Below are 57,671 nucleotides of genomic sequence, written 5' to 3' on the forward strand. Positions count from 1 at the left end.
CTTCCAAGTTCACCCAGAGCTTCAGCGATTGGTTCTCCCCTTCGAACAACCTCGGAGAGGCCGAAGCCGTAGCCATGCCCTATCGCAACATAGCGAGCGGTACACAAGATGACCGGCCCTTCAACCTGTATGGATACACCTTCCTGCTGGACAACACGAAGCACGTGAAGAGCCTGACCCTGCCGTCCGATTCGAGTGTCATCGTGTTGGCGGCAACTCTCGCGAATCCCTATCTGGGGACCCAGGTCAATCTAGCCAGTGCGTTCAACGCAACGGGTCTTTATACAGACGGAACCTCCTTTGACGGCAGCGGCGGCATCGACGCTGGCGGCACCGCCTATTCAGCAAACCTGCTGGGTGTTCAGAGTGGTCCGGCGAGCGTAGCCATCAACGGCATCAAGTACAACCTCGCAGCCGCTAACCAACCGAACATCGTATTTGGCGCTGGGACCCCGATCAGTCTGCCGGCTGGGCACTTCAACCAGCTCCGTCTGCTGGGAACCGGAGTCCAGGGAGCCGAGACGGATCAATCCGTCATCGTCACCTACGCTGACGGATCAAGAGAGAAGAAGACGCTGCAACAGACGCTCACGCAGAGTTTCAGCGACTGGTTCTCACCAGGCTCATTCCCCGACGAATACAGGGTGTTCGCCATGCCCTATCGCGATCTGTCGGATGGGACGCAGGATGACCGGACCTTCAACCTCTACCAGTACATCCTGCCGCTCGATGCTGGAAAGTCCATCCAGTCGATCGAGCTGCCAAACAACCGCGATGTAATCACGCTGGCCATCACGCTGCTCTCTGACGAGGAGGAGTCGTCCTGGTCATTCCGTAATCACTATTAATCGATTTCGACTCTGCTCCGGACCTTCCGACCCTGAAGGTCCGGAGCAGATGTCGCGATAAGCTATGGAAGAGACCTGAGAATCCATTCTCAGGAAAGGTAGTGGAGAGCAAGATCAGATGACATTGTTGAATGTTCGTACTGTTGTATTGGGTGTTATAGCTATAGCTGCTGTAGCCGGTATCAGCGAAGGGCAGACGCAGGGACCGGTCTCCCTGGTAAATCCACTGATTGGAACCACCGCCGGAGGAAATGTCTTTCCCGGGGCGACCCTGCCCTTCGGCATGGTGCAGTTCAGTCCTGAGGCAAGCCCGATTAAGCCGACAGGGATGATTGCGGCTCCCGGCGGTTATGAATATCGGGCGACGCAAATAAGAGGTTTCAGCCTTACCAACGTAGAAGGATGGGGCTGCGCCGGAGGATCGGGAGATATTCCCTTGATGCCCATTACGGAAGACGTCAAGGAATCACCCTCGTCTGACTTCAGACATGCCTACGCCTCTGGCTTCAGCCACTCCAAAGAGATAGCGCATCCGGGCTATTACCACGTGGACCTGGACAACGGTGTAGGCGTTGACCTTACCGCCTCCGTGCACTCCGGCTCTGCTCTCTTCCACTTCCCTCAAGGTTCAGCCGAGACAGTTTTGATTCGCACCTCGGACTCCGAGGTAGGTTCCACGGATGCCCACACCTCTGTAGACGCGAAGGCCCGCACCGTCTCAGGCTCGGTTACCAGCGGTAACTTCTGCGGGTACATCGACAAGGTGGATCAACACAGCTACTACACGGTTTACTTCGTGGCTGAGTTCGACCAACCTATCCTCCAGTCGGGAACATGGCAGAACGCAAAGCTGACGCCCGATAGCCAGGAAGCTTCGGGAGGGACCGGATATGGACAGAAAGGCTTTCCCGAAAAGGGACAAGGATCGGGAGCCTGGATCAGCTTCGATCCTGCGCAGGCAAAGCAGGTGCATGTGCGAGTCGGCATCTCTTACGTCAGCGAAGCCGATGCACGGGAGAATTTGAAAGCTGAGAATCCTGAAGGAACGACCTTTGAGGCTTTGCGAGAGAAGGCCCAGGCTGCGTGGAATCAAAAGCTGAGCCAGATTGAGATCGAAGGTGGAACGAACGATCAAAAAACGATCTTCACCACGGCCCTCTATCACTCTCTGATGACGCCGACTATCGCCAGCGATGTGAATGGAAAGTACCGCGGCATGGATGGACAGATCCACGAGGTAGCCAAAGGACAACGGGCACAGTACGCAAACTTCTCGGGATGGGATGTCTATCGCTCGCAGCTCCAGTTACTTACCTGGCTCGACCCGGCTCTAGGCAGCGACATCGCACAGAGCCTGCTGAATCAGGCACAGGCAAGCGACGGAACCTGGGACCGCTGGACACACAACTCCGGCGCTACGCATGTGATGAACGGAGACCCCGCAGCTCCCGCGCTGGCCGATATCTGGGCGTTTGGCGGACATGGGTTCGATGCTCACACCTCACTTGATTTGCTGGTCCGCGCGGCGGAACAACCGACCAAGGCTGATCTAAGCGATGCCGGCTGCCCGGTTGAATGTGCTGGAGAACGCCCAGGCCTCGACCAATGGCTCAAGCTGCACTACATCCCCGTAGGAGCTCCCGCATGGGGACCCACCGCAGACACGCTGGAGGATGTTACGGCTGAGTTCGGCATCTCTTCCCTGGCTCGCCGCCTGGGTGAGAAAGAGATCGCCGATCGCTTTGCCAAGCGCGCTGAATATTGGCGCAACCTCTGGAACCCGCATGCCACACCTGAAGGCGGTTACTTCCAGAACCGGAACGCCGATGGAACATGGGCCCTGGTAAAGGATGACAACGATAAGGCTGCACATCCTTTTGTTCCCTCCACCGAAGATGGTTTTGTAGAAGGCACCGCCGCTCAGTACGTCTGGATGGTGCCGTTCAATGTGCGCGGCCTGTTTGATGTGATGGGTGGCAACCAAAAAGCGACCGCTCGGCTGGACGCATTCTTCTACGACGCGAAAGGTGCCCCTGCGGTAACCAATGCCGGGCCGCTACATGCCGAATTGAATAATGAACCTTCGATCGAAACACCCTGGCTTTATGATTTCGCCGGCCAGCCCTGGAAGACACAGCAGCTAGTCCAAACGGTACTGGCCCATGTATGGAAGAACGCTCCCGATGGCATTCCAGGAAATGACGATCTTGGGGAGATGTCCTCGTGGGCCGTATTTGCATCCCTGGGCTTATATCCGGAGATTCCCGGACGGGCAGAGCTGCTCCTGGGTAGCCCGGTCTTTACAAAGGCTGTGGTGCACCGCGCCGCTGGAGACATCATCATTCATGCGCCTGCAGCGAATCCAGACACACTCTACGTGACGAGTCTGAAGGTAGACGGTAAAGCCCAGACAAAGCCCTGGCTGCCTGAGACCTTTGCTCTTCATGGCGGGACGCTGGATTTCGATCTCACAACAACGCCGAACAAAAGCTGGGGTGCAAATCCAAAGGATCAGCCACCCTCCTTCTGATAGGGATCAAGTGAGTAGGTAAATAATAGGCCGTATGCACAAGGGGTCTTTGTGCATACGGCCTATTTATTTTTACCTTCGCTTGAGTTAATGATTTGGCGAAACTAACACCTGCGACAGAAGCCAGTGAAATAATTCGGGCTCTGCGTAAGCCTTGTCCCAGATCTCATGCCCTGCTCCTGGATATTCCGTATAACGGAAATCGGCGTGAGACTCTTTGAGCGCTGTGGCCATCTGGCGAGACTCTTCTACCGATACGACAGGGTCGACGCTGCCGTGGAAGAACCACACAGGTGTCCTGCCGATACGGCGAGCGGTTTCGGCATAGGGATCTGCAATGGCAGGATCAGCCGCTACCGTCACGCGTGCATCGGGCACTTTAGGCGGGCCGTGAATCCCTCCGCAGATAGGAACGAAGGCCGCGAATCGCCCCGGATATTGAGCCGCCATCTCCCAGACACCAAATCCTCCCATCGAAATCCCCGTGAGATAGATGCGTGTTCTATCGCCATGAAACTCATGGACAGAATTATCAAGCTCGGCCAGAACCATCTTCTGCATAGCCGGGACTACCCACTTCTTATCTTTGCCGCACTGCGGCATTACAACGATAAAAGGAAAGCGGTCTCGGTCGGCACGGATGGCATGCGCTATGCCGAAGTCGCCTGGCTGTAAACCGTCATCGCCACGCTGACTTACAGAGTGCAAAAAAAGAATCACCGGCCATGATTTCTTTTTATCGAAGTCAGCCGGGAGATAGACCTGATACCGATAGGTCTGCCCCTCTACGCTGATGGATCTATCCAGAAAGCCGGTGTCCCCTTTCGCAAATGCGAAAGGAGACACCGCGAATAAAACGGCAGCGATAACAGCAATTCGAATTCCATAGAGAGTCATTACTGAGCATCCATCACACAACGGAAACCCACTGTGCCCGAACGATCTTCGCTGGGAGCCATGAGTAGAAACTTCCCATGCGAGTCGTTCTTGTAAGCCTGCGGAAAATACCAGATCGATCCGCCAGGCTGATAGTAGCTTCCACCGCGAAGCACCGCGGCACGTGTGTGGTCGTCCTGGTATTCATCGGTCCACTGCCAGACGTTGCCGACCATATCCTGAATTCCGAACGGACTTGCTCCGTGGGGATGAGCACCGACAGCATCCGGTGAAGTAAGAGCACGGCCCGTATCAGGGGTTGGCACTGTTTCGGCGTTCCAGGAGTTTCCCCACGGATATTTCCTATCGTCGGTTCCCTGTGCCGCATACTGCCACTCCCACTCATGCGGAAGCCGTTTGCCCGCCCAGGTTGCGTAGGCACGCGCATCTTCGAGCCCAACCCATGTGACTGGCTTGTCCACCCAATCCTTGGGATAAGTTCCCTTCTCCCAATCGCGCAGGAAGTTTTTAGCGTCCGCCGGCTTGTAATGAGTGGCGTCCATAAACTTTTTGAACTGTGCGTTTGTCACGAGGTTCGTGTCCATCCAGAAAGACTTCACGTTCATCACGTGATCGTGATATCTGCGCGGCGAAGGCTCCCAGGGATACTGAAAGTCCACACCCACGTCATCGCGGCCTTCGATCTCGATGCCGTTGACACGGAATCTATAAGCCGCTGCGGGAATCTTGGTCATTCCCGCTGGCGCATCCGGCGCGGGCTTTGTTGCCGCAATTTCGACCAGCGTTTGCGGCAGGAAGTTCCACTCAGCACTGTAACTCTCAAGCGGCTTCTGCGTCATCTCCTTCATCTTCGACAGCAGGCTCTGCTCGCTCGCACTCAGCGAGCCATCTATCTGCAGCACAGCTCCGAAGCCATGAGGTCCAACATCGAACGACAGTACCGCATCTTTGCCTTCCATCCTCGGTCTCAGTTCTACACCGTGATACACGTCATAAAATTTGGCTCCGGACGGCGCGTCCTTTACACGCAGCAGCTCTCCCTGCATGGCATAGTCGCTGCGATTCACCAATGTCCACGCGGCGCTTGTCTTCAGCGGCCAGTAGCTGGCAAAGAGCCCACGGCTTTCGGTGGCGTAATAAGGTTGCCAATCCTCACTGACCAGGAACGGTGCAAGCCCCCGCTCCATCGTAGCCATGCGACGGATAGCTTCACCGTCATGCGGAGTAATGCCGTTCCAGATGCCCCAGACATTTTCCCAGCTCTCAAACCCAACTCCGTTGAAGAAAGCAGCCTGCAGATAATCAGTCTTGTTGTGGCTCCAGCGAGCACTTACGTTCACCATAGAACGCGGCTCCAGCCACTTGCTGCGGCTCACATCCGGCGCATACGGATACAGCCAGTAGCCCCAGGACATCGTGTTCCACGCAAGCATCTCGTCGTGCCCGGGAAAGGCTTCGGGCTCTAGCGCCAGAGGATGTCCGATCTTGATGGCCGCATCATTAAAGGCCTTTGGGAGGCCGTCCATCGTATCGCCATTCACGCCATCGGCATCGATCTCTTTCATCATCTCCGCGGTGGCGATCCAGTTGGGCTTCCCTTCATCGCGCGTGCCCTGGTCCCACACCATTACAGGAAAGAACACCTTGACGCCGCGGCGATGGAAGTCCGCTACCATCTGCTTTACAGCGGGGATGCCGCCTGGCATGTCGCGAATGAGATCATACTGATTGCGATCGTCGATGCCGATGTTGGTATAGGTATGCCAGATGAGCACGGCATCGATACCGCCATAGCGCTTCTCGGTGTCGTCAAGGTAGCGATTGACCGTGTACTTGCCCGCGGCAACATCGTAAAAGTATCGATCTTCCATCATCATCTGCGGCTGAATGAAGCTGGACTGCGTCCACTTGAGCGCAGGAAGATCGTACATATCGCCGCTGTAGCCCATGCGGATATGCCGGTTCGTACGCCACCCACGCATTTCCGATAACCATGTCTGATAGCCCTGCGGAGAGCAGGTCTGCGTCCCCCCGATCAGCAGCTTGCCTACATCGTTACAGTCCGGCGCCGTAATGCCTTCGGTAGTTAGTTTGAGGTGCGGATAGTCGATCTGCGCGTGCATCCCAAGGGAGCACGCACAGCAGATTGCGGCCACAACTGCTTTAGTTCCGTACGATAACTTTTGCATTGTTTCCCCCAGTAGGTTCCTCGTTATGTCGGCTGCTCCGACGTTTCGTTAAATCGCTCCACGACGCCATAACTTCATCCCAGGTTGCCAGCGATGGTTGCGCACCCGCTCGTGTCACAGAGATAGCTGCTGAGACGCTTGCAAATTCGGCGCTTTGGACTGGGTCGTATCCCTTCATCAAGCCAACAGCAAACGCTGCATTGAAGGCATCTCCCGCAGCCGTGGTGTCTACGGCACGCACGACATGGGCTGCGATGCGATGCGTAATCCGGTCTTCACCGGCCAGGACGGAGCCAAGTGCGCCGCGCTTCAGAATGACTCCGTGAGCCCCCGCGTTGAAGAGCATGTTCACCAACTCCTCTTCCGTAGTCGCACCTTTGGCATAGAACTGCGCTTCGGTTTCATTTGGAGTCATCCAGGTAACGCCGCGCAGCGCCCCTGCCGGAAGAGTCTGCGCTGGTGCCGGGTCTAGGATGAGTGGCACCTTCATCTCAGCGCACATCTCCGAGAGACACAAAACAGTCTCTACCGGAATCTCCAACTGCGTGAGAACAGCCCCTGCGGTGCGAAGAATCTCAGCCTTACTGCGCAGCAGATCCGGAGTAACGTGCAGGTTCGCTCCAGCCGTAACAACAATGCTGTTCTCTCCGGCATCGTCGACAAAGATGCTGGCGATTCCCGTAGCATCGTCGACATCACCCACGTCCGTCATGTCGACGCCTTCCTTCGAGAGATGCTCACGCATCTCTTTTCCGAAGGCATCTCTTCCTAGCATGCCGATCATCTTGACTGCACCTCCGAGCCGCGCAATGCCCACCGCCTGGTTTGCGCCCTTTCCCCCAGGATGTGTTTGAAAGCTGTACCCAAAGATTGTTTCCCCGGCATGTGGAATGCGGGGCACTCTCGAAACCAGGTCGATGTTGATACTGCCCACGACAACAATGGGGCGCGAGTCGCTTTGCATTGATTTCTCCAGAGCGTCAATTGTGAGCGAAGAGGGGCGCTGCTGCGATTGCCCCGAGGCCGAGAAGGAAGAAAAGAAACATGAAAGCCAAAAGCATCTTGATGCGAGAAGAAGTCCCCGCAAACTCACGCCAGACAAAGACGCCCCATGCCGCGGAGACCATCGTTGCCCCCTGTCCGATGGAGTACGAAACCGCCGGCCCGACAAAGTGCGTACGAGAGGCAACGAAGTTAAAGATCGCTCCCGTGCACCAGATCACGCCGCCCAGGATGCCCCAAAGATGCCAGATCTTTGGCGCGCCAAGGAAGCCGGAGAAATCGACCGCTGCCTGCCCGTCGATGGGTTTCCGCATAAGCAGGTAGTTTGTTGGGATCGCACAAAGCGCAACGCCAACAACAAAGAAAAACGCTACCGCATAGGGTCCGGATGCACCGGGAGTAAACATCGCCTTCGAGACAAACGGATAGAAGCTGCCCATCAATACGCCAGAGAGAAGGCTAAGAAGAATGCCCTTGCTCCCAGCACTCTTCCGGCTCTTCTCCCGCAGCCTGTAAGCCATCGCATCCATGACAATGGCTGCAACGACAAAAGCGATTCCTCCGAAGAGCAACAGAGGATTTCCCGCCGGATTGATGACATAGTTGCTGATCGCACCAATCACCAGGGCCAACCCAATCCCAACCGGGAAAGCCACGGCCAGTCCCGCGATATCGATAGCCGCAACAAGCAACAAGTTCGCCAGATTGAAGATGACTCCGCCCAGCAGAGCCATGCCAAGGTGGTAAGGATGTACCTGTTTCAGATCGGCTAGAAAGGCAACGCCCACCTGACCTGTGCTTCCAAGGGTGAGCCCCCAAAGCACTGCCCCCACAAAAAGCCCGACGACATAGTCCCAATAAAACAGTTGAAAGCGATAACCGGGACAAAGCTTCATGGTGTTGGCCCACGAACCCCAACAACTCATGCTCACCAGCATGAAGAATAAGGTGCTTGCATAGATCTCTGGTTGATACACAAGGTCTCCATTCGGTACAGCGGCACGAGCCAGTCACCTGGCCCGTGCGGTGAATTGAATTAGAACGCCAGCTTCACGGCTAGCTGAACGATACGCGCCTCTCGAGCCCCAGTTGCCGCACCGAAAGGAACGCCGCTACGTGTGCCGGTCTTGGTCTGGTACGTCTGGGCCCCGTTCCATTGCGTGTGATTCAGCGCATTGAAAGCATCTGCGCGGAACTCGGCATGGAAGCGATTGAAGATAGGAAATGTCTTCGCCAAGGATAAGTCCAGATTGTTCTGCCCAGGGCCGCGAATCGTACCAAGCCCAGAGTTGCCCCGTACTCCAACTACAGGAATGGAGAAGGCTGCGATATTGAACTGATTGAAGAAGTTCTTTTGTCCATGGCCTATGTTCGGGCTTCCAGAGACGAACAATTCATCCGTACCTGCATGGTCCTGGGCACTGGTAGCGTCGTTGATGATGGTAAGTGCATCGCCGGATTCGATCGTGCCAATGGCGGACAAACGCCAATCGGTCAGCACTTCGCGAAGCGGCGGATACCAGGTCTTTCCGTATACCGGAGACAGAATTCCGCTATAGACGAACCGGTGGCGATGCGAGAGCGTGCTCTCACCCCGGTTATACACCTCCGGATATTGGAAGCCGTTGAATCCGCCCTCCCCGTTCGCCGCCAGGGTATTGACTGTGGGATAGTCCGAAACAGTCTTACCCCACGTGTAGTTACTCAGGATCTGGAAGCCATGAGTGAACTGGTGTTGAAATTGCACGACTGCGGCGTTGTAGAACGAATTGAGATTTGGGCGTTGAACATAGATATCGCCAAACCGTCCGGCATTATTAGGCCGCGCTGCATCGAAGGCATTCTGCGTCGGCCAGTTCAGGCGATAGGCCGGCAGATTTTCGTTTACATAGTTCGATCCCTTACGGCCCTGCGCTCCAAGGTAGGAGAGCGTAATGGTATCGCGCGGAGTAAGCTGGTGCTGCACGTCCAGCATGAAACGCTGGTAGTACGGCAAGGGAGTCGACTTCTGGTCGTAGTAGTAGACCGTCGATAGCTCTCCGTCACCGAAATACCCCTGACCGGCGCCGGTGCTCACGGGATAGCTGCCGGGCGTGAGTGGTGGCGAAGTCTGAAAGATATTCGAGAGGTTCAGCACGGGCGTATCGCTGAGCGCTCCTTGCGTCACATTCGTAATTTCATTGCCGCTGAAGTATCCGGGTACACCGTTCAGCGCGTTTCCAACTTCGGTGGAGATCTGCGTCGCGCCTACGTCATAAAAGATCGCATACCCGGCACGAATGACCGTGTCCTTATCCAGGTTGTACGCAATGCTCAAGCGTGGGGCGAAGTCCTTCTTCGGTGTAGAAAGATAGTGCTGAGGCACGCCCTGCGCGATACCGGGCAGTTTTAATACTCCGCCGTCGACAGTCGGCTGATAGATCGCACAGCACAGGTTATTGTTCGCAAACAACGGCACGGAGAGATCATAGCGCAGGCCTACATTCACGGTGAGCCGGGGCGACAGCGTGATCTTATCGTTGACATAAAAACCGATATAAGGGAGAGTCACGTCGAGTTCCGGTGAGGTGGCATCCCCTCCCGTGAAGTCATAGCGTTGGTGAATCAGCTCCGGCAGTCCCATAGCCAGGTCGGCCATCGCATCTCCACCCGCATACTGCTCCAAGGCTCCGCCGGTGCTGAACTTCTGCTGAAACTCCACATAGCGGGCGAAGTCCCAGTCAAACTCACCCTTGCGGAAGTAGTTACCGCCGAAGGCAAGCGCGTGGCGTCCCTTCGTCCAACTCACATTGTCGGAGAACTGCAGCACCTTGTTCTCCGCGCGGAACACCTGGTTGAAGCCTGGGCTTGCATAGTTATCGACCTCCATTTGGAGCACGCCTCGTGTAGTTCCCGAACCGGTATTCTGGAACACCTGGTTCAAGGGGTTCGCATCACTGTTCAGATAGGCGATCTGACTCGGATCGACAGTCTGCAAGGCCGAGTCACCGATACCGAAGATGAATTCGTTTACCACAGAGGGAGTAAACGTGTGGGCATAGTTCACTGTCGTGAGATAAGCGAAATCATCGACGTCCGAGATATAAAGCTGTGACGGTGGCAGGTTCCCTGTGTTGTCGTTGGTGCCGTGCGACTTGGAGTAGGTGACAAAGACATTGTCCTTGGCCGTGAGATTGAAGTCGAAGCGGGTGTCGAAGTGATACACCGAAAAACCAAGCTTCTGTGTCGTGACATAGTTCGGCTGGTAAGAAGGCACACCAGCGATATTCGGCAAAGGATACAGTGCCATCAAAGCTGCCGACCCAGGATCGAAGACAGGAGATCCATCCGGCCTCGTGGCAAGGTCGAGGCGGTTGTTAGGAATAGCAGGACGGCTGCTGACACCATCACCGTTGTAGGTCGTATAGAACGGGTTATAAAGCTGCAAGGGGCTGCTTCCACCCAGAAGCTCGCTGAAATCGCCGGTGCGCTCCCCGGCCGAAGGCACATTCTGGTAAACCTGCTGGTTCCCATCGCTTTCAATAAAGTTCTCGTAGTTTGCAAAGAAGAAGATCTTCTTCTGGAACCATGGCATGATCTTTGGGATGTAAACAGGGCCGCCTACGCCTCCCCCAAACTGATTGCGCCGCAACGTGGGTGCAATGGGATTGGAGTTACCGCTGTAGGCAGCAAAAGCCTTGGTGAAGGGATTGACCGCGTTGAAAGCATCGTTCTCGATAAAGTCATACGCCTCCCCATGAAAGGTCGACGTACCGCCCTTGGTCTGCATGCTGAGCGTTGAATAGTCATGTCCATTCGCCGCTGAAAAATCGGCAACCTGCAAAGTTCCTGTGCTGAGCGCTTCGACGGAAGGCTCATAACTCAGGCTGGTTTCGTAGTTGTCCGTGATGTTCACACCGTTGACGTAGAAGCCGTTGTCACGCGAACCCTGGACAAGACCTCCCGAGGTAAACGACACGCCCCCCGAGGCGAACTGTGCGCCGACAGAAAAAGTCCCCCCTGGATTCAGATTTGCCTGAGGCTGTGTCGATACACCCGGTGAGAGTGCGGCAACCGAGGTGAAGTTACGACCGTTGAGCGGAAGTTGTTCGAACTGCTTCTCCGAAAGGTTTGTGTCGAGACTTACCTGCCCGGTCTCCATCACCGCGGTTGAGCTATCGACCGAGACTTCCTCCGTCTGTGCGCCGATCTGGAGCTTCAAATCGAACCGCGCATTGGTTCCCAGGTTCACCGCAATTACTGTCGATTTCGCGACGGCAAACCCAGCATGCGACGCTGCAACCTGGTAGGTGCCTGCGGTGATCTCCGAAAAGCTGTAGTGCCCGGCACTGTCCGAAAGAGTCTCTTTGGTCGTCTTCTGTTCGAGTGCGAACAGCGTGACCTTCGCTCCGGGAAGGGCAGCTCCTGTCGAATCGGTTACGACGCCTTCGACGCCACCACGTTGCGCAAACTGTCCCAGACACATCGCAGGCAGCATGCAAATTATCACCACAAACATCCAAACCAACCACCGTGTGAGTTTATGCACCGGAGACCTCCAAGTTTCTTGAAACGTTTCAAATCGGAACGTGGATGCTTATAGTCAAAATGATTCAGAGATGTCAAGGTATTTTTTTGAGGCTGAATGGGCAGCGTATCTAAAGACGATTCCTCTCTTCATCCCAATACGGCCACCACAAGCACTGATCTAAAATCGATTCTGGAACAAAATGAAGCTTTTCAAACAGGTGCCGCATGCCCACTATGAATGAGATCGCGCGGCTCGCCGAAGTTTCACTCGGCACCGTTTCGAACGTCCTGAACAACTCCGCCAAAGTACGCGAACCCCTGCGCCGCAGGGTGATGGACGCCGTGGCAGCGCTGGGTTATGAGCCAAGCGAACTGGCTCGCGGGTTGCGCCGCGACAAGACAAACATGATCGGCATGATCATCCCGGACATCACGAACCCCTTCTTTCCGGCGGTCGTACGGGGCGCGGAAGACGCTGCCTTCGGCAGCGGCTATCGATTGGTGCTGTGCAATGCGGACAATAACCAGTCCAAAGAAATTGCCTACATGACCCAGCTTCGAACGTATCTGCCGACCGGCATCCTCGTGATTCCTTCGAACTTCAGCGAGATGACCATGCAGTTAGGCAGCTCCAAACGCAGCGGTCCCGTGATCGTTTGTCTCGATCGAATGCCCCGGCACTGGAAGGGCGATACCGTTACCGTAGCGAACGAAGAGGGCGCCGTGCAGGCAACCCAACACCTGATCGATCTGGGCCATAAGCACATCGCTACCATCACAGGACCGCTGCATCTCAGCGGGGCACACGCGCGGCTTATGGGATTTCGACGCGCGCTCAAGCAGGCAGCCATCCAGGTCCCGATGGAGTATGTGCAGGAAAGCTCTTTCGACAGGGCTGGCGGGTACTCTGCGGCGCTGGGCTTACTGCAGATGCAGCCTCGTCCGACAGCTATCTTCGCGCAGAATGACATGATCGCGATGGGTGTAGCGATGGCCATTCGTGAACTTGGCCTTCTTTGTCCGCGTGACGTGTCTCTCGTTGGTTTTGACGGTCTCGACGTAACGGAGTTGATGGATCCTCCGTTGGCTTCCGTGATGCAGCCTGGCTACCAGCTTGGCGCGATGGGAATTCAACTTTTGCTGGAGCGCGTCAAAGAACCAGATCGGCTGTTTCGGCATCACGTGCTTCCCACGACGCTGCGACTCGGGGCCTCCATCGGACCGCCCCCTCCAGTGCGTCCCGCCAAGAAGACCAGAAGCTCCGCCGCAACAAAATCGAAGAAATAGCCTGCGCCTTACGGAAGCACCTTCTTGCGCTTCGCTCCTGTCTTGGCGCCTCCGAGTGCCTGTGTCAGTTCGGAGGCCTTTGCCACCACGATCGATTTCCATGACAATCTCCAGCGATGGGTCGGCATGGTCAGGGTGAGCGCACCGACGAGCTCTCCCCGTGCATTGAAGACCGGCGCGGAGATACCCGACAACTCCGGCAATCTTCCACCTACAGAAGTCGCATACCCCTGCCCTCGCACCTGTTCCGCGTTCTTGCCGCCGGCGCCCGAGAAGGCACGCAGAACCAGGCCACCCGCTCCACGATCGAGCGGCAGTTCTTCCCCCAGCGTTACATGCTCGCGTAGCGGCTGCGGCGAATCAATCCAGAACTGACGCACACGATGCCCCTCGCGGCGCACATGCAGTGCCGCCGTCTCACGCGTTAGAGCTACCAGATCGCGCAGGACCGGCATCACCGCTGCCTGTAATCCGTCTGCAGCCTCATGAATCCCCTGCAAACGAGCCACCTCAGGGCCTATCCGATACGTAGCCTGCACCGTTCGGATCAAGAATCCCTTCCCTTCCAGCGAATGCAACAGGCGCAGCGCCGTGCTCTTGTAAAGGCCCGTACGCGTCGCGAGTTCTGCGAGACTGAGCTCCGCATCCTCGGCTTGAAAGGCTGAAAGCAAGGCAAGCACTCGATCGGCGGTCGAAGAGCCTCCCGTAGCTGAAACCGGAATCCGTGGCAAAGTAGCCTCCTTGACAGAGTGGCCGGAGTAAGCCGACACTCTTCGTGCATAACAGAACACCGTTCTATTTTATCAACTTTGACGAGCAGCTATGGTTCAGACGGAATACGAAGTAGCGAAGGACACGGGGAGTTGGCGCGATGGGCTTTCCTATCGTGTCGGAGTATTGCCTCTGCCCATCTTTGTCCTGCTCTTCGCCGCTGTCGGAGCCCTGACGGCAGCCCATGCATTGACCACCGATGTCTCCATCATGATCGCTACCCTGGCCGTTGGCGGCAGTCTGTGCGCCTGGCTCGGAGGGGTGATCCCTCAGGTTCGCCGCCTGGGTGGTCCCGCGATTACTGCGGCATTTCTTCCGTCTTACCTGCTCTACCGACATTGGCTTCCGGCGAATCTGGTTGAAACCGTAACGGCCTTCACTAAGAACACAAGCTTCATCTACCTGTACATCACAGCCATCATCGTGGGCAGCATCCTCGGCATGAACCGAAAGGTACTGCTGCAAGGCCTCGTTAAAATCCTCGTGCCCCTGCTGGCCGGATCATTGCTTGCGCTCCTGCTCGGCTCCCTTGCAGGTGCGGCACTGGGACTCCACATGTCCACAGTCATTCCCATGGTCCTCGTGCCGGTAATGGCTGGGGGAGTGGGTGAGGGCGCCATTCCACTGTCGCTCGGTTATGCCGAAATCCAGCATGGCAATGCGGGTGAACTTCTTGCCCACATCCTGCCTGTAGTGCTCTTTGCAAACCTGGTGGCGATTGTGCTCGCTGGATGCCTGAACTCGCTTGGAAGTCGCTATCCCGCACTTACCGGCAATGGCGTATTACAACCGGTCTCGAACTCCACGGCGTTTCTATCGGCACCTCTCGAAGAGAAGCTCCCTTTGACGATCGAACGTCTATTTGCCGCCTCGGCATTCGGGATAGCCCTTTACCTGCTCGGCGTTCTCCTTCATGCGCTCATCGCCTTTCCAGCACCGGTCATGATGCTGATCCTTGCGGTTCTTCTCAAAGTCTCGAACCTGCTTCCCTCCTGGCTGGATCAAGCGGCAGCCACCGTAGGACGATTCTTCGCTGTGACTGTAACCTACCCACTCCTCTTCGCCGTTGCGGTCGCGCTGACGCCGTGGTCGGCGGTGAAAGAAGCACTTCACCCTACAAACCTTCTGCTGATTACACTCATCGTGCTTACGCTCACGGCAACAGGTTTCGTTGTCGGGCGATGGATGAAGATGTTTCCCATCGAAACGGCGCTCATCAACGCCTGCCACACCGGCTCCGGAGGTACAGGCGATGTCGCCATTCTCACCGCGGCAGAGCGCCTCGAACTGATGCCCTTTGCACAGATTGCGACGCGCATCGGCGGAGCTATCACTGTGACTCTTACTCTTCTCATCCTGCGAACACTCGCACACGGACGCTGACCATGTTTGAACGGATTGAATTTAGCGATACTCCCAGCGGCCCGCTGAAGGGTGTTCGAATCATTGACCTGTCGCGTCTCGTGGCTGGCAATACGCTCACCATGACCCTCGGCGATCTCGGCGCCGACGTAATCAAGGTGGAACCGCTTGCTGGCGATACCCTGCGCGAATGGCGCGTCGCCAATGTTGAAACAGCCTGGAAGACCTACAGCCGCAACAAGCGGAGTCTGTGCCTGGATCTGAGGCATCCAGACTCGCGCGATATTCTGTTGCGCCTCATCGCGGGAGCGCACGTGATGGTAGAGAGCTTTCGCCCAGGCACCCTGGAGAGCATGGATCTTTCCCCCGAACTGCTTCTTGCGGTGAACCCTGCGCTCGTTCTGGCACGTATCTCCGGATGGGGCCAGACAGGCCCTTACGCTGACCGGCCCGGATTCGGAACGCTGGTCGAAGGGATGTCGGGATTTGCTTCGATGAATGGGTTCGCGGACCGCGAGCCTGTGCTGCCTCCCATCTATCTTGGAGACATGACGGCCGGTCTTTACGGTGCGATCGGCATTCTTGCTGCGCTACGCCACGTGGAAGTTACCGGAGGCCAGGGCCAGGTAATCGATATTCCTTTGCTCGATCCGCTGTTCTCTATCCTTGGGCCTCAGGCGGCGAACTATCGTCTTACAGGCAAAGTAAAGCCACGCACAGGCAGCAGGTCTACAAACAGCGCGCCACGCGATGTCTATCGAACGGCGGACGGACATTGGATCTGCCTCTCTGCTTCAACCCAGAGCATGACAGAAAAGCTGTTCGGCGCCATTGGGCGTCCGGAACTCACTGCAGATCCGCGCTTTGCGACCAATTCACTACGGCTGAAGAATGTTGAGGCGCTGGATGAGATCGTTGCAGGTTATATAGGCAGCCTTACACAAAAAGACTGTCTTGAATTCTTTCAGCAGAATGGCATAACCGTTGGACCTGTCTACGATATGGCCGATATCGAACAGGACGCACACTTTCACGCTCGCCAGATTATCGTCGAGTTGCCCGATGAGGAGATGGGGACTATCCCCGTACACACGATTTCTCCGCGACTCGCAAAGACGCCTGGAGCCTTTCACAAAGCCGCGCCACATCTCGGGGAAGACTCTCGGAATATTCTGCGCGAGGCTGGATACAACAGGTCTGAGATCGAAGCTCTTGAGTTAAACAGAATTGTTAAATCACCGGAGAGATCCGATTAGGAGCCGGTATGATGCGTAGCAAATTATTTGTTCCAGCCGACCGTCCGGAACTCTTCGAGAAGGCCTTGCGCTCCGGCGCTGACGCTGTATGCTTCGACCTGGAAGACGCCGTCCTCGCTGATCGAAAGGTCGAAGCCCGCGAGAATCTACGTTTGTTCTTTCATAAACATGCGGCAAATGAATCTCCGTTTTTACTCGTTCGGACAAACCCAGTTGGCACACCCCATTTTCAGTGGGATATAGAGTGCGCGCTGTGGCCCTCACTCTATGCGATTGCGCTTCCCAAGGTGGAACAGCTCGAAGATATCAGCACCGCGGTATGCGAGATGGATCGAGTGGAAAGCTTGCGCAATTTGCTCCCCCCTGTCCGAATTCTTCCCACCATCGAGTCACCCCGAGGCCTGCGGATTGCAGCGGAGATCTCCATGAGTTCTCCGCGTGTAGTGGGTCTACAAATGGGCTTTGCGGACCTGATGGAACCACTGGGAATCGCTCCAGAGAATACACTTGCACGTAACCAGGTCCGTCTTATGCTGCGTCTTGCAGCGGCAGAAGGCGGATTAAATTGCTACGACTCAGCCTTCCCCGATTTTCGAGATCCCGTTGGATATGTGAGCTCCCTTCAATCAGCACGGACACTCGGATTTGCCGGAGCCAGTTGCATTCACCCTAGTCAGATCGCAGCCGCGAACCTTGCGTTTTCACCTACCGAAAAAGAACTCCTCTGTGCCCAGCGCGTTGTCGATGCCGCCAGGCTGGCAGCAGAGTCCGGGAATGCTGTTACAACGGTGGATGGCAAAATGATCGACGAACCATTTATCCAGCGAGCGCGAGCGCTTCTCAAATCTGTCGGACGCTAAGATAGGTCGCACAAAATCATCCTGCATCATTCTGCGGACTTCAAGTCCGTCCAAAGGATTGCGGCTGGATGCGAACTCCTCTGAGAGGGGTCGCATCCAGCCGCAATTGTCTTTCAACAAACGTCATCCAAATGAAACAAAGGTGAAGAGAATGATGCTCCGCGGAGAAACGAGGGCATTACTTTACTGTCACCGAAAGATTAGCGCTGCTTTGGTCCCCGACACTATCAGAAGCCGTGACTGCAATCGTGCCGTTGAAAGCCACATCCAAAGTACTGGCGGCAGAGCTTGAACCGCTATAGGTTGCATCGCCTCCGTATGCGGCAGTAATGGTCTGCGAGCCCACAGGAAGTGAACTGGTGGTGAAGCTCGCCGATCCTGAAGCCAGGGTTGCCGTGCCAAGCGATGTGCTCCCTTCAGAGAAGGTGATTGTGCCGGAAGGAGAGCCAGACCCAGAACCCGGTGCGACCTTCGCCGTAAACACCGCGGGAGTTCCCAAAGCAGGCGTTGTCGGAGTTACAGCGAGAGTGGTCGTTGTGGCGATTAGAGCCGGCGGAGGAGGAGTTTTTTGTCCGCTTCCCGCAGCGCCGCTTCCTCCACTGCAGCCGACTGTGATCAGAAGCGCGCTGAACAGAATCATAGAGAGCGAAAGAAGAGGCAAACGGCGACGTCTGGGCAACAGCAGCAGCATCAGCCCAGCCATGCCCCCTGTAAATCCCGCGCCGATCCAACCCCGGTGCAAGCTGCGAACCTCTGCGACGGAGATAGGCTTTGTAGAAAGTGGCGCGGCAAGTTGCAGGGTGAGTGTCGACGTAACAGCACCGGTACTACCGACGACGGCTGGACTGAAGGAGCATGCGATCCCTGCGGGCATCGTTGCTGGGCAAGTAAAGGTCAACGAGTTTTGTGCCAGTACGGTGCTGCTTGGTGTGACGGTCACAACTGCGCTGCCTGTGCCATTGGGCGACAAAGTCAACGACGCAGGATTGATCGTAGTCACAAAGGATCCCGTAAGATCAATCGTCAACGAAGGGATCGTGGAAGGGCTATAGTTCGCGTCTCCGGAGTAGCTTGCCGTGATCGTGTTGGCACCTAGCTGCAACTGGCTGGCCGATACGGTGACAAGGGCAATGGAAGAGGCGAGGTTTCCGGAGCCAAGAGTAACCCCGGTGGTTGAGTTCGTAAAAATTATCGTCCCTGTCGGAACAATACCGTTTGTTACTCCTGTCGCCGAAACGGAGAATGTTACTTTTTGTCCCGGCAACACCGACTTTCGCGTCGCCGTCAAAGCCGCGCTGATACTCGTCTTCGTGATAGTGACGGTAAGTCCCGTAGAGTGACTGGGTGCGAAGGTAGCGTCGCCCGCGTAGGTAGCGAACAACTGATACGTGCCTACAGGCAACAAGGCCGCCTGAATTGTTCCATGGCCATTGCTGAGAGTGCCCTCTGCAACGGAGATACTACTTGGAGTAGCACTGTTGCTAGTAATTCCGACATCACCGCTCGGAGAACCGGTCGCAGGCGCCACGGGTGCCACGGACACATTTACACTGAGATTGGATCCGTAGGCTACCGTGGAAGAGTTCGTAGCGGCAATCGTAGTCGTCGTCGGGAGAAAGGTTGCCGTGGCACTGCTCCATCCCTGGACCAGGTTGTAGGCATTCACCGATCCCAGGCCTGTCGCAACGTCATACCCTACGCCGGTGTTGTAGCCCGGCAGGATTCCAATCGTATCCCCGGCAACAGCGGGAGTGCAGTTCGGGGAACCGTTATAGCAAGGGACGGCGATTGTGCCGTCAGTAATGTCATAAAAGATGCACGAGTTCCCAGCAACAGCACTGTCGGAAGCGCATGACGCAGCACTGCTGCTCGCGTACTGTGCTGCTGCCAACTTGTAGAGCACATAGTTCACGTTGCCCTGTTGCGCGTTTGTTTTCTGTTGGACCAGGGCAAGAATGCCGGCAAAGACTGGTGAGGCGAAGGAGGTTCCGCCGGCTCCCTGGAGGGCGTTGTTGACGTCGCACACTCCACCCGGATCAACGTCCGATTGACAGTAGACATAAAGGCTGCCCCAGAGTCCGTTACCGGCCATCAGGGAAATATCCGGCAAGTCGCGAACTCCGTCCGAGGGTATCCCCGCAACACCGCTCTGCCACGAGGGCTTTGGGTATCCGCTCGCACAGGGAACGCTGGGGTCTGAACCCGCGATCGCACAGTTGCTCACGCCGCCGGAGCCGCCTGCTGTCGTCAAGAAGTTTGCCTGCTCGTTTATATCGTTGCAGAGTGCCTCGGTTGTAGCATCAGTGCTCCCGTTATTTTGCAAAGCCGTAAGAATATCCGGATTGGCGCAGCTATCGTTCCACGTCGATTCAGGAAGATAGGACTTTACCGATGCCAGCGTCACAGGATCATTGGTTGCATTCCAATACTTCGCGGGATCGACAAAGGTGGAGTGGAAGTCCGTACCACCTACAGCCACGTTGTAAGGCGTCGAGGCAATGCCGCTGACTCTGAGGCCACTCGTAGCATAAGGTTGGTTTTGATCGCAGGAAGCCGATCCCGAATCTCCGGCTGCGGCAAGGACGGTAATACCCTGCGCAGCAGCCTGCTCCCAGATCTGGTTATAGTACTGATTGCCAGCCGTTCCAAGCCTTAGCTCACATGCGCCGTAACTAACATTGAGAATCGTCGCTAACTGATTGTTGATGATGTAGGCTGCCGCTCCGTCGATGCCTCCTGAGGTTGCAGTGTTCCCTGCTACGACGAGGTCGATGGTTGCATTCTTGGCTACCGCGCCAGCCCATTGCACGTCGAGGGAGGCCTCATCTTCATCAATATTCTTGCCGGGATCGGGGCCATAGTTAATGACATTCAGTTTCTTCGCGGGAAGCCCGAAAGTAGCACGAAAGTAATCATCGTCGGCTGGATTGATATTGGAATCGCTGACAATCGCGATGGTTTGACCTGTTCCATCGATCCCAGCGTTCCATAAAGGTTTTACGTTATAGATCGTTGCAAGGTCGTAGGGAGCGAGCGCGTAGACGGTTTGTCCCTGGAGGGTTCCGGTGAACTGCGGCTGTGTTTTGCCGGTTCCCGGAGCTATCTCCCAGGAGGACTTACTATGCCGGATCAGTTGTGGCTTGGAGTGCTGAGCATACCGCGGAAAGTTATTCAACGAAGAAAACCCGCTGACAACGGAAGCGAGCGCGGCAGGAATCTGCGGGTCCGTCGCGTTGGCCAGATAAGAGGTACCGTTGACCATGTAGGTATGAATCTCGGTATGGAACGCCGCCTTCAACTGGGCATGCGTCCCCGAGAACACGATCAGATTGTGGCCGGCCATCGGGGCCTCCACCTGAAAACCATGGCTTGTCAGCCATTGCGTGATCTTCTGAATATCCTGGGGCGCGGCGCCGAACTGCGCACCGAATTGCTGCGGTGTCAGCCACGCGTGATAGTTCGGCGAGCGGCTATTCAGTTGGTCGTCGACCAGTTTATTGAGAGCCGCCTGCTGGGTGGAGCTGCCTTTGAGCATGAGAATGGTTCGCCCTAGTTCCAAAGAGTCGGGCGCCATGCCCTGGTCTGCAGCCTTTGTCGCAAGAGGATGAACGCTCCCTTTCAACGTAACCAGAAGGCTCTCATCGATTGCCTGATTAATTCTCGGAGTGGCCAGCGCAGGCTGCGTCTGATTTTGAGCATGACCCAAGGTCGCAAGGCACCCCGGCAACAAGAGTAGAAGCAAAAATTTGGACCAGGATACTGCGAAGTGTCTCATGCTGGTTCATCTCCAAAACTGTACGGGTTATCAATATGCGCCGTGGAAAGGATGGAAGCCGAAGACTGCTCCTCGGCTTCCATGTGAGGTTTGCTACTGGGCCTGCATCACTGTCAGTGCGATGGCCTGTGTCTGCGAAAGCGTACCGGAGGTAGCCGTTACCGTCAGGGTGTAGGTACCTGCTACTGTACCTGCATATTGGTTGGTGGTGGTTTTATTGCTTCCGTTATTTCCCGAGCAGCCAGTCAATGCGCCAATAGAGCTCAACGACAGGACAGCCAGAAGAAGAGCTGTCAATCCTCTCGGAAGACGACGGCGTCTCGGCCACAAGATGAAGGCAAGACCAGCAAGGCTGAACCCGCCCAAAGTCCCCGTCCAAGGAGTTACACGGCGCAGCTCTTTTGCCTGGTACGTATTATTGGGCGGCGTTGTCGCTACTACGATGGATAACGCAGTAGACTGTCCCGCACCTAACGTCACACTCGCAGGGCTCGAGACGCAAGAGGTTTCAGCCGGCATTCCAGTGCAACTAATCTGGACCACCCCGCTAAAGGTGGAGTTACCCGCAAGCGAGACGATGACCGTTCCTGTGGCCCCTTGAGTCAGCGTAAGTGTTGCCGGTGTCGCTGTCAGGGCCAATGCGGGAGCCACCGCAGCGACAGTCACCGCCAGAGTAGCCGCAGCCTGGTTGTGGTTTGAATCGCCTGCGTAGGTGGCCGTAATCGTATCGCTGCCGACAGGAAGTGTCGTTGTAAAGGTAGCTACACCGTCTGTAACCGGAGTCGCTCCCAGCGCCGTTCCATTGGCAGTGAACGCTACGGAACCTGTTTCAGCAACTCCGGCACTAACCGCCTGGCTGATCGTTGCCGTAAAGGTAACCGGCACGCCCTGGTTTGCGGTAGTAGAACTGGCAGTAAGAGCCAGAGTGGTCACACCCTTGTTTACGAACTCTGCCGTACCGTAGATGCTGGTCACCAGCAGATCAGGACCTCCGCTGTTGGTGAACTTGCCTGCAAAGGTATAGGACGTAAATGCGTCCTGACCGGGAAGAAAGGAATTGAAGGAACTGAACTCGGCGATCGGATTCCCGAAGATGCCACCACCCAGGTTCGGGAGAATTTGCACCAACGGAGTTTCAGCCTGCTCTATGAAGAGATTGTTGATCTCAGTCAACGCCAGATCGGGGTTCCCGTCTCCATTGAAGTCTGCATAAGTACCCCATTGCGGGAAGTGGCCGGGATCGACCAACGTCGGCGTGCCAAAGGTATAGTCGCCATTGCCGGGAAGCAGCAGCACACCCGAAGTATTAGGAATGATGGTGCTGATGCTGGGGTCGAAGCTCCCCATCGTCAGAAGAGTCAGATCCTGCTTGCCATCGGAGTTGTAGTCTCCCGCGACGATATCTGAGACGATATAGCCGCTCACCGGCTTGGAGGTCTTCGCTATATCGAAGGCACCGCTGCCATCCGCTTTATTCGGAACTACGTAAACAGCAAGAGCGACACCGAAATTGAAATCGATTGCCGCGATGTCCAGGTTGCCGGCTGCGCCGCTCAGGTTCACCAGCCTGACCTGGTAGAGGTCACTGCCAAGTGATGTATGTATTCCAGGCTGAAAGGTGCCGTCAGCATTCCCGAGGAATGTGTAAAACCCGGATAGAACAGTACCATCGCCGGCATAGGCAATCACAAGGTCCGGAATACCGTCGCCGTTGACATCGCCAACATCGCCATAATTCATTACGCCGGTCGGAGCAGTCGCAGCGAAGCTGAGGCGCACCGGCTTACCAGCTTTACCCGTCTTGTCCAACGTAACGATCAGGGGGGCGCCAGGACTGGGCACAATCATGATGCTCGTTCCTGCTGCATTGGAGATCGCGAAGGGTTCTACAAAAAAAGTGAAAACATTGTAATTGTCCACCAGATCCTGACCTTTGATCACAGTCTGAAAGGTGTAATTGCTCGACTGGTTGCCGGCGCCAGCACTATTTCTAAAGCCGACCACAACATCGCTAGGACCGACCCCAAGATTGGAGATATCCATTGCAATCAAGTCCTGCAATCCATCTCCATCGATGTCCGCAGTGGCCACGACCTGCACATTCGCACCGAAGATCTCGTAGTTTCCATCGGTATTGGCTCCCGTAGTCAGGGGAGCAGCCAGGAACTGGCCGCCCTGAACCGAGGCTGCACTGCCAAGATTTTGAAAGTAGGCGATCTCGTCCAGCGAGAGATCCACGTTCAGAAAAGAATTGAATTTACTGCCATCATAGTTTGACGGTTGCGGCTGCTGTACACCAGGGGTCGCACCCACCATTTGGGTAGGTGCCGCCGTAAACACTCCCTTACCGGCGTTAGGAAAGATGCTCACTGCAGCAGAGCTGTAGACCACCAGGTCTGGCAGACCATCGCCATTCATATCCGCGACATTGATCGTGAACTCACCAGGAATGGGCGTGCTGATGAGTGAAGGTGGCGTCGGTGGCGCAGTCACAGGAGGAACGAACGCACCACCGAAGGCGAACAATTGAGTGTTCAGGCCGACAAGAACATGAGCCGACACAGGATTGCCCGAACTGTAAGGAGCGTCATAGACCGCGCCGTCACCGGTCATGAAGACAAGGTCCGTAGTCGGCACATTGCTGCCGGACGATACATTGGCCGACAGATTCGTCGCAACGACTGTGCCATATCCATAGATGGAAAGAATGTAGTTCTGAATCAGCGCGCTCGACGGCTCAACGGGAGCCTTGAAGGTGCCGTCGCCATTACTCGCCATCGTAACGACACTCGTTCCCTCGTTACTGGATTTGTTGACGCCCGAATCATTGACCAAAAGCGCAATGGCCGAGGGTGTGCTTCCATCGCTTGTAACAACGGTAGAGTCGCCGTACCCGGTAGCGTAGTAGTCCTGGAAGGTGGTGTCCTTTTCAGCCAGCTGACTCAGTTGACCGGATCCGGTGTTCAGGAACGTCACCTCCGAGATCACAGTATTGGAAGCGCCGGGGACATAGTTCGGCGAAATGGTGAGAGTAGCGACATCGGGTGCACCGTCGCCGTTGAAGTCACCTACCAATATGCTTCCTCCGGCAGTGGATGCCCAGGTCGCGCCTGAGGCCAGGGTTACCGGGTAGGTATTCGGAGGGCCAAAGGTGCCATCTCCCTTCCCGATCCAGACTACGATCTGGTTATTCTCGATATCCTGGCCCACCAGGTCCGGAAAACCATCGCCGTTCATATCGGCAACGATCACATAGGGAACATAAAGAAAACCTGGATTTCCATTGTTATTGGAGGTGATGGGCGTAAGGTTCGCAATGCCGGAAAATGAGCCGGGATTGAGAAGGACCTCGATCGTTCCATCGGCCTTGACCATGGCAACATCCATGCGTCCGTCATGGTTGAAGTCGCCACTTACCGAGTTGAAGACCGTAGAACTGTCTCCATCCTTGATCGTAAGAAAGGGTACCGACACGAAGCCGGGGAAGTTTACGCTGCTTCCACCTACACCTGCGGCAGCCGACTGACTAAGAGTCGCAGCAGCCTTTGTCTTGCCTGCGGCACTCTGCTTCATCACCGCGCTCATATGGGGTGCAATGATCCGCTCGAAGGGTGTCATCGGTTTGGTGGCAGGGCGAGTCGCACGAGAAGGAGGCTGCGGTGCGGCTGAAGTTCTCGGGATGGCCGTTCCCGTCTGCAGAGTCGAAAGCAGCGCAGACTTGGTGCTCGTCTGAGAGTGCGCTATCAGGCAGGAGGAGAGGAGTCCAAGCGTAACCACAGCGGTCCATTGCAGACCGCCAAGTAATTTCTTTGCCATTTCGAAGACTCCTTCGGAGACCGGGAAAAATTGATAGATTCTTTACGCAAGTAAGAACCTCCCGTCATCGCAGCGTCAACGAAACCGATCTAAACAGATCTAAACTCCCTTCTTTCGTTTTTGGAATGAGTGACTTGCGAAGCTTTGCCGCCCCCGGCGAACTACTCTCCTAGCCGGAGCGAAACACATACCTGCTGTTGTTAACCGCTACAATTGCGGGATGCAACCGCAACAATCTGGTGCCCTGCGATGCGAGGCCTACCTGTTCGACTCTTTCGAAGTGTCGATCCGGCTGAGAGTGTTGCGGCAAGGAGGAGAGCGCCTCAAGCTCCAGGAACTTCCCTTCCAGATGCTGCTCGTCCTGCTCGAAAACGCCGGAGAGATGGTCAGCAAAGAGGAGCTGCGGCGACGGCTCTGGGGCGAAGAACGGTTCATAGAGGTCGACAAGAGCCTCTACGTCATGGCCAGAAAGCTGCGCGAGGTACTCGGCGACAACGCGACGCAGCCTCGTTTTATCCAGACAGTCTCGGGACAGGGCTACCGATTCATCGGACAGGTGCGTCCGGTATTCACGCCACAGGCTAAGCCGGGTCTGGAGATCGTACAGCCAGTCTCACCGAAGGTAGCGAAGCGTTCAGACGTCAGGCACATCGCGCTGGGGAGTCTTCTGGCTGGGGTCGTCCTGGCCGCTGTGGCAGGTGCTATCTATAGATACACACATCGCGCACTGGCCGGCGATCAGGACAAAGTAGCCGTTGGGGCCTTCATCAACAACACCGGCAATCCGGATCTCGACCGGATGCTGTCCTTCGTGGTGCAACTCAAGCTGCAGGAGTCGCCCTATCTCAGCTTGATCCCGGACGGGAAGTTTCGAGCTGCGGTCAAGGATGTGGACTCCCCCTCCCTGAAGGACGAGCTCCATGCCTGCGCCTCCCTGAACGGACAGGTACTCCTGAAAGGACAGCTCGAAACCAAGGCGCAAGGTTACCAGGTTCTGCTGACGGCATGGAGATGCTCGAACGGCCGACTGCTGACCACCCAAAAATCCGCTGCGGCCTCGCAGGCAACCATCCTGGCTGCGCTCGACATCGCCACCGACCGGATGCGGCGACGGCTGGGCGAATCAGAGAGTTCCCTGCAGAAGTTCAACGTGCCTCTGGTACAAGCCACCACAGCCTCTCTGGCAGCGTTGAAGGCATTCACTCTCGGAGAAGAAAAACGCTCTCAAGGGGAGGCGGCCGATTCCGTAGCAAGCTATAAGTTGGCTATCGATCTCGATCCCCAGTTTGCTCTCGCCTATGCTCGTCTTGGGACGATCTATAACAACGCCGGACAGTCCGCGCTCAGCCGCCAGTATTACGAGAAGGCCTTTGAGCTGCGCGATCGATCCTCCGACCGCGAGAAACTCTACATCGTCACCCATTACTACGAGTACGCGACGGGCGAGATCAAGCGAGCCATTGAAGACTACGAGCTCTGGCGAACACTCTATCCTCGCGATTTAGTGCCGACCAACAATCTCGCAATCGACTACCTGACGATGGGTGAACCTCAAAAGTCATTGGAGCTGGCTCACAGAGCGCTCAAGCTGGACCCATCCAACAGTCTTCTTTACGGCACCCTGGCTGAGTCGTATCTCAAGCTGGGAGACTACGCGAATGTAAAACTGATCTGCGACAATCCCGTATACGGAAAGATGAATGTGATGGGGTTCCATCGTATCTGCTATCGCGCGGCGTTCGCGCAGGCTGATGAAGCCGGCATGCAGCGACAGATACAGTGGGCACGCGGAAACCCTGAAGAAAGCGATGCCCTGGACGATGCTGCCTGGGTTGCGATGTACCGGGGACAGATGATCGACGCCCGGCGTCTCTTTACCGCAGCAAAACAAAACGCACTCGCAAACAATTCCGTGGAGTCCGCAGCCTCCGCCCTGGTCGAAGAGGCCAACCTGGAGGCCGACTTCGGCTCTCTTCCGGCAGCCCACAAGGACGCGCAGGATGCCCTGGCCCTCCCCTTCGCCAGCGCCTTTGAGCAAGCCTACGCAGCGCTACCCTTGGCTTCGTCCGGCGACATCTCAAACGCCCAGGCTCTCGCGAAAAAAGCAGCGTCCATGGCCCCACTCGATACCATGGTCAATTCAGCGATGCTGGCCAGCGTCCGTGCGGCTATCCACCTGCAGCAGCACGACCCCAGGCAGGCAATTCAATCTCTGGAAGAGACTCGCCCCCTGGATTTTTCCAGCTACATGGAACTCGCACCGGGGTACTATCGCGGGTTAGCCTACATGCAGAACAACCAGCCACAACAAGCTATCGTCGAGTTTCGCCGAGTGATCGACCACGGCGCCCTCGCCGACTTCCCTATCTACGTGGTGCTTTCAAAGCTTGAGCTAGGCCGGGCTTTGCAATTGACTGGAGATCAGGCCAACGCAACACGCGCCTTCAGTGAAGTAGCAGAGACCTGGAAGAACGCCGATCCATCCTTTCCCCCTATGCAGAGACTTCACACTTATCAACGCCAATCGCACTAAAGCTTTGCGGACGGGAAACGGTCTCTAAAAAAGGAATGCCGATACAGCTAGTCAGCCTGCTCGCTACTTGTCGGTCAGGCTTTCGGCTTGCTCTTGCCCTTGAGATTGAGCGCCACCGCAGCGCGGATGAGATCCTTCAAGGCGACCTCATTGATCGTGTCACCTTCGTGGATGTCGATAGCTCGCCTGACATTTCCTTCAAGGCTGGAGTTGAACAATCCTGATGGGTCATCCAACGCAGCGCCCTTGGCAAAGGTCAGCTTGACGGCGCTCTTATACGTTTCTCCCGTGCAGACGATGCCACCGTGGGAAAAGACGGGAGTCCCCCGCCACTTCACCTCTTCGACGATCTCAGGGTCTGCCTTGTGAATGACTTCGCGCACCTTCGCGAGTGTCTTCCCGCGCCAGTCTCCGAGTTCCTTGATCTTCTCGTCGATGAACGCAGAGGCTGATTCCACCAGCACGGGCTTCTTCATATTCGGCTCCAACACTCGCACCTATTTTTGCTGCGCATAGCTTAACCCGCAACCAACGGAATGCACAATCCCAAATTCTGAGGGCGTCAGTAAAAGCAGTGCGCTTCGGTTTGCCTGCGCTATCGATCCTCATGGTTCGTCCGCATAACGACGAAGTAGATAAGGCTGAGCGCCTGGTCGCCCAAAAGTTATCGCATTTATAGCGCGACTGGCCGGAACTTCCGCCTAAGTCGCATCCAACAGATAGGGTCGGCAGAACTTGCAGAGCGGCATGTTGCTCCTCAAAACCATGCAGAAGGTGAATCCCATGAAGGCAATATTTTTTGAGAAGTTCGGTACACGCGATGTCTTGCAGTTCGGCGACAGGCCAGAACCTGCACCTCAACAAAAGGAACTACTCATCGAGGTGGAGCGATCCAGCGTCAACTATGTCGATATCCGGGAACGGCAAGGCACCTATAACCGTCCGGAGACACACGTCGGCGGTATCGAATTACCGCACATCTCAGGTCTGCAGGCGGTGGGCACGGTCATTGCAGCCGGTTCTAAGGAGGACAAGGTCTGGATCGGAAAAAAGGTGGTGGCGTACACGCCCAAAGGTGGTGGCTACGCTCAAAAGGTCGTTGCTGAAACCAGCTTCTGCGTTGAAATCCCTGAGTCGGCAAATGCCGATCTCTTTGCGGCTCTGCCCAACCAGGGTCTTACTGCGTACCTCCTTTTGACGGCATCGACGCAGATTCAGCCTGGAGAATCGGTACTGGTTCAGGGTGCTTCAGGAGGCGTGGGAAGTCTCGCGGTTCAGATTGCGAAGATCCTTGGCGCAGGAACGGTCCTCGGAACAGCGAGTACAAGCGAAAAACTGGACTTCATCCGCAGCCTGGGTGCGGATGATGCCATCGACTACACTCGTGAGGATTGGACCAAGCGCGTCCTTGAGAACACCAGCGGGCGCGGGGTAGATGTGCTTCTCGAATCGATCGGCGGCAACATCTTCGAGCAGAACTTTGAATGCCTCGCACCCTTTGGCCGCCACATTATCTTCGGATCGACGCGCGGCCCCGGACAGCCCTTCGCGCCACGCCGGCTCATGCAGAAGTCTCAAACGATGACGGGATTTTATCTGCCGGTCTTCCTGGCTAAGCCGGAGTTGATCCAGGCAGGAATGGAGTTCCTGGTCAAGGCCACGCTGGAAGAGAAGCTGCGTCCTTCCATCGCTCGCATACTTCCATTGAGTCAAACAGCAGAAGCACATCGTCTCCTGGAGGACAGGGAAATTCAAGGGACGATTCTTCTAGACACAAAATAAGGAGACGGCATGTCCCAGGATGAATCGACAGAGCTTCACGTGACACACGGAATGGCGCAACTGGAGCCGGGCCTTCGTCTCCATTACGTCACGGCAGGAGAGGGAGACCGCACCGTAGTTCTTCTGCACGGCTTTCCGCAGACCTGGTGGGAGTGGCGTCGTGTGATTCCGCTCCTTGTACAGGCAGGCCATCGCGTCGTTGCGCCCGACTATCGAGGTGCCGGGCACTCTTCGCGACCCGCAGCAGGATACGACAAGCGCACGATGGCAGGAGACATTCATCGCCTGTTGAGAGAGCATCTCCAGATTCAACATCCGGTGGCGATGGTAGGTCACGATATTGGGCTGATGGTCGCTTATGCGTATGCGGAGATGTTCCGCGAGGAGGTCTCTCATCTTGTTGTGATGGATGCTCCGCTGCCGGGGACCGAGGTTTTTGACAGGCTTCGTGTTGACCCTCGCGTCTGGCACTTTGCCTTCCACGGTACGCGAGACGTTCCCGAGATGCTCGTCGCGGGCCGGGAGCGTCAGTATCTGCAGCTCTTCTATAACGCACGCATCTTCGACCCCTCTGCCATTAACGAAGAAGATCTGGACATCTACGCGTCAGCGTATAGCGCTGCGGGAGCGATGCGTGCAGGCTTTGAGCTCTACCGTGCCTTCGACCAGGACGCGCAGGAGAATCGGTCAGCGCTTGAACGAAACGGAAAACTAAAAATCCCGATACTCGCTATCTTCGGGGCAATCAGTAATACCGGCTCGGGCGTTGTAGAGATGATGCATGAAGTCGGCGAGGATGTCACAGGTCTTGAAATCCCACGCGCTGCCCATTGGATCGCGGAAGAGAACCCCGAAAAACTTGGAGCAGCCCTACGGCAATTTCTGGATCGATAAGTACCACGTCACGCGCCCCGATTAGCCTGCTTCCGATTTGGATGAGAACCTACCGCACCAAGGCAATATTAACGGGAATAAAAGAATCCAGGTATCGGTGTGGGAACTTTTACCAGATTTAGCGCGTTATCTTTCCATGAAATCCCGACTGGCCCTTGCGATATCTCTGAGTCTTTTCCTCATTCCAGGATCGCTCCTTGCCGCTCCTGTCGTTACCGAAGATGCCATTCGAACGACGCTGACTGCCCACGCGGTACCACTCCACGGGGCTGGAGAAGCTCGCTTGCTTGCTGAAGCACGCAGCCACGATTTCTTTCTGCTGGGAGAACTTCATGGCGAACACGAGATCCCAGAACTCATGAAAGATTTGTGGCCTCAGCTATGGGCGGCTGGATACCGTCATGTTGCAGGGGAGTTGAGTCCCTGGGCTGTGGAGCACTTGGATCAAGCCAAAGGGCTGTGGACACAAGACCAGGCCTCGCTGGTCGATCAGTTCGCGGGCCCCAAACAGCATGTTGTTTGGGGATGTGACATAGACGAAGGCCAACCTGAACGTCTCATTGCGGATATGGCCAAGCTCAATCCCGAGGATGCCACACTAAAACAAATGGTGGCCCTCACCGCTCATCGTTATAACCGGAAGCAAGCGCCTCAACTACTAAGCCTGTCAGAGACAGATCATCCCGCCAGGGACATAACGATTGGCGGCATCTCGCTTTGGAACAATCTTCGTCAGACATTGCGCGTTGAAGCGCTTCGCTCAAATCCCGACACCAAGCTTGGGGCCTCCGAAGCCAGGGAGTTAGTGATGAAGGAACTTTTCCTTAGCCATGATCGGCAGGAACCCGAGAGTAAAGTCTTCCTGCGATTCGGACGTAACCATCTTCATCGCGGCTATGATGCACGGGGTGTTTCCACGCTAGGCAACTTTGTAGCGGAGTTGGCAATTACTGAAAATAAATCCGTTTTCAATGTGGGTACCTTTGCAGCAGGGGGCAAAGAACATCTCGCTGGCGAAACTTTCAATGCGGATGAGAGGCAAGATGAACTTTCATTCGCTCTTCTTGCTCAGCTTGCCGGCCCAGATGCGACTTTATTCGACCTCCGTATGCTTCGTCCCATGCTCCACTCCATAGCGCAGGAAAAACGCACACCTCTGGAGACCAACTTGATCTACTGGGCAGATAGCTATGATTTTCTTATCTGCTATCCCGTCGTTTCACCACTGATGAAGGATTTACCGCGGTGAGTTGCAGGAAGTGAAATGGAGAGACGTTAGCTCCCTTGCGAAGTGCCATCAAAACTTATGAATCCATGGCTTCGCATACAAGAAAGCTCTGCCTGCCGGGGCGGTATTCATCTTCATCCCCTTTCCTGTTCTGAATGGGAATGACCTGTGTCTTGTGCGGCCACTGGAGTGCAGGGAGTACCTGTTCGGCTGATCCGTGCAGCTCAATCAACAGATCCCACCGCCTCGTCAATTCCAGAGTCGTCGGAGTGAAGAGAGTCTCTTCAAATCCCTCACAGTCGCACACCACAAGCGCCCTTTGCGAAGAAAACTCCTTCATGTCGCTGGGTGTGAACAGGTTTCCAGCCTTCACCAGGTGGACAACGTTGTTAAGCTTGGCCATAGAGATCGTGAAGGCTTTCTCTTTCGGCTCCGGGTCGTAGGCATACACCGGAATGTTGAGCATCCTGGCTAGCCCGCAAGCGTAGTAGCCCTCCGCACTCCCGATGTCGATCACGCAGTCATACCCCTTCGCCCCGGCTTGGAAAAGAAAGGGGTGGAGTTCCTTCTCGTAGCTACCGACAAGTTTGGGGACACACCATCGGATAAGAGCAGAATCTGGAGGATAGGTCATCCCCGCAAATGGACCGTCTAGAACCTTAAGCCCCTTGCAGGCAATGTGTTTTTTTACTTGATGGAGTAGGCCTGACTGGTGGAGGAACGATACCTGCCATTGCCGTGATCGGATGGCTCTGATGCGTTCAAAAACCCATCTGGGGAGAACCTGCTCTGCTAGTGCCCTCATCGGTCTGCTCAATGATGTGCCTCTCTAGGTGTAGCAGCTTGAAGCAGAAACACCTTGCTCAATTACTGGCCCATAGAAAGCGATTGAACCTAAGTGCAGACGGTTATACACCATCTCGCTTAAGCATGCCCACTGCTGGGAAGTTTACGCCATTGAGATGTCACGAGTCCTGTTTCAATTCGACTGCAGCAGGTAGACGGTCAAAAAAACAGGGCAGGCTCAGAGCGCACAGAGCCTGCCCTAAAGAGGTTCGTGCCACAGCCTACCTTCAATGTCCTGTCTGCCCCGTGGTGCTGGTGGTCAGGCAGTAGGTCTGGTCGCTTAAGGTCAACGGGCTATGGCTCAAGCTGGCTGTCTTGAGGCCAATGACCACGCCGCCTACATCGCCTCCGGTCTCGGTAGCGGAACAAGCGGTGGCTCTGTTGCTGCCGTACGCTGTGCTGCCACTGCCATTGGAGGCCGTGAGGGTTTGGCCTGGAGGAGTGAAGTGAGAACGGACCACTAGCATGTTGGCCAGGGGAACGAAGTCGAGATGGACGGCAACGGAATAGTCTTGCGCTGAGGCGGCCAGAGCAGCGACAGTGATGTTTTGAGTTGTGCCGACGTTCACCAGGCGAAGCATCGACCAGATGGGGTACTGTCCATCGGCTGTCGTGGCAAGACTGACGTTTGCCAGTTCGGCCGGGGTGGTGGGAATCGTGCCGCTCGCACCCAGCGGATCGACACCGTCCACGCTATAGTACTTGGCGGTGGTGGCTACTGCAGAGAAACCGGTAAAATTCGCGGCACTCCAGAAACCATACCCCAGAGAGTTGGAGGTGTTCCCTACCACTGAGCTGAGTTCCTGGCTGATGTCGGTTCCGGTGATGAGGCTGGGGTTGGTAATGATGTTGGCACCGACGGTTCGCAGACGCCCGCCACCACTGACGGTAAAGTCCAGGGGGTTGTGAAGGACAGTTGAGAGGGTGGTTGAAGGAACAGGCCAGGGTGAAGTGACGGTGCAATTTCTCTGACTACTTGGCTGATTAAGGCCTACATCCTGAGAAGTTGCGAAGCTGCCACCGAGGGTCCCAATCCGGTTGGGAACATTGAACTCCATGACGTTGTAGTTTCCCGACAACGGTTCGGGGATGTAAACCGTTACCGCCGAGCCCGTCGCATTGGGCGAACCCGAGGCCTGATCGGTGAAGGAGTAGGTTCCATCCAGGAAGTGCGCGAGCGCCTGGCTGGTGATGTTCGAGAAGGCGCGGAGTCCGGTGCCGGTAGAGTCATTGACGGCAACGATGATAGGTGTGGCGCCGACCGGGGTGACAAAAAAACTGGTCGGGAGAGCGAAGTTGATCACGTTGACGAAGTTGGTCGAACCTGAGATGGCAGTGTGGATGGCGCTGCCATTCTGGTAACCGAGTCCCAGAATCTGTGAACCGGTCGCCACGACAGAGCCGCAGTTTGTAAGCGCACGTGTGATCGCGAACTTGGCATCTTCCGGACGGATGTCGGTGCCCGCGTAGTTGACCAGTTGAGTGGACAAATTGAGCGCGGTCAGAACACTTGAGGGAAGCGCACACTCTCCCGTACCTCCACAGTTTGCGGTAGTGATGGCCCCACTAACGATGGTTCCAGCGGGTAGAATCAGGCCCGCGGGTGCGACAGACGCGAGAGGATAGGCGATGGAGCACTTCGAACCGCCTGAAAGGTTCGAGTTGTACAGGCAGCGATTGCCGGCTACAGAGTCCGTCGACAGATAGGCGTAAATCATTGCATTCGCTGCCGGCGACGTGCAGCTTGCTCCCGGTCCAGATCCCGTCGTCCACGCTACCCAGGCACTGCCGGCATCTTTGAGAGGAGTGGAGGGATTGCCGCTTACGCTGAAATCGTTAGCGGCAACAATGTTCGTGTTCTCGCTCCACACACACGGAGCATGAATCGTTCCACTGCTGCTATTCGCGCCCAATCCGAGTTGAAGGAACAAGCCGGAAGAGCCCAGACCATCCAGTAGAACGGTTTGGGCTTTGACTGACGCCGAACCTGCGACAACTACCAGAACCAAGCAAACGGCGAATGCAGATTTCAGAAATCTGTTCATCGCAATTCTCCTTCGATGCTGCTGTGGTGTGCCGCAGTCCTGTTTCCATTCGACTGCGGCAGGTAGAGGGCCCAGGGCTGGGTGGAGTCCAGCTCAACGAGGAAGACAGCGTATTTGCCGCGCTATTGTCTGGCAAATACCGGAAACGGATGCGCAACGCTGGTTGAATGGCCCGGATACGATGCGAAGACACAAACCTTGGCCTAGCAATAAAAGCCATTGTTCGAAGTTCCCTGCGCGTCGCAGGCCGATAGTGAAATGGAATTACATCTGTCTTGACCACGCGGATACGAAAGTCGTTTACATCCGCGATGTACAGTTAACCGGATGCATCTATCGCAGCACCCTGGGGCCCACGAAACTGTGTGACTGGTAGCCTGGACAACTGTCTCCGAAGCTATCGGTGTCTTGAGGACAGCAAACGTTAGTTAACAGGTGAGAGCCTTCCGCCCCGGCCACAATACTGACCATGCAAAGGATGATTTGAGGCACTACGAAAATGACCGTAGACCCTGTGATTTCCCAACCTTTTGCGCGGTCAATTTAAGGTGAATCTAGTTGTTACGGGACTGGGACTGCGAGGAAGGACTAATTTACACATTCCCAAACGGAACACCCCTCGCATAGGCTGAGCACAGCCTATGCGAGGGGTCGGGCAAAATAGCCTTTCTGATTCATCCAACGAATGCTCACACCCAATTGAGTTCAAGAGCTGTACTGTAGCCCTGTTTCAATTCGACGACAGCAGGTAGATGGCCCAGGGCTGGGTGGAGGTAGGGTCCTGCCCGATGAGGAAGATGGCATATTGACTACCCAGTTGTCCGGCGATGGCCACGGCCTGGAAGGGATACGCGGCGCCGGTTGAATTGCCCGGATACAATTTGCCGACGCAAACCTTGGCCTGGCGATATAAGCCGTTATTCGAAGTGTCCTGCGGGCCGAGGTCGATGACGAAGTCGTTGTTGCCGTACGGATAGTTGGGGTTACTGCTATTGTCGGGGCCGGGGTCCGGGAGGCCTGTCTTCGGGTTCACGGGGAAATCTCCGCCGTAGATCAGGATAGAGCTGGAGGCATCAGCGTCCACGGACGGACAACCGGTAGACACGGTAGGCGCACTGGGAAAGCCGAACGAGGCGAGATTCGAGGACCTTGGCACAGCGGGACTGCTTGCCCCGAGAGAATAGATGAAGCCAAGATACTGCTTGCCGACGACTGTGCTGGTGTCCAGCGCGCTGGACGGCTTAGGCAGACCGACGGCGCCCGTGCCCGCGCCCAGAACATTCTCGTAATCAAGGGGGGGAAGAGATCCCGTCATCGTTGCACCGAACCCATTATTTTCCACCAGAAGGCCGCTGGGGCCGATGCCTATCTGCGCCTGCGCAGGCAGCACCGTCCCATTTTGACCAGGATCAGTAACAACCAACGTCCCTGGAACATTCGTGATATTGCCAAAGAATGTAGGCCCGCAAGAAGCTCCGGTTACCAATGAGTTACTGGACTGGGCCGGGGGCTGGGGGGGCGCTCCTGTTTTGCCTGCAGGAGGCAGGATGTACTGACTGATGTTCTTGAAGGTGACGTCGCTGCCACTGGAGGAGATTTCCACGCTGCCGTAAGCGGTATCGGTGGTCGAGTTCCACGCCTGGGTCGGGATGGTAAGGAACTGATAGGTCTGCGTGGAGGAACTCGGGCACTGCGTGGCGGCGACGAGAGGCTGGACCGGCTGCCCGACCATCTGCACCAGCCCTCCGGCCTGGCCGGCGAGTTCCACCGCGAAGCTGCCGGGTTCAGGCGAACCTGGAGGCAAAGGTGTGCCGCTATTGATCGTAATGTCCAGGCTTCGCAAGCCGCGTTGTCCAATCGTGAGATTGCCGGCACTGAGAACCTGAGGGCCGGGCTCAGTAACAGACTGATAGGTCGCCTGCGAGAACGTCCCCTTCACAGGGTCATCGTAGAGGGTATAAGTCAGAGTAGACGGCGCAAGATTCAATCCATCAACAAACGGCGCGAAGTAGGTTTGCACGCCCGGTGGGGGGGCGGCGGCCTGCGTGGCCGGAATCGGGCTTGAGCTGCATCCGGCAAGCCAGCCGAGAAACAGGACTGCCCCCAGCGGGGCGGCCACCCTCGTGAATTGTCCGGATTGAGATTCGAAATGCTGCATAACGATTTCCTCTTTGCTAGAAGCTGCCCTTCAGGCCGAACTGCAGGATGCGCGGGTCGTGCGCGTCCACCGGATGCAGGAAGGAGTTTCCGGCAAGGCAGCCGGAGGCGCCCGCGGAGTAGAGTTCGGTCTGGCTGCCGTAACAGTTGATGACGTTGTTGCCGGTATTGCCCGGATGACTGGGGTCGGTAATGCGGAACTGGGTGTGATTGAAGACGTTGAAGGCTTCGGCGCGGAACTCGATGTCCAGGCGCTTCGTCGGTTTGAAGTGTTTGAACAGCGAGACGTTGAAGTTGATGCGCGAAGGATTGTTCAGGGAGTTGCGTCCGGCATCGCCGAAGGTAAGGCCGCGTGGCGCGGCGAAGGCGCCCGGGTTCAGCAGCAGCGGCCCCACGTTATTGGAGTTCTGCGGGACAAACGGCTTGCCTACGCGTGCTTTGCCGATCACATCTGGATAGGACCCGATCCCCAGCCCGTCGCCTACGCCGGCATTGTCCGCCGCGCCGGTGCCGTCTCCGCCGCCCCCGTTGATGACGCTGAAGGGCGTCCCTGTGGAGTAGGTGGTGATGCCGCTGATCTGCCAGTCTCCCAGCACCGTCTTCATCACGGGTGAGAAGTCCGGCGCGTTGGGAGCGGCGGCGACAGCCGTAGCCTCATCGTCCGAATCGTCGCCATTGCCTACCAGATGGGTGAAGCCGTGGAGCAGGCGCAGCAGCGGAAGATCGTAGATGTAGCTGACGTTCAGCAGTTGCCGCTGGTCGAAGTCAGAGGTGGCGTGGTTGGAGTGGATGTCGAGCGAGTTGGCGAAGTTGGCCGAGGCGCGGTCGGAGGAGTCGTCGAGTGAGTGGCTGTAGGTATAGGCGATACCGACAGTCAGCGGCCCGGTCGTCTGGCGAAGCGTGGCCTGGAAGGCGTCGTACTCCGAGTCGGCACTATTCTGCACCGCGATGATGTTGCTGAAGCCAAGATAGGGTCGCAGGGCATCGGCGCTTACGCCAAGCTTTGTAAAGCCGCTTGTAGCCCCTTTTGCGAATCCCGGATTACCGGTGCAGGCGATGAAGATATTCGCGTAGCCCGGATCGTTCGGGCCGATGGCAGCAGAACTCGGAATGGTGGTGCCGCCACCATTGGAAGCAGTATTCGCCCCTGCTACGGAAAAGGCGCCATTCTGGGCCCCAGTGCCGCAGACGCTGGAGGTGACGGGCTGCCCCGGCCCAAAGGGATTCAATCCTTTACTGAGCGGCTGCAACTGATTGAGATCGCTCACCGCTGTCAGGTGCGTGCCCTTGGTGCCGACGTAGGCGATCTGCCCGATCATCCCCTTGTGCACTTCGCGTTGAATACTCAGGCTCCATTGCTGGGTATAGGAGTACACGGCCTTGGTGGGGATCGAAGTTACGTTCAGGGGGAAGGTAGAACCCGTCCCTGTGCTGTTTCCGCACTGTGTCGTGCCAGGCTGGCAGTAGCCTCCAATCAGGTTGTAGGCGTCGGAAGGGCTGGTTTGGCTCTGAATATTCGACTGGGTTTCGCTCAGGACCAGGGGTGCACTGCCGATCAGCGAGCCGACATTGGCCTCATAACCGGTTCCGTGCTCCCAGAAGAGGCCATAACCGCCGTGGATGGCGGTCTTACCATCGCCCCAGGGATCCCAGGAAAAGCCTACGCGCGGTGAGGGATGGAACAGTTTATTGGACATGCAGCTATCAGGCACAGGGCTGGCGCCGCACCGCACCAGTCCGTTCACAATCGTGGGATCGAGCGAGCCGAGAGTGTAGGAGTCGGTTTGCTTCAGAGGAATTGCTTTGCCGCTGGTCTTGGACACCAGGTTTCCCAGGTTCGGGTCGATGTAGATGGACGAGCCGAGGGATTGGCTGAAGGCTTCGGGCCGCCAGTTATAGGCCGTACCGTTGGGGTTGTACCAGGCGCCGAAGAGGCTGGCCCGGAAGCCGGCGTTGATCGTCAGGTGAGGGAGTATCCGCCAGTCGTCCTGCAGATAGAGGTCGACTGTCTTGTAGCGGCTGTGATACTCCCCCTGTCCGCTGTCCTGCGTGTAGCTCTTGATACCGCTCTGGAAGGCGATTCCTGATCCTGTGTTCGCGTTAGGATTCGGCAAGAAGCCTGAGCCGGTCAGAAAGTCAGAGAAGGCGTTGCCCGAGGTGTGGGTCGATTGCTGATTGCTGAAGGTAAGCAATCCCTGCAGGTCGCCGGAGTTGGCGCCGGTAACAGCGCTCAGCTCGTTCTGCTGCACATACGAGCCCCAGAATCCCCACTGCAAGGTATGCTTTCCGACGATCATGCTGGCGTCATCGCGAAGGGTAAAGGTGGGATTGTCCTGGGCCCACGGCGCGTAACCCGTATCCACGGCAAAGCCATGTCCCCCGTACGCCCCGTTGGTTCCCTGGAAGACCAGTCCCGGCAGCTTGCCCCCACCGTACCCATTGTTGAAGATGTACCCCATGGGGCACTCGGTCACGGACGCAGGATTAAAGGCTGCATTTGGCGCTGAAAAGACAGAGCACATCGTGCCCTTGACCGGCATTCCTCCCTGCGAGGCTGGATCGGTCAAAGAATCCGGCCTGCTGAGCGACGAGACACCGACTCCCGGCTGCGGAGCGAGGGAGATGTGTTCGACCTCGTAGCCTGCCGATATAAGGTTGATGATTCCATGCGGCAAGGTCTGCGCCAGCAGAACAACCATGTCCAGTCCAGGACCGTTGAACCGGTTTTCGACCGTAGGAAAGCTGTTCTGGACGATGCCCCATTGCGGCGCAAGCGTCACCGTATCCCAGCTATCGTGCACGTAGCGAAACGACAGGCGCTCGCGCTCCGTCAGGTTGTGGTCGATGCGAAACAGCTCCTCCCGCCAGTGGGTCGGCGGCGAAACGGCGGCGACGAAGCAGTGAAACAGCGGCGAGGCGTTGGTCGAATTGCAGCCACTGGCCGAGTTAGGCTCGGGAATCAGCCCGGAGTTGAGAATCGCCGAACTCGTGTAATCCACCGGTACCTGCAGGCCGGCGTTGTAGGTTGCGCCCGCGAGACTGTTGAAGGAGGTGAAGTTGGCTATTCCTGCCTGCGGACAATCGGGAAATTGTGACGGGCTGAACGTTCCGGACCCTCCTGGAACCGGGGTCGGACATACGTCGAAGAAGTTCCCCGCCCGCTCGGCCACAGTGGGCACGGCCTGGTTGTAATCGACCGGGGTCTTTTCGCGGCGAATCTCTTCGGAGAAGAAGAAGAAGGTTCTCGTCTTGCCGGTGTTGTAAACGCCAGGGATATAGATGGGTCCACCGATGGTGCCGCCGAAGTCGAGCCGACGATAGAGCGGCGTGCGATAGACGGACTTGCCCTGGAAGCCTTGAGGCTCTGCATTCGGTTGATCGAAGTAGTTTCTGGCATTGAACATCTCATTGCGCAGGAAACCGTAGGCGACGCCGTGAAAGTTCTCCGTACCCGATTTCGTTGTCACCAGAACGCTTCCCGAGGCGCTCTTGCCGTAGAGCGCGCTGTAGTCGGCGGTAAGGATCTTCATGTCCTGAATGGAGTCGACGCTGGGATAGACCACCAGCGGCTCACCTTGTCCGCGGCTGGTGTTGATGCTGGTGTTGAGCACATCGCTACCGTCCACCTCGAAGGTGTTGTATTCCACGCGGCCGCCATTGACGCTGAACTTCGCGCTTCCGGATACGCCAACCTTGGCTTCGTCCTGGCCCGTCTGGTTACTGACGCCGGGAGAGAGTGCACTGAGAGACAGGAAGTTGCGGCCGTTCAGTCCGTAGCCGGTGACCTCGCTGCTGTTCAAGGTCGTAGACATGGACGCCGTGCCTGTATCGACCGTGGTGGGTGCACCGGCGCTGACACTTACATCCTGACTCACTTCATTGACTGCGATCTGAGTATTGAAGACGATCGCCTGCCCTGCGGCAAGAGTAAGAATCTGGCTCGATCTCCGGCTGAATCCCTGCGCCTCCACGATGAGCTGATAGCGGCCGGGAGGGAGCCCGAGAACGGTGTACGCACCCGTGCTGTCTGTTTTGGCCTCACGCTTCACCAGCGTCTCCTGATTGACGATCTGGATTGTTGCCGCGGGAATCGCGGCTCCGTCGGGATCGGTAACCTGACCCGAAAAACGCCCGGTAGCAATCTGTCCGGCAAGGCGCAGGGCGCTGAACACCGGGATCAGCGCCACTGCGAGCAGTAGCCATCGAAATGATCGAAACATCTTCTGAAAGGCTCCTAGTCCTTGTTTTCGCTTCGCAGTTCCCATCTCCGTCTTCATTTATTTAGGAAGGTAGTAACGAATCGATGTGAACCACATGTTGTCAATGGCCTTTGGAGAGTTGGTCAAGCCGGCTGCGGGATTGCCGATTCCCTGCCACGTCCGGCGCTCGGCATAGGAGTACTGAATTCCCTGCTGCAGCGTTCCGCGCGTACCCCGGTAGAAGCGGAACCAGTAGCCAAAGGTTCCTTCCTGGATGTTGCGGTTATCCGCGTTGCAGTTGGAGGGCCCGGAAGCCACATTGCCACCGCCGTTTGGCGAGGCCACGGGCAGCACCTCCACATAGCAGCCGGCGACATTGTTGGTGGGCGCGCCGTAGCCGCCCAGGATCGGCTGACCCAGCGTGGGTCCGGCAGTCGTGACGGTATATCCGGTGTTGTACCAGGCACGCTTGGCGTACTCGCCACCGTAATACCCGTACAGATCGAGGCGCGGCGTTGCATGCCATTCGACCGAACCCAGCGCCGAACCGCCCGTCAGCAGTTCAAGCGAGCCGTCGGGATGCGCCGTGGCGTCCGGCAACTGCGCGCTGCTGTAGCGTCCCAGGCCGTTTCCGGCGAGGATATGCCCGTCAATCTCCAGCTTCTTGGCAAACAGCCACACACGCGCATTTGCGCCTACACCGCCGCCATCGGCCTTCGTTGTATAAGCACCCAGCGCGGAGGTTGTAACCGGCTGGGCCGCACCGGCGGGAGCAGGGCCATTCGGGAAGACGCGGTCACGGAAGAAGCGGCTGATGCCGAAGAGTTCGAAGTGGCCCCAGTTGGTTTCGTAGGCTGCCTTGGCAATCAGGTCCGGAGCTTCGTTGAAGCTGTAGTTCGCCGTGGAGTTATAAAGGCCGCCGCCATTTCCTGTCTGCTGATACGCAATCGTAGGAAGATTGTGACCGCCGATGTTGAGCGTCTGCGACTCTTCGACGGCTCCGCCGATCCAGAACTTGTTCGATATCCTCTTCACGACACGAAAGCCGTACTGCCGCTCCCAGGTGAATCCAACGTTGTACTGAGAGTCGATCGTCAGGGGTATGGCTTCGGAGTTGTTCTCCAGACCGTGACGGTATTCGGTGGCGAGCGACCACATCTGACCGCCCGTCAGAATCCATCCGTTGTTCAGCTCGGCCTGTGCCCATGCCTGGCGCAAACGCAACGGGTAGCTGTTGCTCTGGTTGTCGTTCGAAGTCGTTCCTGCGGAGAGAAAATCCGCTTCGAAGTATCCGCGCAGTGTCGCGGCCGGGATCTTGCCTTCCGCCAACAGCGAAATGCGTGACTGCCTGCCGCTCGCGTTGAACTCCGACAGCTCTCCTGCCGTTGTACCGGCGAACGGGATTCCGGTGAACTGGGTGTTCACATCGCCGCCGATCCCACGTTGCCGATCGACGGTTTCAGCGGCCAGGAAGCCGCCCGGCTTAAGGCCGATTCCCATGAAGCGAATCGTGTCGGGATTCTCGAGCTTCTTCGTCTCTTCCTGGCTCGCCTGGACCTGCGTTGAAAGCGAACTCGATGTCGTCTTCAGGGTTGCCACATCGCCCTGCAGCGTCGTAACCGTGGAGCCATCCGTGCCGATAATGGCCTGCGTGGCCTCGAGCTTCTGCTTGGCGTCGGCTGCGTCCTTGCGGGCCTGCTCCAACTCGGCATCACGCGCTGCCATGCGCTGCTGGAGAGCCTCGTACTTCTGCTCCAGGTCGTTCAACTTGCTGTTCACCTGATCGAGTTTTTGGAACTTCTCGTTCAACTGCTCCAGCAGAATCTCTTCCTGCGTCGGAGCCTTCGCCTTCGTCTTCGCGACCTTTGTCCTGACTGGTTTGGCTGGCGGCTGATCCGTACCGCTCTGTGCCTGCGCCACGACGCATGTTGCTAGAACCACTCCGGCCACCATCTGTCTAAATCTGTTCATTTTCTTCTCCCTTGGTCCTGTCTTGTCCTGTGCGGAAATATCTTTGTTCAATTGATCGTGATCGTGGCGACGACGGCCTTTGTCGGGTCGGCAATCGAGGTGGCAGTTACCTTGACAATGTCGCCTTCCGGCGCCGTTGCGGGAGCGGTGTAGACCGTATCCACAGCGCTTGTGGTCTTGGCCGGATTGAATGAGCCGCAGTCGCTCGATCCGCAGATCACAGTCCAATTCACCCCGGCATCTGTCACGTCGTTATTCAGCACCACTCTGAGCTGAGTGGTAGTGCCTGCCCTCAGTGTGGCTGGCGGCGCCGGCGCGAATCCAACCGAGATAGGAAGGCCGCCGATGGTCAGCGTGGTGCTCGAGAACTTGCTGTGGTCGCTGGTCGAAATCGCATAGAGGGTGACGGTCCCCAGCTTCGGCGTGGCGGGAGGCGCGGTATAGCGCGCCACATAGCCGGCGCCACTGGTCACGTAACTGGGCAGAGGGCCGCTCATCGTGTGCGCTGGAGTAAACGTGCCGCACGATTGGTCCTGTGTCTGTCCCGGCGGCAACGGCGCACCCGGAGGCAGCGCGCTTCCGCAGTAAGCGCTCCAGTCCGCGCCCAACAACTGCGGATCGTTCGTCAGTGTCACGTCCACATACGTGCCCTGGCTGGTCGTGAGCGACACCGGAGCGGTCTTCAGGGGAGTTCCGTTCGCGTCGGTGAAGGTAATCGGCTTGACTATGATGTCGGATACGGAACTGCCGGAGGAGCAGCCCGAGACCGCTGCCAGACTGGCTAACAGCAGGGCAAGCACTGCTGGCCGAAAGCTTTGTGAAATACAAATTCTCTTGAGCGTGCGCACAGGGATCTTCATCACTTCCTCTTGTTCAGATATTCGGTAGGAACGGGCCGGCGACAATCCAATGGCGTCTCTCATGGTTTCGCCGCCAGCTTGTTGTTTTTCATACCCAACGCGATGGGCGTCACCACCGGCGTGGCAACGCCGATGTGTTCAATGACGATGTTGTTGGCGAGCAGCACCCACACATTGCCCGCCCCATCCACAGCAGCACGCAACGATCCGGCATTGGGGACAGGGATAGAAACGCCGGCGCTAGCGTAATTTCCCATCGCATCGCGGAGAAATACTCCCCCACCCGGCCCGGCAATCCATAGACCTCCCGCGCCGTCGAATGCAAGGCCCTGCGGGTTGGCGCCAATCGGGAAGGAGCCCGGGGTAGCCGGATATCCCACTCCCGAGTAACACGTCGGTATCAGGGTTGTGCCTAACCCGCCGTAGGGTGGGACCTCGCAGACAACCGCGCTACCGTTGTTTTCCGCGTTACCGCTGGCAGATACGCCCCAAATATCGCCCTTACCATCCGAAGCCAGTTGCGGAAGAATCGTTATTCCCTCCCCGGTCGGTGCGAGGCCGCTATTGACAATTAACTCTCCACCCGGATTCGTAAGCTCGGAAAAAATGCTGGGAGCGGTGCTGATCGAATTTCCGATCCACACGTTGTTGGAACTGTCGATACCCACGGCAGTGATGCCTGAGTTTCCGCTGTTGGTGAACCCGGATGCAGGTGACAGCTCCACCCCAAGGTTGTTGAACTCGTTCACTCCCCCGCCGTTGGCGATCCACAGATTGTCCTGGGCGTCGAAGGCCATATCGCTGCCCCCGCCGGCCACACCTGCAAAGGGGCTTCCGAGTACAGGAGTGCCCAGGTTCGTCAGTTCGCTCAGGACGCTGTTGCCGGAGACCCATACATTACCGTTGGCATCGATCGCAAGGAGACCGCCGCCAGCGGGAAAGCCGGTGGAGGGTGAGAGTGCCGCGCCAACGGCGTTCCATTCAATGACGTCGCCGCCTGCGGTGTCTGTAATCCAAAGATTCCCGCTGGCATCGACCGCGAAGGAGCCAACCGTACCCGTGGTGGTAAGGCCACCGCCGCTGGTGTAGTTCAGCGAGATTGACCAGTCACCCGGCAACGCCGTGAGGATCGGCTGAAAAGGAGACACGGAGGTCCCCAGTGTGAAGAGGTTGAGGGAATCCAGGATGTAGGCCTCGGTGTTGGCGCCAGGGTGCTGCGCGATGTTGAACGCAGCCTGCAGCGTGTCGGATGGCGCAATGGTCCCGTTGAATTTTCCTGCTGGGAGTGTATCCGTCGCGGTGAACAACACGCCGCAAGGACTCCCGTCACCTTCCACGCCCCCCGAGGTTCCCGTACAGGCATTCAAGGCATTGGCGAGCGTATTGATCTCCACATAGGGAACCGCGGCGTTCGCAGCAGGGATTACGAATCTTGCCTGCCCAGTGGTGATATCGACCAGATTGTTCACTGCGGCGAACGCATTCGCCAGCCCGGAGAGATTCCCGCTGCTCGTGCCCAGGTAGAGATCACTACTGTTGCCTGTGAGTTCGTCGTTTGCCGCAAAGGGAGCTGTTGCCCATGCCGAAGCAACGGTCGTGACCTCGTTGACGACAACCGCGCTGGAGCCAAGCCCGTTGCAGCTTCCCAGCGCCGTCATCATGGAGAGATTCGGATTCGCGGCGTTGGCTCCGACTTTACCGCCGGTCGCCACCAGATACATCTGGCTGATGGGAGAGGGGCAGGTATAACCGGCAGACACCGTAAACTTGCCGTTCTTGTCTGTCGTAGCTGCCGCAATCTGCGCAGAGGCCGAAGCATATCCGCTCGTCCCAGCCGCATACAGGAAGACGGAAGCGCCCACAACCGGCTGCGTTCCCGCCTGAACCGAGCCGTTCAGCGCTGGACCGGTCGGGCTTGTGGTGATAGCGATGGTTCCCGAGTTCGCCGTGGTCCCGTCTGCATGAGCCAGAGCCTCCACCACAACCACGCCTGACGCGGGCGGATCGGATGGTGCCGTATAAGGAATCGGCAGGCCATTGGGCCACGCCGGGACGCTGGGCGCCGTCACCGCCGGGACTGCGGGCACGTAGGGTGTCGTCGCAGTAGCCGGAATCGCCGGGATCGCGGGCTTCACCGTGAAGAAGCCGCAGCCGCTCGCGCATACCTGCCAGTCCACGCCTGCGTTCGTCGCATCGTTGGCCACTGCGGCAGTCAGGTTCACGGTCGCATCCGTCTGAACCTGCGCAGGCAGTGAAGGGACAAAGCCGACCGAAAGAACCATCGACGAATTGATCGCGATGGAACTTGAACTAAGGCTCACGCTCGGATCTGCGACCGATGTTGCGACGATCGTCACCGAGGCGATAGGCGGCGTGTCCTTCGGCGCAGGAAGCGTGACCGGCGGCGCGGGTGGCGCGGTGTAGACGGCCGTCGCCCCGCTCGCCGTCTGCACAGGGGAGATCCAGCCGCAACCGCCGGGAACCGTGTTACCGCACTGTACGGACCACGTGACGCCTCCCGGTGAAACATCGTTCGCAACCGTGGCGCTGACAGGAGCCTGTGCCGCAGCTGTCAGCGGCATCGTCGGTATCTGCGTGAAGGCGAGAGTTGGTGGCGCAGCAACCACTGTGGTGATCGCAATAGCGGGATTCGACGGGGTGGATGCCGGCGAAGACGCGGTGATCGTCACCAGGCCGCCCGTGGGAACCGAGGCAGGGGCGGTGTAGATGATCTTCCCTGCACTTGCCGTGTGTGCGGGAGACAGATTAAAGCTGCCACATCCGCCCGTACCGCCGCAGCTCGCCGTCCAGTTCACACCCAGGTTCTTCGGATCGGAAGCTACCGTAGCCGCGAGCGTCGCTTGAGCTCCCGTAGTCAGCGCGGACGGAGGCGCGGAGGGCATCGTGACGACAATCGGCGCAGTGGTAAGGATTGTTGCGGTGGCCGATGCCGATACCGCCGGATTCGTCGTGGATGCCGCCGTAATGGTGACGGTGCCACCGGAAGGAATGGAGGAAGGACTCACATAGCTTACAGAGACACCACTCGCTGTGTGCGTCTTCACCGACCCACCCAACGATCCGCAACTCGACGCACCGCAACTGAGCGACCAGTCGACACCAGCGTCAGCCGGGTCGTTGGCAACGATCGCTGTCAATGAGGTCGAGTGAGTTGAACCGGTGGTTGTCAAATACACGTTCGACTGCAACACGCTCACCGTGACCGGAACGGGCGGAGGAGGCGCAGTGATCTGCACTTTGGCGCTTGCCGATTTGCTCGTGTCGGTCAGCGAGGTAGCCGTGATCGTCACGATGCCGCCCGTCGGCACGACGGAGGGGGCCGTATACGTTGTGGATTCTAGCGATGATGTTGGATTGAACGAGCCGCAGGCACTCGATCCGCACGTGGCCGTCCAGGTGACGCCCGCACCCAACGGATCGTTGGTCACCGCGGCGTTGAAGACGTGGGTCGCCTTGATCTCCAGAGAAGCCGGCACCGCACCAGTGAACGCAACGCCGATTGGCGTTGCCACGATGGTGAGGCTTACGCTGCTGCTTTGCGATGGGTTGCTGGTCACTGTCGCCGTGACGGTAATGGCACCATTGATCGGCGCTACCGACGGAGCCGTGTAGACCGTAGCCACACCGTCCGCCGTATGGATGGGAGCCAGTGTGCCGCACGCGCCATTACTAATGCTGCCCGTAACGGGATTGCCCTCGCAAGTCACGATCCAATCGACGCCTGCGCTGCTTTTGTCTCCAACCGGCATCATGCTGAAATTCACAGCGGAGCCCACCGCAAGAATGCTGGTCTTCACGGCTGTTCCGCTGGCCGTGCTCATCGCAATAGGCGCAGCGGCAGCCTCAGAAGAAGAGACACCGCCACTGCTGCAACCGGTAATCGCTGCTGCCAGGGCCGTTATGCACAGTACGCTGAGAAGACGGGCCATCGCATGCCCATCCTGCCGCCTTCGGCATCGCCGGGCAGGTATAAAACGTGAAAGCGGACTGGAAATGATAATGGACTGCATGACCGGGTTCTCCTACCTGTCTGTATTCCGGCGGGAGTCTTTTGCAGACTCCCCATAGGCTTGATCCGCAGCGCCGGCGATGCGATCCAGCGTTGAGGACATGTCCGCGAAGATCGCTTCCGCGCTTCGCTCAGCCGGAGCATCGGTCTGCGTCAGCTCCTTCACAAACACCAGATTCCTGGACGCCTCATCGCTAAGCGAGGCCGAGCCCCGCGCAAGAATGCGTCCATTGAAAGAGGAGCCCCCCTCCATCAGCGCCAACAGCCCGCGCTCCTGGCGCAGAGCGGTTTCCAGGCGTGCGTGATGGCTGTAGAGCAACTCCACGATCGTGGCCGAAGTGATGACCGGCATCTGCTCTGTAGCCACAAAGCGCGTCTTCAAATCGACGATCGCGCTGCTCTCGTGGCTAATCGTGAGAGCTTCAGTGAAGGCCTGTTGCGCCATCGCATTGATGTCGTCAACCTTCCGCCCGCGCGACCGAAGATAGGTTTCCAGTGCCGACGAGCGGTCGGGCAAAGATGTCGCTTGTACACTGACGGATTCACTTCCAGTGAGCGGAGCTTCCCGCATCTGCGCCGCACTCTGGAGGACGAGCTTCAATCGCGGCACTAATCCAAGTTGAGATTCCAGCTGCCGCTTGCGCTCTTCTGTCTCGAGCAGGCCATCTACCTCGATGGCCTGCGGAAGCCGATGGATCTCGATCTGCTCGCCAGTATCTGCTGCAAGCTGATTCAGGATGAGCCTGACCGTAAGCTCGGTTTCATCCAGCTGTTCAGGAGTCGGCGCCAGCGGACGACGCGGCAAGGGGAGAAGAAGGGGCTGTAGTTGTGACCCGATCATTTTGGGGTCGTCCACTCCTCCCACCGGCTCAAAGACGCTCGGATCGACGGAGCTCCACGGCAGGATCGCGAAATCGACTTCGGCAATCTCCACCGTCTCGCTGTCACGGAAATCGACTCGCCGCGCGACCGGATGAAAATCGGTATCCCGCACGGTCAGCGATTCTTCCGACACCTCGCCATCCGGCACGGTCGTGGTCAGCGTTAGCAGATGAACACCGCTACGATCAATGCGATCGGTGCGCACATGCTGATGATCGTGCCACGTCTGATACGCGGAGGCGGAGATAGGCTGGTTCCAGTCCACTCCCGCAGCGCCAAGTGTCGAACGGAGTTGTTCTTCGGCAACGGACAAGGCTGCAGGCTTGGGCCGATGCCTTCCCTGCACATCCCAATAGATCGATCGATTCACGATCTGCTTCGCCGTCTTGATTTGAACCGTCTGGTGCGCCACTCCGGGGTTCGCCGCAGTGTTGGGCGTGTCCCAACTCTCTGCACGAACAAGCAGCGCATTTGCGCTGATACTGGGAGCGTGTTCCCGCAATAAGAATGAAAAGGCCAGAACTCCCGTAACCAGCCCAAAAATCACTCCGATGGATACCAACGGAAGAGCCGACGAGAAGCCGTGTCTCCAAGCGCTAGAAGCTGGAACAGTCCACTTTTGTTGCGATGTCTCCCGCCGCACCTGAAACTCCAGCCACGTGGCAAAGGCTGTGCGAGGCCCTTCCTCAAGAATCGTGTCCACGCCCTCCAGGCTCTCGCGATAAAGCTGGATCATATATTCCGCGCGCGGCCCTTCTAGGCTCCGTTGATGCATCCGGCATCCCCTGCACGTGGCCAGGTGCCGCCGCGCCGTCCACCTCTCAAAGAGTGAAAGTTCGCCGCAAAACAAAGCCGCCAATCGCTCGTCGGAGAGATGGGTATCGGAGTTGGGAAGAAGATGCCGCAGCAGCTTATCGATCACCCTGCCCACCATTCCGCAAGCCATAGACTGCTGCCAGACGCACAGCCACCTGCTTCACCACGAAGGCAGCTCGTTGTTCGCTGAATCCAAGGGCGAGACCGATGTCTTTGTACGGGAAGCCTTGCGCCCGCATTTGAAAGCATTGCCGATGCTGCGGCTTCAGGCTTGAAAGTACCGTCCTCATGAGCTTGACTTGCTCCTTATTCGAATAGCTCTCCTCCGGGCTCAACGCGGGGTCGGCTAGATTCTCCATGACAAAACTGCGGGCCTCTTCGTTCACGACTGTCCCGTGCTCCTTCTTCAACACGTTGATGGCGAGATTGTGAGCCACCCGGACGATCCATCCCTGGACGTTCTCGATCTTGCTCTCCTTGAGAAGCTCTATGGTCAGGCGCATAAAGGTCTCCTGGATGATTTCGTCAGCGTGATCGCGTCCCAACTGCATGCTGTGCATGTAACGGTAGAGCCTGGGCCGGTACTCGTCGTACAGTGCCAGGATGAACTCTTCCCTTGAATCTCCTTTGAGAGTCTGCACGGGATCCTGCCGTTCCTTGTCTCCAGTTGGCGCTCGGTCTTCAAGCAGTGTCGGCGCAAGATAGGTTGCGTCCTCCGTGGGTAGTTCCGGCTCCGTGAAGCTTGAGCCGCTGTTCCGCCGAATATGAATCTCCGTTCTTTGACAGATCTGCATTCTCGCTGCTCCTATACCCTGCCCGCAGGGCGCAACTCGTCCTTGACGCTTCGCATCTCCCAGCGAAGACGGATGTCGTCTTTCCTCTGTATCCAGAGCGTGAGCCTTGAATACAGAGGGCGGTGAAAGCAGAGTCGAGATTTGCATATCCATGCGAAACAGTTGCGATGCCCACGTTATTTCTCCGAGTATTTTTCACTCCTGCCTGCACTCGTCATGGACGCACTCCTAACAAGCCGTTCGCCAGTGCAGTTGAAGCAGGCGTGATCACCGGCGCTCCAATGCCGATATACTCCACCAACGAGTTGCCTCGGACGTTGGAGCCGAAGGAGTCGGCATTCAGCACCCAGAGGTTACCGGAGCCGTCAATGGCCGCGCTGATCCCAGGAACCGGAGAACTTGTAAAGTTGGGATCTGTAATCAGTGTCGGCGTCTCAGTACTGCTGGTGCCCGTGTAACCGTTCGTTTGTGGTGAAATCAGTGTTCCACCGGTTGTGAACTCATCGATATTCGCGGTGAAGTTGCCCAACCCTGGGAGGCTGGAGGGATTGTTCAGCACCGAAAAAAGATGGCCTTGTCCATCGAGCACTAATTGCGAGCCGCAGGCTCTTTGGGTCTTGATCGGGTAGGAATTTGCCACGGCACCCGCGTTGAACACATCCAGATTCAAACCGGTCGGGTCGCATCCGTAGATGTTGCTGGAGCCGTCCACGGCCAGGGTTGTCGATATACGCCCAGAACTCGACGAAAACGCATCGTAGGTGAGGCTTCCATCCGATGTGCTGAGCTGAAGCACATCCGCACCGCCAGAAGGGTTACCGCCGGCTGCCCATATCCCCCCGCCAGAGTCGAAAACCAGATAACCCGGACTATAGCCGGTAATCGCTCCTCCAGTGACGCCAGGGCTTCCGTCGCCCCTAACCTCGGCCACATTGTGGCCGCTTGGCTGGACAAACCACGCGTCACCACTGCCGTCGATGGCCAGGTTTTCGGCAATCCCTGTAAAAACAGGGTTCTGCGCAGAAAGACTGGGGCTGGTGTTGATTTCGATCACATTGTTATAGGAATCGTTCACCCATAGGTTCCCCGACTGATCGATGGCGAGCGAAGTGATCTCAGGGCCTCTGTTCTGGATTGCATTCGGCTCCGGGTTGTACCCGCCATAGGTCGGGGTTCCCGAACTTAAGGTAGTCGCGGGCGTCTGAGACAGAGGTGCACCCAGGGCGTTGAACCCCGCGATCATCAGGGCTGATGTTTGGAAGGTGTTTGTGCTAAAAATGCCTGCCCCGACCCAGATGTTTCCGGCGGCATCGATACCCATAGCCCCATTGAGGCTCCCCCCGTTGCTGCCGTCCGCGAATGTGACGCCAGGCGCAACTCCCAGTCCCGCTCCGGTGAAGGTGAGAGCCAGCGTCAGGTCTGTGGGCACGTCAGGACCGGTCACGGCAAGGGGGCTGCTGCCGGGGTCCGGACTCGTGAGGCTGTAAGGCTGTGTCGTCATGGACGCAACCAAGCCCAGCAGCGTGGGGACATCGTTGCCGGGATTCTGCGCGATGTCGAGTGCTGCCTGCAGCGTGTCACCCGGTTGCGTGCCGCCACTGGGCTTTGCCGCTGTAAACAGGCCGCTGCCGCAGCTTGTTGAGCCACTGCTCTCCACGCAGGAGGCCAGCATGTCCGCCAGCGCGTTGATGCGCGTGGTCGGCACCGTGCTGTTGTTCAGAATATTCGGATCGCCTGCCAGATCCAGCTTATACGCCGGAGTATTGGTAAGTGCCGTTCCTGTTCCCAGATCTACAAGATTGGACACCGCCTTGAAGGCATTGACCAGCCCGGTATAGTTGCAGGTTTCCGGCCCTGTGCTTTGCCAACCGCTTGCGGCGTTACAACTCAAGTCTGATGCCAGTGCCGGCGCGCCCACTGCAATGCCGCCGCCCGTATTCACAGTAGCGAATGAGGACAACGCATAGGCCGAGGCCACTGTCGTCACTTCATTCACCTTGACGAACGAGGGAAGGGTGCCGCAGGTGCCCAGCCCCTCCATCAACACGATGCTGGAATTAGCTCCATTTCCACTGTCCCCCCCGGTAGCAACCAGGTACATCTGGTCTCCGGGGGCGCCCGCCGCGGGGCAGGCGTATTGGAGCGTGAAGGTCCCCTTGGAATCCGTGAGGATGGTGGCAGGTATCGTCGCAAGAGCGCTGGAGCCCTTGCCGTAGCCGGTGGTACCTGCGGCATACATCTGCACCGTCGCACCTGTGATCGGCGACATACCGCTGACGACTGAACCGTTGAGCGTGATGGCTCCGAAGATGAATTGATCGACAGTAGAAGTTGCGCTGGTTCCTCCCGGCGTGACAACCGTGACATCCACGGTGCCCGTCCCCGCAGGTGAAACAGCCGTAATGCTGGTATCAGAGATCACATTAAGACTGGTGGCAGGCGTGGCGCCAAAGTTGACCGCAGTCGCACCCGTGAAGTTGGTTCCTGTGATGGTCACAGACGTACCGCCCGCCGACGGACCGGCGGCCGGGCTGATGCCCGTTACCGTCGGAGCATTCACGGAATAGGTGAATTGATCGGCAGCAGCAGTCGCGCTCGTGCCGTTCGGCGTGACCACCTTTACATCCACGGTGCCCGTTCCCGCAGGAGAGACTGCCGTAATGCTGGTAGGGGAGATCACTATAAAGCTGGTGGCAGGCGTGGCGCCAAAGGTGACGGCAGTCGCACCCGTGAAGTTGGTTCCTGTAATGGTCACAGAGGTGCCTGCCGCTCCTGAGGAAGGACTCAGGGCCGTGACCGTGGGGGCGACGTTATTGATAGTGAAGGTTGTCGCAGCAGAGACGCCCGAAGCCTGGGCTACGGTCACATTAGCCGTACCCGCGCTGGCGATGAGAGAGGCTGGAACCGCAGCCGTAAGCTTCGTCGCGCTGCCATAGGTCGTCGCCAGCGCCGTGCCGCTCCACTGCACTGTAGAGCCGGAGACGAAGTTCGTTCCGTTCACCGTCAGCGTAAACGCAGCACCGCCCGCGCTCGCGGAGGTCGGCGAGAGGCTGCTGATGACGGGCGCGGGCAGCTGAGGCTGAATCGTATAGGTGGCGCTATTGATGGCGCTAGGCGTATAGCCCGTGACAATGGCAACCGCGCTCAGCGTGGTGTTCTGCGAGATCGTAAGCGGGACAGTATAGAGTTTAGCGCTCGAGGCCTGTGTGCCGCCGGTGGTGATCGGCGAACTTCCGTCGGTGGTGTAATAAATATTTGCGCCGGACAAAGAATCGAGGATCGTGATCTGTTGAGGACCGGTATAAGTGCCGCCCGCTGGGCTGATGCTCGGCGTCGGAGCCGTATTGAGATTGATTGTGTAACCCGCCGAGGCAACAGCGCTCGGCGACATGCCCGGCGCAACGGCGATGGCCTGGAGGAACTCGCTCTTAAAGACCGTGGTGGGCTGACTGCACTGCGGCGAAGAAGCCGTGGGTGTCGTTCCGTCCGTAGTGCAATAGAGCACCGCGCCCTGGGTCGCGTCCGAGATGGTAACGGGCTGTGACGCTGTATACGTGCCGCCGCCAGGACTGAAGGCAGGAGTCGCAGTTAGAGTGCCTGAGCCAGAAGAGGAACTGCTGCCGCCGCAGCCCACCATCGCCAGCATCTCCACCAGAACCAAGCCGACGATCAGAAACTTCCCGGCAAACTTATGCGACTTACCCATTCCACCCTGCATGCGACACACCTTTTCCTTCAGTCTTCCGAAACAAACACAGAAGCCTGGTCATTCTGAATTTTTCAACGATGGCGAAGAAGGCCCGAGTAAAGCTCCGCTTAAGTGACAATTGGGGAGGCAATTCTCAACGGCTGCTCTCGATTATTTTCGGGTTTCTTATTTGCTATGCCAGGAAGGGCTAGAAGAGGGGAAGAGCGTGAGATATCAGTCTCTTTTATTCCAAAGGAACGCAGCAAAGCCAGGCTCCCGTAGGACTCGCGGGGAAGCTCGCTTCGAGCTACTAGACTTTATTTAGACTCTTTCGAAAACGATAGTTACACATGCCCCCATCACCTCAGGTTAACGATATGTAAAAAAGCTCGTGCGCACGCACGAGCAGAGACAACGAAGAGATCCCAGAGCTCCATCCCATACTCGACCCGTATCTCTGCCTGCCTTTGAGGTCTCAAGCTAATGCGCTATGAGGCAGCCAGCCCCATGATGTGGAAGAGAGCAAAAACTGTCGATCGACGATGGCGGCAAACCGCGTCTAGTCTGGTGCAGCGCTAATTCGTTGAAGAATGAAGATGCTATTCACCACAGCGCGAAGCGCGTTCCCTGACGCTGAAGCGTCACGGTTTGCGCTTCGCGCAATTTTGAGCATCCTCATTCTTTTTAACCACTCACCACACTAGAGCATTTTCACTATAGCTTCGTCTTATCGTTCCTCTTCCATTCGCTGGTTGCGCGAGCCTCGATTGAATCTCCCGTAAACCCCTTGTTGCGCTGCGGTGAATTGTGAGCATGCCCTGTTGAGAGCCTGTTCCCCCATTGTCTACGTGGACAGGGGCGTAGTTACCCAGCGCTCTCCACGAATAGAACCTCAGCAATTCGCATGTCTTACGGAAGCACTCGGCAAGCCCCTCATCTTCACGGGGCGGGTCGAGTAAACGGCTTTGGCTTGTTCTGATTGCAGTTGTTCAAGCCAGGTCATTCTCCAAAACCAGAGCAGTCACCAAGGAGCAATTTCTATGAAAGGCATTCTGAAATTTGCATTCGTCGCATGCCTGGCCGTCGTCGCAGGTTCGGCGTCAGCCAAAGCACAAACCGTTGTACTCGACGGCCTGGGATCTTCGGGCTTGTTCCTCGAACTCGGTTTGGGCGCAAACAGCAGCGCCGGAACCCTCCATGCCGCATGCGTATGGAGCGAGAACACGAACACTGCTATCGCCACCGACACCAGCCTGAGCACCACGACTCCTGGCATCGATAAAGGCAGCGCCTTTGTTGCCTGGACAAAGGGATCGGATGGTACCTGCGCTACTGCCGGAAACATCTACGCCTACGAGTCGACGGACTCCGTAGTTGGTAACCGCTGCCTGTACAACTCGAATCTCGCAGGCGGTTCGAAGTGCTCCATCTCCTATGCCACGGCACCGACCGCTCCCGTAGGCCTGATTCTCACCGGCGGAGTCGCAAATTGCGGAACCACTGGAGAATGCCCGCTTCCCGCAAGTGTTGTGTCAGCGCTCGATTCGTCCACCCAGCTGGTCAACTTCGCGGGCACCGACATTCGCCCGGAAGACGCCAAGTTCGCAACCACGCGCGCCCTCACCAACTGCGGTACTGTCGTGGGGTCTAGCACGCAGTATCTCGGACTCGGTTATGCCGCAGGCAGCCACATCCTCACCGGCGTCGCGAATTCGACCAGCTTCTTCAACGTACTCGACTTCACTCTCCCGGCGGTCTTCGTTACCCCTGTCGGCGCCACCCCGATCATCGTTGCCGTCAATGACGCCAGCGGTACCGGACTCCGCTCCTTCTCGACCATCGGCAGCCAGGCACTCGCGAACTTCCTGGATGGAACCAGCTCCGTCACCGGTCAAGTCTCCTCGCCCACTGGGACGGGCTCGGGAGTAACGGTTTTCATCCGCGAACCGCTCTCCGGAACCTATAACACGATGGAGTTCAATGCTCCTAACCGGGTTGGAACCCTCAATGGCACCTTCGCAACTTCGCAGGATGTAGGCCTTAATCAGCCCGCAGCCCAGGTAAATTGCACCCTCACCAAGGCCAACAGCGCAACATGGCCAATTCCCGCTCCTGCTCCTGGAGCTGCCCTAACCTCAACGGTCCTCAAGAATCCCCTGGATTTCACCACTCCCGGCACCGGCGGCACCGGCTCACGCATCCGCGCCATCGGCACCGGCCAGGAACTCAGCTCAGTGGTAGGAAACACCTCCAACTCGCTGGGTTATGGCTTCTGGAGCGCAGCAAACTTTGCTGGTTTCTCCGCAGTATCCACCACCGCCAAGTACTATAGCGTGGACGGTATCGATCCGCTGGGTGCAAGCGGCACGATTCCCACCACCTCGGCTCAGCTCGCAAACGTCAGCCTGACAACGACTGCCGATGGAAAGTATCCCATCTGGTCGATGCTTCGCCTCGTAAACGTCGGCACGACGCAAAACGCCAACGTCGCGGCTCTGTCCTCCGCAGCGCAAGCCTTTTCCGTCGCCGCCCATCCTGACTTCGTTCCCCTAACCAACATGCTAGTGGTTCGTTCCCACTTCGCTCCTCCGGCCCAGACCCTCACGGCCGCTGATGGCAGTGGCAGCACGGCGTTCGGCACCAATGCAGCCACCGCTTGCACCCTTCCCGAAAATGGTGGCGATGTAGGCGGCGTGGTCATTGGCCTCAAGACAAACAGCCTAAGCCAGAGCCCATTGACCGTAAGCGACAACTCCTTCTGCACTTCCACCAACGTCACGGGACAGACAGGACATCGCCGGTAACTTCGGCATGTCTGGCTTCTCTACTGCACTATTAAACCCGGCAGACCCCGCTCAGCGGGGTCTGCCAATCTTTTTTGTCGGTGCCCTTTCCGCTTCTTCTGAAAGGAACACAGATGAAAAGACTTCATAAAGCAACAGCCTCCGGTCTGCTCAAATGCAGTAAGGCCTTTCGATGACACTCTCTCGATCATTCGCCTCAAAGGAGTCAAGAATGTTTCGCACTCGTATAGCCTTGTTCGTAGGGGTTACGTTCGCAGCCACAATTCTGACCGCGCAAACGGCAGTTCATCCCCAACAGCCGTCCCTGGCCACACCTTTTCTCGAGCCGCCTGTCCAGGCAGCGCCCCAGTCGCTCTCCAAACAAACGTCCACCTACGAGGACTGGACCACGATCGACGTAGCCAAGAGTGGCCTTCCGCTCGATTCAACCGGAAGCGTCCCCCTGAGCAAAGCAGACGTACAAGGGTGTACGCGAGAGCTGCATCGCCTGACGTGGCGCCTCAACGATCCCATCGACCTCTACGTCATTCGGCCGCGAGGACAGCAAAAGCTGCCGGTCGTCCTGTTTCTTTATGACTACACCGTCGACGCGACGACTACTTTCCCGCAGGACCGCTGGTGCGATGTGGCGACTCGCAACGGATTTGCCGTAGCAGGCTTTGCGTCCGCGCTCTCCCTGGAACGGATTCGCCCTCCGCGGCCCCTGAAGGAGTGGTTCGTGAGCGAGCTCCAGGAAGCGCTGGCAAGCTCTACACACGACGTGCAGATGGTGCTGAATTATATGGAAACGCGCGGCGACCTCGATGTGCAGCATGTGGGCCTGGTGGGCCAGGGTTCGGGAGGAGCCGTTGCGATTCTCGCCGCTGCAGCCGATCCTCGCATCCGCGCGCTCGATCTGATGGACCCGTGGGGCGATTGGCCCGACTGGTTGAAGGGCTCAAAACAAATTCCAGATGAGGAGCGAGAGGCCTATCTTAAACCGGAGTTTCTAGAACGGGTCTCCGGTCTCGACCCGATCGTCTACCTGCCGCAACTCAAGG

31 protein-coding genes (2 of these 31 only partly in view) are annotated in these 57,671 nt (G+C 57.3%); 12 read left to right on the top strand and 19 right to left on the bottom strand.

What is annotated here, in order from left to right:
- Positions 1 to 848, top strand: the final stretch of a protein-coding gene (locus ACIX8_RS15415) for a S53 family peptidase (protein WP_014266291.1). Its footprint begins 2,611 nt before the window's first position; the window shows 848 of its 3,459 coding nt (coding positions 2,612–3,459); the start codon falls outside the window, past its left edge; it ends in the stop codon at positions 846 to 848.
- A 118-nt stretch (positions 849 to 966) separates the two neighbouring features.
- Positions 967 to 3,378 (top strand): GH92 family glycosyl hydrolase, encoded by a 2,412-nt coding sequence (locus ACIX8_RS15420; protein WP_014266292.1) that lies wholly within the window; start codon positions 967 to 969, stop codon positions 3,376 to 3,378.
- Positions 3,379 to 3,465: 87 nt separating this feature from the next.
- Here ACIX8_RS15420 and ACIX8_RS15425 read toward each other — a convergent pair whose 3' ends face one another.
- The 5 genes from ACIX8_RS15425 to ACIX8_RS26685 are packed head-to-tail and all read right to left on the bottom strand — an operon-like array spanning position 3,466 to position 11,943.
- Positions 3,466 to 4,275 carry a carboxylesterase family protein gene (locus ACIX8_RS15425; RefSeq protein WP_014266293.1) on the bottom strand — a complete coding sequence of 270 codons (810 nt, stop codon included), beginning with the start codon at positions 4,273 to 4,275 and terminating at the stop codon, positions 3,466 to 3,468.
- Positions 4,275 to 6,464 carry a formylglycine-generating enzyme family protein gene (locus ACIX8_RS15430; protein ID WP_014266294.1) on the bottom strand — a complete coding sequence of 730 codons (2,190 nt, stop codon included), beginning with the start codon at positions 6,462 to 6,464 and terminating at the stop codon, positions 4,275 to 4,277. The genes ACIX8_RS15425 and ACIX8_RS15430 overlap by 1 nt, the downstream gene beginning before the upstream one ends.
- On the bottom strand, positions 6,439 to 7,428 hold the full coding sequence (rbsK, locus tag ACIX8_RS15435; protein WP_014266295.1) for a ribokinase: 990 nt from the start codon (positions 7,426 to 7,428) through the stop codon (positions 6,439 to 6,441). The genes ACIX8_RS15430 and rbsK overlap by 26 nt, the downstream gene beginning before the upstream one ends.
- A gap of 16 nt (positions 7,429 to 7,444) precedes the next feature.
- Entirely contained in the window at positions 7,445 to 8,443 is a 999-nt protein-coding gene (locus ACIX8_RS15440; protein WP_014266296.1) for an efflux RND transporter permease subunit, read from the bottom strand.
- A 59-nt stretch (positions 8,444 to 8,502) separates the two neighbouring features.
- Positions 8,503 to 11,943 (bottom strand): carboxypeptidase regulatory-like domain-containing protein, encoded by a 3,441-nt coding sequence (locus tag ACIX8_RS26685; protein WP_044176856.1) that lies wholly within the window; start codon positions 11,941 to 11,943, stop codon positions 8,503 to 8,505.
- Between the two features lie 257 nt (positions 11,944 to 12,200).
- On the opposite strand from ACIX8_RS26685, the gene ACIX8_RS15450 reads away from it, so the two are divergent.
- A complete protein-coding gene (locus ACIX8_RS15450) occupies positions 12,201 to 13,262 on the top strand; it encodes a LacI family DNA-binding transcriptional regulator (RefSeq protein WP_014266298.1) in 1,062 nt (353 codons plus the stop codon).
- 8 nt (positions 13,263 to 13,270) lie between these two features.
- On the opposite strand, the gene ACIX8_RS15455 is transcribed toward ACIX8_RS15450, so the two are convergent.
- Positions 13,271 to 13,993, bottom strand: coding sequence for an IclR family transcriptional regulator (locus ACIX8_RS15455; RefSeq protein WP_014266299.1), 723 nt, complete (start codon positions 13,991 to 13,993; stop codon positions 13,271 to 13,273).
- Positions 13,994 to 14,084: 91 nt separating this feature from the next.
- Between ACIX8_RS15455 and ACIX8_RS15460 the strand changes: the two genes are divergently transcribed.
- The 3 genes from ACIX8_RS15460 to ACIX8_RS15470 are packed head-to-tail and all read left to right on the top strand — an operon-like array spanning position 14,085 to position 17,511.
- Entirely contained in the window at positions 14,085 to 15,416 is a 1,332-nt protein-coding gene (locus ACIX8_RS15460) for a 2-hydroxycarboxylate transporter family protein (RefSeq protein ID WP_014266300.1), read from the top strand.
- A gap of 2 nt (positions 15,417 to 15,418) precedes the next feature.
- The gene (locus ACIX8_RS15465; protein WP_014266301.1) at positions 15,419 to 16,651 is read left to right on the top strand and encodes a CaiB/BaiF CoA transferase family protein; all 1,233 of its coding nucleotides are present in this window, start codon (positions 15,419 to 15,421) and stop codon (positions 16,649 to 16,651) included.
- 8 nt (positions 16,652 to 16,659) lie between these two features.
- A complete protein-coding gene (locus ACIX8_RS15470; protein ID WP_014266302.1) occupies positions 16,660 to 17,511 on the top strand; it encodes an HpcH/HpaI aldolase/citrate lyase family protein in 852 nt (283 codons plus the stop codon).
- Positions 17,512 to 17,689: 178 nt separating this feature from the next.
- On the opposite strand, the gene ACIX8_RS15475 is transcribed toward ACIX8_RS15470, so the two are convergent.
- The gene (locus ACIX8_RS15475; RefSeq protein ID WP_223295350.1) at positions 17,690 to 21,085 is read right to left on the bottom strand and encodes an Ig-like domain repeat protein; all 3,396 of its coding nucleotides are present in this window, start codon (positions 21,083 to 21,085) and stop codon (positions 17,690 to 17,692) included.
- Between the two features lie 294 nt (positions 21,086 to 21,379).
- On the bottom strand, positions 21,380 to 25,102 hold the full coding sequence (locus ACIX8_RS15480) for an FG-GAP-like repeat-containing protein (protein WP_014266304.1): 3,723 nt from the start codon (positions 25,100 to 25,102) through the stop codon (positions 21,380 to 21,382).
- A 298-nt stretch (positions 25,103 to 25,400) separates the two neighbouring features.
- Here ACIX8_RS15480 and ACIX8_RS15485 point away from each other — a divergent pair, with 298 nt between their 5' ends.
- On the top strand, positions 25,401 to 27,635 hold the full coding sequence (locus ACIX8_RS15485; RefSeq protein WP_223295565.1) for a winged helix family transcriptional regulator: 2,235 nt from the start codon (positions 25,401 to 25,403) through the stop codon (positions 27,633 to 27,635).
- Positions 27,636 to 27,709: 74 nt separating this feature from the next.
- Here the strand turns inward: ACIX8_RS15485 and ACIX8_RS15490 are convergent, their stop codons facing one another.
- A complete protein-coding gene (locus ACIX8_RS15490) occupies positions 27,710 to 28,111 on the bottom strand; it encodes a DUF1801 domain-containing protein (RefSeq protein ID WP_014266306.1) in 402 nt (133 codons plus the stop codon).
- A gap of 307 nt (positions 28,112 to 28,418) precedes the next feature.
- On the opposite strand from ACIX8_RS15490, the gene ACIX8_RS15495 reads away from it, so the two are divergent.
- From ACIX8_RS15495 to ACIX8_RS15510, 3 genes are read left to right on the top strand one after another with little or no spacing between them, the layout of a single operon-like run.
- Positions 28,419 to 29,417: a quinone oxidoreductase family protein gene (locus ACIX8_RS15495; RefSeq protein ID WP_044178797.1), complete on the top strand. Its 999-nt coding sequence runs from the start codon at positions 28,419 to 28,421 to the stop codon at positions 29,415 to 29,417.
- Positions 29,418 to 29,426: 9 nt separating this feature from the next.
- Positions 29,427 to 30,311 carry an alpha/beta fold hydrolase gene (locus ACIX8_RS15500; protein WP_014266308.1) on the top strand — a complete coding sequence of 295 codons (885 nt, stop codon included), beginning with the start codon at positions 29,427 to 29,429 and terminating at the stop codon, positions 30,309 to 30,311.
- A 37-nt stretch (positions 30,312 to 30,348) separates the two neighbouring features.
- A complete protein-coding gene (locus ACIX8_RS15510) occupies positions 30,349 to 31,560 on the top strand; it encodes a hypothetical protein (RefSeq protein ID WP_150110622.1) in 1,212 nt (403 codons plus the stop codon).
- Positions 31,561 to 31,615: 55 nt separating this feature from the next.
- On the opposite strand, the gene ACIX8_RS15515 is transcribed toward ACIX8_RS15510, so the two are convergent.
- The 10 genes from ACIX8_RS15515 to ACIX8_RS24665 all read right to left on the bottom strand — a co-directional run bounded on the left by ACIX8_RS15515 (position 31,616) and on the right by ACIX8_RS24665 (position 53,857).
- On the bottom strand, positions 31,616 to 32,344 hold the full coding sequence (locus ACIX8_RS15515; RefSeq protein WP_014266310.1) for a class I SAM-dependent methyltransferase: 729 nt from the start codon (positions 32,342 to 32,344) through the stop codon (positions 31,616 to 31,618).
- A 268-nt stretch (positions 32,345 to 32,612) separates the two neighbouring features.
- A complete protein-coding gene (locus ACIX8_RS15520; protein WP_014266311.1) occupies positions 32,613 to 34,430 on the bottom strand; it encodes a hypothetical protein in 1,818 nt (605 codons plus the stop codon).
- 730 nt (positions 34,431 to 35,160) lie between these two features.
- On the bottom strand, positions 35,161 to 36,588 hold the full coding sequence (locus tag ACIX8_RS15525) for a hypothetical protein (RefSeq protein ID WP_014266312.1): 1,428 nt from the start codon (positions 36,586 to 36,588) through the stop codon (positions 35,161 to 35,163).
- 16 nt (positions 36,589 to 36,604) lie between these two features.
- Positions 36,605 to 40,807: a TonB-dependent receptor gene (locus ACIX8_RS15530; RefSeq protein ID WP_223295351.1), complete on the bottom strand. Its 4,203-nt coding sequence runs from the start codon at positions 40,805 to 40,807 to the stop codon at positions 36,605 to 36,607.
- Between the two features lie 57 nt (positions 40,808 to 40,864).
- Positions 40,865 to 42,757, bottom strand: coding sequence for a hypothetical protein (locus ACIX8_RS15535; protein ID WP_014266314.1), 1,893 nt, complete (start codon positions 42,755 to 42,757; stop codon positions 40,865 to 40,867).
- Between the two features lie 47 nt (positions 42,758 to 42,804).
- The gene (locus ACIX8_RS15540; RefSeq protein ID WP_014266315.1) at positions 42,805 to 43,617 is read right to left on the bottom strand and encodes a hypothetical protein; all 813 of its coding nucleotides are present in this window, start codon (positions 43,615 to 43,617) and stop codon (positions 42,805 to 42,807) included.
- 59 nt (positions 43,618 to 43,676) lie between these two features.
- Positions 43,677 to 47,567 (bottom strand): hypothetical protein, encoded by a 3,891-nt coding sequence (locus ACIX8_RS15545; protein WP_150110624.1) that lies wholly within the window; start codon positions 47,565 to 47,567, stop codon positions 43,677 to 43,679.
- 93 nt (positions 47,568 to 47,660) lie between these two features.
- Positions 47,661 to 49,265: a hypothetical protein gene (locus ACIX8_RS15550; protein ID WP_044176864.1), complete on the bottom strand. Its 1,605-nt coding sequence runs from the start codon at positions 49,263 to 49,265 to the stop codon at positions 47,661 to 47,663.
- 175 nt (positions 49,266 to 49,440) lie between these two features.
- Entirely contained in the window at positions 49,441 to 50,139 is a 699-nt protein-coding gene (locus ACIX8_RS15555; protein ID WP_014266318.1) for an RNA polymerase sigma factor, read from the bottom strand.
- A gap of 214 nt (positions 50,140 to 50,353) precedes the next feature.
- Entirely contained in the window at positions 50,354 to 53,857 is a 3,504-nt protein-coding gene (locus ACIX8_RS24665; protein ID WP_014266319.1) for a beta strand repeat-containing protein, read from the bottom strand.
- 1,010 nt (positions 53,858 to 54,867) lie between these two features.
- Between ACIX8_RS24665 and ACIX8_RS15565 the strand changes: the two genes are divergently transcribed.
- Positions 54,868 to 56,631 (top strand): hypothetical protein, encoded by a 1,764-nt coding sequence (locus ACIX8_RS15565; RefSeq protein WP_014266320.1) that lies wholly within the window; start codon positions 54,868 to 54,870, stop codon positions 56,629 to 56,631.
- 211 nt (positions 56,632 to 56,842) lie between these two features.
- Positions 56,843 to 57,671, top strand: the 5' portion of a protein-coding gene (locus ACIX8_RS15570; RefSeq protein ID WP_014266321.1) for an alpha/beta hydrolase family protein. The gene runs 215 nt beyond the window's last position; only the first 829 of its 1,044 coding nucleotides appear in the window; its start codon is at positions 56,843 to 56,845; its stop codon lies beyond the right edge, outside the window.

It is taken from the genome of Granulicella mallensis MP5ACTX8, assembly GCF_000178955.2.
GTDB lineage: Bacteria > Acidobacteriota > Terriglobia > Terriglobales > Acidobacteriaceae > Granulicella > Granulicella mallensis.

Coding starts and splice junctions, on each gene's coding strand:
- rbsK (WP_014266295.1), bottom strand. CDS start 7,428: ATGCAAAGCGACTCGCGCCCCATTGTTGTCGTGGGCAGTATCAACATC.
- ACIX8_RS15550 (WP_044176864.1), bottom strand. CDS start 49,265: ATGATCCAGCTTTATCGCGAGAGCCTGGAGGGCGTGGACACGATTCTT.
- ACIX8_RS15460 (WP_014266300.1), top strand. CDS start 14,085: ATGGTTCAGACGGAATACGAAGTAGCGAAGGACACGGGGAGTTGGCGC.
- ACIX8_RS15565 (WP_014266320.1), top strand. CDS start 54,868: ATGAAAGGCATTCTGAAATTTGCATTCGTCGCATGCCTGGCCGTCGTC.
- ACIX8_RS15535 (WP_014266314.1), bottom strand. CDS start 42,757: ATGAACAGATTTAGACAGATGGTGGCCGGAGTGGTTCTAGCAACATGC.
- ACIX8_RS15465 (WP_014266301.1), top strand. CDS start 15,419: ATGTTTGAACGGATTGAATTTAGCGATACTCCCAGCGGCCCGCTGAAG.
- ACIX8_RS26685 (WP_044176856.1), bottom strand. CDS start 11,943: ATGCTGCCTGCGATGTGTCTGGGACAGTTTGCGCAACGTGGTGGCGTC.
- ACIX8_RS15525 (WP_014266312.1), bottom strand. CDS start 36,588: ATGCAGCATTTCGAATCTCAATCCGGACAATTCACGAGGGTGGCCGCC.
- ACIX8_RS15515 (WP_014266310.1), bottom strand. CDS start 32,344: ATGAGGGCACTAGCAGAGCAGGTTCTCCCCAGATGGGTTTTTGAACGC.
- ACIX8_RS15420 (WP_014266292.1), top strand. CDS start 967: ATGACATTGTTGAATGTTCGTACTGTTGTATTGGGTGTTATAGCTATA.
- ACIX8_RS15430 (WP_014266294.1), bottom strand. CDS start 6,464: ATGCAAAAGTTATCGTACGGAACTAAAGCAGTTGTGGCCGCAATCTGC.
- ACIX8_RS15530 (WP_223295351.1), bottom strand. CDS start 40,807: ATGTTTCGATCATTTCGATGGCTACTGCTCGCAGTGGCGCTGATCCCG.
- ACIX8_RS15545 (WP_150110624.1), bottom strand. CDS start 47,567: ATGGCCCGTCTTCTCAGCGTACTGTGCATAACGGCCCTGGCAGCAGCG.
- ACIX8_RS15555 (WP_014266318.1), bottom strand. CDS start 50,139: ATGCAGATCTGTCAAAGAACGGAGATTCATATTCGGCGGAACAGCGGC.
- ACIX8_RS24665 (WP_014266319.1), bottom strand. CDS start 53,857: ATGCAGGGTGGAATGGGTAAGTCGCATAAGTTTGCCGGGAAGTTTCTG.
- ACIX8_RS15500 (WP_014266308.1), top strand. CDS start 29,427: ATGTCCCAGGATGAATCGACAGAGCTTCACGTGACACACGGAATGGCG.
- ACIX8_RS15470 (WP_014266302.1), top strand. CDS start 16,660: ATGATGCGTAGCAAATTATTTGTTCCAGCCGACCGTCCGGAACTCTTC.
- ACIX8_RS15450 (WP_014266298.1), top strand. CDS start 12,201: ATGCCCACTATGAATGAGATCGCGCGGCTCGCCGAAGTTTCACTCGGC.
- ACIX8_RS15425 (WP_014266293.1), bottom strand. CDS start 4,275: ATGACTCTCTATGGAATTCGAATTGCTGTTATCGCTGCCGTTTTATTC.
- ACIX8_RS15495 (WP_044178797.1), top strand. CDS start 28,419: ATGAAGGCAATATTTTTTGAGAAGTTCGGTACACGCGATGTCTTGCAG.
- ACIX8_RS15520 (WP_014266311.1), bottom strand. CDS start 34,430: ATGAACAGATTTCTGAAATCTGCATTCGCCGTTTGCTTGGTTCTGGTA.
- ACIX8_RS15540 (WP_014266315.1), bottom strand. CDS start 43,617: ATGAAGATCCCTGTGCGCACGCTCAAGAGAATTTGTATTTCACAAAGC.
- ACIX8_RS15480 (WP_014266304.1), bottom strand. CDS start 25,102: ATGGCAAAGAAATTACTTGGCGGTCTGCAATGGACCGCTGTGGTTACG.
- ACIX8_RS15490 (WP_014266306.1), bottom strand. CDS start 28,111: ATGAAGAAGCCCGTGCTGGTGGAATCAGCCTCTGCGTTCATCGACGAG.
- ACIX8_RS15475 (WP_223295350.1), bottom strand. CDS start 21,085: ATGGCGCCCGACTCTTTGGAACTAGGGCGAACCATTCTCATGCTCAAA.